This is a genomic window from Amycolatopsis sp. NPDC104775, assembly GCF_055583325.1.
The window spans coordinates 198,701-254,940 of record NZ_JBVJOE010000010.1 but is presented as its reverse complement, the minus strand read 5'-3'; the positions used below and the strand labels follow the sequence as shown (position 1 = coordinate 254,940).

53 protein-coding genes and 1 other RNA gene (1 of these 54 cut by a window edge) are annotated in these 56,240 nt (G+C 68.8%); 25 read left to right on the top strand and 29 right to left on the bottom strand.

Translation table 11 applies throughout. The features are described from left to right. On the top strand, positions 1-653 hold the 3' portion of the coding sequence (locus tag ACZ63D_RS35435; RefSeq protein WP_465358694.1) for an amidohydrolase family protein. 244 nt of this gene lie to the left of the window's left edge; 653 of the gene's 897 nt are visible here — the last part of the coding sequence; its start codon lies beyond the left edge, outside the window; the stop codon is at positions 651-653. On the opposite strand, the gene ACZ63D_RS35430 is transcribed toward ACZ63D_RS35435, so the two are convergent. The 5 genes from ACZ63D_RS35430 to ACZ63D_RS35410 all read right to left on the bottom strand — a co-directional run bounded on the left by ACZ63D_RS35430 (position 643) and on the right by ACZ63D_RS35410 (position 4,917). After that, positions 643-1,944 (bottom strand): acyltransferase family protein, encoded by a 1,302-nt coding sequence (locus ACZ63D_RS35430; protein ID WP_465358693.1) that lies wholly within the window; start codon positions 1,942-1,944, stop codon positions 643-645. The two genes, ACZ63D_RS35435 and ACZ63D_RS35430, sit on opposite strands and share 11 nt — an antisense overlap. Before the next feature lie 145 nt (positions 1,945-2,089). After that, entirely contained in the window at positions 2,090-2,308 is a 219-nt protein-coding gene (locus ACZ63D_RS35425; protein WP_465358763.1) for a hypothetical protein, read from the bottom strand. Positions 2,309-2,395: 87 nt separating this feature from the next. Continuing rightward, a complete protein-coding gene (locus ACZ63D_RS35420) occupies positions 2,396-3,037 on the bottom strand; it encodes a response regulator transcription factor (protein WP_009073303.1) in 642 nt (213 codons plus the stop codon). 57 nt (positions 3,038-3,094) lie between these two features. Beyond that, on the bottom strand, positions 3,095-4,228 hold the full coding sequence (locus ACZ63D_RS35415; protein ID WP_465358692.1) for a sensor histidine kinase: 1,134 nt from the start codon (positions 4,226-4,228) through the stop codon (positions 3,095-3,097). Then, on the bottom strand, positions 4,225-4,917 hold the full coding sequence (locus tag ACZ63D_RS35410) for a sensor domain-containing protein (protein ID WP_465358691.1): 693 nt from the start codon (positions 4,915-4,917) through the stop codon (positions 4,225-4,227). Before ACZ63D_RS35410 ends, ACZ63D_RS35415 begins: the two co-directional genes overlap by 4 nt. 178 nt (positions 4,918-5,095) lie before the next feature. On the opposite strand from ACZ63D_RS35410, the gene ssrA reads away from it, so the two are divergent. After that, positions 5,096-5,470: a transfer-messenger RNA gene (gene ssrA / locus ACZ63D_RS35405) on the top strand. A gap of 207 nt (positions 5,471-5,677) precedes the next feature. Here ssrA and ACZ63D_RS35400 read toward each other — a convergent pair. From ACZ63D_RS35400 to ACZ63D_RS35385, 4 genes are all read right to left on the bottom strand, one after another. Continuing rightward, entirely contained in the window at positions 5,678-6,409 is a 732-nt protein-coding gene (locus tag ACZ63D_RS35400) for a class I SAM-dependent methyltransferase (protein ID WP_465358690.1), read from the bottom strand. A 15-nt stretch (positions 6,410-6,424) separates the two neighbouring features. After that, positions 6,425-7,102, bottom strand: coding sequence for a tRNA-dependent cyclodipeptide synthase (locus tag ACZ63D_RS35395; protein WP_465358689.1), 678 nt, complete (start codon positions 7,100-7,102; stop codon positions 6,425-6,427). Further along, positions 7,099-8,706 carry a class I adenylate-forming enzyme family protein gene (locus tag ACZ63D_RS35390; protein ID WP_465358688.1) on the bottom strand — a complete coding sequence of 536 codons (1,608 nt, stop codon included), beginning with the start codon at positions 8,704-8,706 and terminating at the stop codon, positions 7,099-7,101. Before ACZ63D_RS35390 ends, ACZ63D_RS35395 begins: the two co-directional genes overlap by 4 nt. A 503-nt stretch (positions 8,707-9,209) precedes the next feature. Continuing rightward, complete coding sequence (locus ACZ63D_RS35385; RefSeq protein WP_465358687.1) at positions 9,210-9,995, bottom strand: IclR family transcriptional regulator; 786 nt, start codon at positions 9,993-9,995, stop codon at positions 9,210-9,212. A 180-nt stretch (positions 9,996-10,175) separates the two neighbouring features. Between ACZ63D_RS35385 and hutH the strand changes: the two genes are divergently transcribed. The 8 genes from hutH to ACZ63D_RS35345 all read left to right on the top strand — a co-directional run bounded on the left by hutH (position 10,176) and on the right by ACZ63D_RS35345 (position 20,097). Next, entirely contained in the window at positions 10,176-11,702 is a 1,527-nt protein-coding gene (hutH, locus tag ACZ63D_RS35380; protein ID WP_465358686.1) for a histidine ammonia-lyase, read from the top strand. A gap of 2 nt (positions 11,703-11,704) precedes the next feature. Continuing rightward, entirely contained in the window at positions 11,705-13,366 is a 1,662-nt protein-coding gene (hutU, locus tag ACZ63D_RS35375; protein WP_465358685.1) for a urocanate hydratase, read from the top strand. Beyond that, complete coding sequence (locus tag ACZ63D_RS35370; RefSeq protein ID WP_465358684.1) at positions 13,363-14,559, top strand: allantoate amidohydrolase; 1,197 nt, start codon at positions 13,363-13,365, stop codon at positions 14,557-14,559. Before hutU ends, ACZ63D_RS35370 begins: the two co-directional genes overlap by 4 nt. Continuing rightward, entirely contained in the window at positions 14,556-15,860 is a 1,305-nt protein-coding gene (locus ACZ63D_RS35365; RefSeq protein WP_465358683.1) for a formimidoylglutamate deiminase, read from the top strand. The genes ACZ63D_RS35370 and ACZ63D_RS35365 overlap by 4 nt, the downstream gene beginning before the upstream one ends. Further along, the gene (hutI, locus tag ACZ63D_RS35360) at positions 15,848-16,993 is read left to right on the top strand and encodes an imidazolonepropionase (protein ID WP_465358682.1); all 1,146 of its coding nucleotides are present in this window, start codon (positions 15,848-15,850) and stop codon (positions 16,991-16,993) included. Before ACZ63D_RS35365 ends, hutI begins: the two co-directional genes overlap by 13 nt. 183 nt (positions 16,994-17,176) lie before the next feature. Continuing rightward, positions 17,177-18,382, top strand: a complete 1,206-nt coding sequence (locus tag ACZ63D_RS35355; protein WP_465358681.1) for an FAD-dependent oxidoreductase — start codon at positions 17,177-17,179, stop codon at positions 18,380-18,382. A 238-nt stretch (positions 18,383-18,620) separates the two neighbouring features. Beyond that, entirely contained in the window at positions 18,621-19,751 is a 1,131-nt protein-coding gene (locus tag ACZ63D_RS35350; RefSeq protein WP_465358680.1) for an inorganic phosphate transporter, read from the top strand. Positions 19,752-19,875: 124 nt separating this feature from the next. Further along, entirely contained in the window at positions 19,876-20,097 is a 222-nt protein-coding gene (locus tag ACZ63D_RS35345) for a hypothetical protein (RefSeq protein ID WP_465358679.1), read from the top strand. Here ACZ63D_RS35345 and ACZ63D_RS35340 read toward each other — a convergent pair. Continuing rightward, complete coding sequence (locus tag ACZ63D_RS35340) at positions 20,094-20,822, bottom strand: hypothetical protein (RefSeq protein ID WP_465358678.1); 729 nt, start codon at positions 20,820-20,822, stop codon at positions 20,094-20,096. The genes ACZ63D_RS35345 and ACZ63D_RS35340 overlap by 4 nt on opposite strands. Further along, the gene (locus ACZ63D_RS35335; RefSeq protein WP_465358677.1) at positions 20,819-21,028 is read right to left on the bottom strand and encodes a hypothetical protein; all 210 of its coding nucleotides are present in this window, start codon (positions 21,026-21,028) and stop codon (positions 20,819-20,821) included. Before ACZ63D_RS35335 ends, ACZ63D_RS35340 begins: the two co-directional genes overlap by 4 nt. An 81-nt stretch (positions 21,029-21,109) precedes the next feature. Here ACZ63D_RS35335 and ACZ63D_RS35330 point away from each other — a divergent pair, with 81 nt between their 5' ends. Together ACZ63D_RS35330 and ACZ63D_RS35325 are read left to right on the top strand one after the other, a co-directional pair. Further along, positions 21,110-22,657: a sensor histidine kinase gene (locus ACZ63D_RS35330; protein WP_465358676.1), complete on the top strand. Its 1,548-nt coding sequence runs from the start codon at positions 21,110-21,112 to the stop codon at positions 22,655-22,657. Then, on the top strand, positions 22,654-23,301 hold the full coding sequence (locus ACZ63D_RS35325) for a response regulator (RefSeq protein ID WP_465358675.1): 648 nt from the start codon (positions 22,654-22,656) through the stop codon (positions 23,299-23,301). Before ACZ63D_RS35330 ends, ACZ63D_RS35325 begins: the two co-directional genes overlap by 4 nt. Here the strand turns inward: ACZ63D_RS35325 and ACZ63D_RS35320 are convergent. Beyond that, complete coding sequence (locus ACZ63D_RS35320) at positions 23,273-24,412, bottom strand: FAD-dependent monooxygenase (RefSeq protein ID WP_465358674.1); 1,140 nt, start codon at positions 24,410-24,412, stop codon at positions 23,273-23,275. The two genes, ACZ63D_RS35325 and ACZ63D_RS35320, sit on opposite strands and share 29 nt — an antisense overlap. A 51-nt stretch (positions 24,413-24,463) precedes the next feature. Here ACZ63D_RS35320 and ACZ63D_RS35315 point away from each other — a divergent pair, with 51 nt between their 5' ends. Continuing rightward, on the top strand, positions 24,464-25,015 hold the full coding sequence (locus ACZ63D_RS35315; RefSeq protein WP_465358673.1) for a TetR/AcrR family transcriptional regulator: 552 nt from the start codon (positions 24,464-24,466) through the stop codon (positions 25,013-25,015). Between the two features lie 15 nt (positions 25,016-25,030). On the opposite strand, the gene ACZ63D_RS35310 is transcribed toward ACZ63D_RS35315, so the two are convergent. The 4 genes from ACZ63D_RS35310 to ACZ63D_RS35295 all read right to left on the bottom strand — a co-directional run bounded on the left by ACZ63D_RS35310 (position 25,031) and on the right by ACZ63D_RS35295 (position 30,025). Continuing rightward, a complete protein-coding gene (locus ACZ63D_RS35310; protein ID WP_465358672.1) occupies positions 25,031-25,789 on the bottom strand; it encodes an ABC transporter permease in 759 nt (252 codons plus the stop codon). Beyond that, a complete protein-coding gene (locus ACZ63D_RS35305; protein WP_465358671.1) occupies positions 25,786-26,700 on the bottom strand; it encodes an ATP-binding cassette domain-containing protein in 915 nt (304 codons plus the stop codon). The genes ACZ63D_RS35310 and ACZ63D_RS35305 overlap by 4 nt, the downstream gene beginning before the upstream one ends. 77 nt (positions 26,701-26,777) lie before the next feature. Continuing rightward, positions 26,778-29,198 (bottom strand): ATP-dependent helicase HrpB, encoded by a 2,421-nt coding sequence (gene hrpB / locus ACZ63D_RS35300; RefSeq protein WP_465358670.1) that lies wholly within the window; start codon positions 29,196-29,198, stop codon positions 26,778-26,780. Then, entirely contained in the window at positions 29,195-30,025 is an 831-nt protein-coding gene (locus ACZ63D_RS35295; protein WP_465358669.1) for a glutamate ABC transporter substrate-binding protein, read from the bottom strand. Before ACZ63D_RS35295 ends, hrpB begins: the two co-directional genes overlap by 4 nt. 98 nt (positions 30,026-30,123) lie before the next feature. Between ACZ63D_RS35295 and ACZ63D_RS35290 the strand changes: the two genes are divergently transcribed. The 6 genes from ACZ63D_RS35290 (at position 30,124) to ACZ63D_RS35265 (ending at position 33,812) form a co-directional block, all read left to right on the top strand. Further along, positions 30,124-30,633 carry a MauE/DoxX family redox-associated membrane protein gene (locus tag ACZ63D_RS35290; RefSeq protein WP_465358762.1) on the top strand — a complete coding sequence of 170 codons (510 nt, stop codon included), beginning with the start codon at positions 30,124-30,126 and terminating at the stop codon, positions 30,631-30,633. A gap of 5 nt (positions 30,634-30,638) precedes the next feature. Next, a complete protein-coding gene (locus ACZ63D_RS35285) occupies positions 30,639-31,439 on the top strand; it encodes a DsbA family protein (protein WP_465358668.1) in 801 nt (266 codons plus the stop codon). 79 nt (positions 31,440-31,518) lie between these two features. Next, positions 31,519-31,833 carry a hypothetical protein gene (locus tag ACZ63D_RS35280; RefSeq protein ID WP_452079355.1) on the top strand — a complete coding sequence of 105 codons (315 nt, stop codon included), beginning with the start codon at positions 31,519-31,521 and terminating at the stop codon, positions 31,831-31,833. Then, complete coding sequence (locus ACZ63D_RS35275; RefSeq protein WP_465358667.1) at positions 31,830-32,942, top strand: C40 family peptidase; 1,113 nt, start codon at positions 31,830-31,832, stop codon at positions 32,940-32,942. The genes ACZ63D_RS35280 and ACZ63D_RS35275 overlap by 4 nt, the downstream gene beginning before the upstream one ends. Position 32,943: 1 nt before the next feature. Next, on the top strand, positions 32,944-33,324 hold the full coding sequence (locus ACZ63D_RS35270) for a YbaB/EbfC family DNA-binding protein (protein ID WP_465358761.1): 381 nt from the start codon (positions 32,944-32,946) through the stop codon (positions 33,322-33,324). Next, positions 33,321-33,812, top strand: a complete 492-nt coding sequence (locus ACZ63D_RS35265) for a YbaB/EbfC family nucleoid-associated protein (RefSeq protein WP_465358666.1) — start codon at positions 33,321-33,323, stop codon at positions 33,810-33,812. The genes ACZ63D_RS35270 and ACZ63D_RS35265 overlap by 4 nt, the downstream gene beginning before the upstream one ends. 854 nt (positions 33,813-34,666) lie before the next feature. On the opposite strand, the gene ACZ63D_RS35260 is transcribed toward ACZ63D_RS35265, so the two are convergent. Further along, positions 34,667-37,156: a DNA gyrase/topoisomerase IV subunit A gene (locus ACZ63D_RS35260; RefSeq protein WP_465358665.1), complete on the bottom strand. Its 2,490-nt coding sequence runs from the start codon at positions 37,154-37,156 to the stop codon at positions 34,667-34,669. A 32-nt stretch (positions 37,157-37,188) separates the two neighbouring features. After that, a complete protein-coding gene (locus ACZ63D_RS35255) occupies positions 37,189-39,240 on the bottom strand; it encodes a DNA gyrase/topoisomerase IV subunit B (RefSeq protein WP_465358664.1) in 2,052 nt (683 codons plus the stop codon). A 241-nt stretch (positions 39,241-39,481) separates the two neighbouring features. On the opposite strand from ACZ63D_RS35255, the gene ACZ63D_RS35250 reads away from it, so the two are divergent. After that, entirely contained in the window at positions 39,482-40,570 is a 1,089-nt protein-coding gene (locus ACZ63D_RS35250) for an LLM class flavin-dependent oxidoreductase (protein WP_465358663.1), read from the top strand. A 31-nt stretch (positions 40,571-40,601) separates the two neighbouring features. Next, positions 40,602-41,207: an FMN reductase gene (locus ACZ63D_RS35245; protein WP_465358662.1), complete on the top strand. Its 606-nt coding sequence runs from the start codon at positions 40,602-40,604 to the stop codon at positions 41,205-41,207. Here the strand turns inward: ACZ63D_RS35245 and ACZ63D_RS35240 are convergent. Next, positions 41,204-41,827 carry a class I SAM-dependent DNA methyltransferase gene (locus ACZ63D_RS35240; RefSeq protein WP_465358661.1) on the bottom strand — a complete coding sequence of 208 codons (624 nt, stop codon included), beginning with the start codon at positions 41,825-41,827 and terminating at the stop codon, positions 41,204-41,206. The genes ACZ63D_RS35245 and ACZ63D_RS35240 overlap by 4 nt on opposite strands. Position 41,828: 1 nt before the next feature. Beyond that, positions 41,829-42,485 (bottom strand): GNAT family N-acetyltransferase, encoded by a 657-nt coding sequence (locus tag ACZ63D_RS35235; RefSeq protein ID WP_465358660.1) that lies wholly within the window; start codon positions 42,483-42,485, stop codon positions 41,829-41,831. A gap of 108 nt (positions 42,486-42,593) precedes the next feature. Here ACZ63D_RS35235 and ACZ63D_RS35230 point away from each other — a divergent pair, with 108 nt between their 5' ends. After that, positions 42,594-43,022 carry a PGPGW domain-containing protein gene (locus tag ACZ63D_RS35230; RefSeq protein WP_465358659.1) on the top strand — a complete coding sequence of 143 codons (429 nt, stop codon included), beginning with the start codon at positions 42,594-42,596 and terminating at the stop codon, positions 43,020-43,022. Here ACZ63D_RS35230 and ACZ63D_RS35225 read toward each other — a convergent pair. The 6 genes from ACZ63D_RS35225 to ACZ63D_RS35200 form a co-directional block, all read right to left on the bottom strand. After that, positions 42,996-43,634 (bottom strand): hypothetical protein, encoded by a 639-nt coding sequence (locus ACZ63D_RS35225; protein WP_465358658.1) that lies wholly within the window; start codon positions 43,632-43,634, stop codon positions 42,996-42,998. The two genes, ACZ63D_RS35230 and ACZ63D_RS35225, sit on opposite strands and share 27 nt — an antisense overlap. Positions 43,635-43,724: 90 nt before the next feature. Next, positions 43,725-46,214 carry a LamG-like jellyroll fold domain-containing protein gene (locus ACZ63D_RS35220; protein WP_465358657.1) on the bottom strand — a complete coding sequence of 830 codons (2,490 nt, stop codon included), beginning with the start codon at positions 46,212-46,214 and terminating at the stop codon, positions 43,725-43,727. Between the two features lie 50 nt (positions 46,215-46,264). Further along, complete coding sequence (locus ACZ63D_RS35215; protein WP_465358656.1) at positions 46,265-47,251, bottom strand: ABC transporter permease; 987 nt, start codon at positions 47,249-47,251, stop codon at positions 46,265-46,267. Next, entirely contained in the window at positions 47,248-48,207 is a 960-nt protein-coding gene (locus ACZ63D_RS35210; protein WP_465358655.1) for an ABC transporter permease, read from the bottom strand. The genes ACZ63D_RS35215 and ACZ63D_RS35210 overlap by 4 nt, the downstream gene beginning before the upstream one ends. After that, the gene (locus ACZ63D_RS35205) at positions 48,179-49,756 is read right to left on the bottom strand and encodes a sugar ABC transporter ATP-binding protein (protein ID WP_465358654.1); all 1,578 of its coding nucleotides are present in this window, start codon (positions 49,754-49,756) and stop codon (positions 48,179-48,181) included. The genes ACZ63D_RS35210 and ACZ63D_RS35205 overlap by 29 nt, the downstream gene beginning before the upstream one ends. Then, on the bottom strand, positions 49,756-50,832 hold the full coding sequence (locus tag ACZ63D_RS35200; RefSeq protein ID WP_465358653.1) for an ABC transporter substrate-binding protein: 1,077 nt from the start codon (positions 50,830-50,832) through the stop codon (positions 49,756-49,758). The genes ACZ63D_RS35205 and ACZ63D_RS35200 overlap by 1 nt, the downstream gene beginning before the upstream one ends. Before the next feature lie 206 nt (positions 50,833-51,038). Between ACZ63D_RS35200 and ACZ63D_RS35195 the strand changes: the two genes are divergently transcribed. Further along, positions 51,039-52,049 carry a LacI family DNA-binding transcriptional regulator gene (locus ACZ63D_RS35195; RefSeq protein ID WP_465358652.1) on the top strand — a complete coding sequence of 337 codons (1,011 nt, stop codon included), beginning with the start codon at positions 51,039-51,041 and terminating at the stop codon, positions 52,047-52,049. Here ACZ63D_RS35195 and ACZ63D_RS35190 read toward each other — a convergent pair. Then, positions 52,038-52,250: a three-helix bundle dimerization domain-containing protein gene (locus tag ACZ63D_RS35190; RefSeq protein WP_465358651.1), complete on the bottom strand. Its 213-nt coding sequence runs from the start codon at positions 52,248-52,250 to the stop codon at positions 52,038-52,040. The genes ACZ63D_RS35195 and ACZ63D_RS35190 overlap by 12 nt on opposite strands. 186 nt (positions 52,251-52,436) lie before the next feature. On the opposite strand from ACZ63D_RS35190, the gene ACZ63D_RS35185 reads away from it, so the two are divergent. Beyond that, on the top strand, positions 52,437-54,215 hold the full coding sequence (locus ACZ63D_RS35185; RefSeq protein ID WP_465358650.1) for a pyruvate kinase: 1,779 nt from the start codon (positions 52,437-52,439) through the stop codon (positions 54,213-54,215). A gap of 7 nt (positions 54,216-54,222) precedes the next feature. Here the strand turns inward: ACZ63D_RS35185 and ACZ63D_RS35180 are convergent, their stop codons facing one another. Then, positions 54,223-54,819, bottom strand: coding sequence for a LysE family transporter (locus tag ACZ63D_RS35180; protein ID WP_465358649.1), 597 nt, complete (start codon positions 54,817-54,819; stop codon positions 54,223-54,225). Between the two features lie 161 nt (positions 54,820-54,980). Here ACZ63D_RS35180 and ACZ63D_RS35175 point away from each other — a divergent pair, with 161 nt between their 5' ends. Continuing rightward, positions 54,981-55,310, top strand: a complete 330-nt coding sequence (locus ACZ63D_RS35175; RefSeq protein ID WP_465358648.1) for a ParB N-terminal domain-containing protein — start codon at positions 54,981-54,983, stop codon at positions 55,308-55,310. On the opposite strand, the gene ACZ63D_RS35170 is transcribed toward ACZ63D_RS35175, so the two are convergent. After that, positions 55,307-55,990 (bottom strand): alpha/beta fold hydrolase, encoded by a 684-nt coding sequence (locus ACZ63D_RS35170; protein ID WP_465358647.1) that lies wholly within the window; start codon positions 55,988-55,990, stop codon positions 55,307-55,309. The two genes, ACZ63D_RS35175 and ACZ63D_RS35170, sit on opposite strands and share 4 nt — an antisense overlap. Between the last annotated feature and the right edge of the window lie 250 nt (positions 55,991-56,240).

Sequence of the window (56,240 nt, the reverse complement as noted above, 5' to 3'; positions counted from 1 at the left end):
ATCCGCACAAGCCGGGCATGGCGGAGTGGCTCACGTCGTGGGTGCTGGAGTTCGCCGAGCAGGTGCCGGAAGCCGTGCCCACCGGCACGTTCTATCCGGAGCCGAGCGCGGCGTCCTCAGTGGACAGTGCGTTGCGCGCGGGAGCCCGGTGTTTCAAGGCGCACGTGCAGGTCGGGGCGTATGACCCGCGCGATGAGCTGCTCGATCCGGTGTGGGGTTCGCTGTCCGACGCGGGCGTTCCGGTGGTGATCCACTGTGGACACGGGCCGTTGCGCGGCGATTTCACCGGGCTCGAGGTGTTCGAGGAAGTCCTGCGGCGGCATCCGCGGCTCACCGCCGTCCTCGCGCACGCGGCGATGCCCCAGTTCACCACCGCGTTCGAGCTGATGGCCCGCTATCCGCGGGTGCACCTGGACACCACCATGGTTGGCGTGCCGTTCTCGGTCGCGATGTCGCCGCTGCCACCGGACTGGACGGCCCGGCTGGCGGAGGTCGCCGACCGGGTGGTGCTGGGCACTGACTTCCCGAACATCCCGTACTCCTACGCGACACAGCTGCGGGCGATCGCCGGCTGGGCGGCCGACGATCGCCTTGGCGAGCCGTTCCTGCGGGCGGTGCTGCACGACACCCCCGCGAAGCTGCTCAGCGTTTGACCGCCACAAGCGCCCGGCTCCGCGGCAGCGTCACCTGGCGCCCGGCCAGCGTGAACCCGGCCGCGACCAGTGCCACCCACGGCAGCGGACCGGTCAGCAGGTGGTCGCTCAGCGGGGCGAACCCGTGCGCAGCCAGGCCGAGCAGGCCGCCGGAAGCGAGCAAACCGGCCAGCACCAGCTGCGGCGTCCGCGCGGTCACGACCAGGCCGTCGGGCTGCGTCTCGAAGCGTTCGAACAGCCGCAGCAGGCCCAGCAGGACCGCGCCGCAGACGGCGAACCAGGCGGGTGCCATCAGGAACCACATCGACGAACCCGGGGCCGGCGTCGAGTAGCCGAGGCCGAACACGGTCACCCCGGAAACCACGACCAGCGCCGGCATGTGCCAGAGGTAGACCGACATGAATCGCGGGCTGAGCCAGCTGAGCGCCGCGGTGACGCGGGGGAGTGCCACGAGCTTCTCGCGGAACGCCAGCAGGAAGCCGATCTGGCCGAGCGCCAGGAACAGCAGCAGGACGGTCGGCGGGCTCATGTTGGACACCGGCGCGCCCGGCATGCCGATCATGCTCGCCGGGTACGGACCGAACGCGACCAGCAGGGCTGTCACCCCGAAGCCAGCGGCGGATACGGCGAGCGCGGCGCGGCGGGTGAGCGAGCCGAGGCGGCCTTCAACGTAGTGGAAACCGAGCTGATGCACGGCCACCCAGACGATGACGGCGTTGGCGTAGCCGATCAGGCCGAGGTCGGAAAACCGCGCCACGTCAACAAGAACGCCCAAGCCAGCGAGGACTGCCGGTACCGCGAGACCCCAGCGCCGGTGCGCGGCGACCATCAGCGGCGTGAGCAGGACGGTCAGCAGGTAGACCGAGAGGAACCAGAGCAGCTGCGCGGCGATCGCGCTGGCCACCTGGACTGGTTGTGCGGGAACTCCCATGCCCCGCAACAGATCTGGCACGACGAGCCACACCGCCATGAGCGGCAGGACGGGGACGAGCAGCCGACGCACGCGTCCGGCGAACCAGGCGCGGGTGGATTCCGCGCGACGCAGGGAGATCAGGTTCGCCGCGCCGCCAGCGAAAAAGACGAGGGGCATGACTTGCGAGGCCCAGGTGATGATCCACCAGCCCGGCGTCGCGAGGGCGTTGCCGGTGGACAGGGTGTTGCCGGAGAAGGAAAGCACCGGCATCGTCCAGTGCTGCGCGACCACCGCGAGGATCGCTCCGGCGCGCACCACGTCGAGGAACTTGTCCCGGGACGCCCTTGGGGCGCGGGTCGGCAGCTGGCTCGTCGTCATGCTGAAGAGCCTGTCGGTTTCCGGGCGCGGAAACAGCGGTGCTGACCACCGAACAGGGGGTCGGGTCAGCAGGAGGCGGGAGGTGGGGTTTGCCCTACCGCGGGTTCTCGTGCGCGGCTATGCCGGTTCTAACCGGCGTGAACACTCACGAGAGAGTGTCCGGCTCCGGTTCGGACTCGTGCGCCTGCATCCGGTAGGCCCAGCCGTCCTCGGTGAGGCCGAGTTCGTACCGCGTCTCGATTTTCGGGCCGCCGTGCAGGTGGATGTGCCGCACGACGGTGCCCGGCACCGGTTCCTCGCCGGCGAGTTCCTGCACCCGGCCGTCGAGCGGGCCGCCGAAGAAGCGGACGCAGCGGTCGGACATCGGGTTCTCCTCGCTCGGGTCGGACGGCATCAGTCCATGGTAGGCGAGGGACCGCCGGCGGGGCTGCCGTCAGTTCGAGTGAGGGTTTTACCGGCCCAGGTAGGTCAGCACCGCGCGAACCCGGCGGTGTTCCTCGGAACTGGCCTCCAGGCCGAGCTTCGAGAAGATGTTGCCGATGTGCTTTTCGACCGCCCCGTGCGACACCACCAGCGAGTTCGCGATGGCGTTGTTGGACAGTCCCTGGGCCATCAGGCCGAGCACCTCGGATTCGCGCGCGGTGAGCGAGTCGAGCGGGTTGCGGCGGCCGCGCGCCATCAGCTGGGCGATGACGTCCGGGTCGATGGCAGTGCCGCCGTCCGCGACGCGACGCACCGCGTCCAGGAACTCGTCCACGTCGGCGACGCGCTCTTTCAGCAGGTAACCGACCCCTCCGGCACCGCCGGACAGCAGCTCGACGGCGTAGCTCTCCTCGACGTACTGGGACAGCACGAGCACCGGCAGGCCAGCGATCTCCTTGCGGGCGGCCAGTGCCGCGCGCAAGCCCTCGTCGGTGAACGTCGGCGGCATCCGGACGTCGACAATCGCCAGGTCAGGACGGTGTTCGGTGATCGCGCCGAGCAGATCGTCACCGTTGTCGACCGCGGCGACGGTCTCGATGCCCTCGTCGGCGAGCAACCGGGTGACCCCAGCCCGAAGCAACACGGCGTCTTCGGCGATCACTACCCGCATCAAGGCCCCCAGGTCCGTGAGTGAAAAGCTCCCGGAGGCTATTCACTCACGAACGGGTCACCATTGACACGGCAGGTCCGCTCTGATGACCGTCGGCCCGCCGACCGGGCTCACGACGGTGATGACGCCGTCGATGGTCGCCGCTCGGTCGGCCAGCCCGGCGAGCCCGCCGCCAGGACGAACCTCCGCGCCGCCGTGGCCGTTGTCGGTGATCTCGGTGATGACGTGCGTGTCCGAGCGCCACACCTTCACCGTCGCCTCGGTCGCGCCGGAGTGCTTGGCGATGTTGGTGAGGGTTTCGCCGACGATGAAGTACGCCGTGGTCTCGACCGCGGCCGGCGGCCTCGGCTCGACGTCGACGTGCACGTCCACCGGGATCGGCGACTTCGCGGCCTGCGCGGACAGCGCCGCGTCGAGGCCCCGATCGCCCAGCACAGCGGGGTAGATGCCGCGGGCGAGGTCGCGCAGCTCGGAGACGGCGAGCTTGGCGTCCGAATGCGCTTCGTCGATCAGTTCGCGCACCGCGTTCGGGTCGTTGTCGAACTTCGACTTCGCCCGGCCAAGGCTCATCGCGACGGCTACGAGCCGCTGCTGCGCGCCGTCGTGCAGGTCACGCTCGATCCGGCGACGCTCGGCCTCCGCGGCGTCCACGCCCCGAGCCCGCGACGCCTGCAGGTGCTCCGCTTTCTTTTCGAGCTTCTTCGTGCGGTTCGGGCCCAGCAGCGACAGTGCGAGGTTGCCGTGCAGCCAGCCCAGCCACGGCGTCACCCAGATCGCCATCGGCAGCAGCACGATCGACGCGAGCGCGATCGGCAGCTCCACGATCGACAGCGGGAACGCGACCATCAGATAAGCCAGATCGCGCCAGGTCGTCGGGTCCGACAGCCGGGTCAGCCAGCGGCGGGTCATCGGCTGCCCGTCCAGCGGCAGCCGCTCGACCGGGACGAGCGGGGTGCCGAGCATCCGGCGGGCCCAGCGCCGTTCCAGGTCGCCCGACCAGCGGATGAACCCGGTGACGGCCAGCAGGATCGGGAAGCCGATCCAGATGATGAGCGTCGCCGTGCCGACCGTCCCGCCGACCACGATCAGGATGAACTGCAGCAGGCGCAGCACGAACGACGGGATCATGTACGCGATCGTGCGAGCCGGATGCGGACGAGGGTGCTCCGGAGGCGGGTCTTGCGAAGTCATCCGGCCACCGTGATCCCGTCGATCTCGTTCCACGAGCGCTCCATGCGCCGCCGCTGGGCGACCGTGGGCCGCAGAAGCCCCGCCGCGAATCCCGCGTGCAGGGCCGCCAGTCCCTTGGTCAGAGCCACGGCGATCGCGGCGAACAGCACCCCCAGCGCCGCCCAGGGCAGCGCGGCCACCGTCGAGTCGACGACGAACCACTGCACATCGTAACTCGGGAAGACGTAGACGCCGTCCGGAAGGAAGCGGTAGTAGATCGGCAGGGCGATCAAGCCCAAGCTGACCGCCCACACCGTCACGACCAGCACGAACTCGACCAGGCCGAGCGGGAAGAGCAGGAAGAGGTAGGACAGGTCGCGCCAGGTCGCCGGATCCTTCAGCCGCGTCAGCCAGCGCTGCTTCTGCCCGGAGGGCGGCAACGGCAGATACGGATCGTCGACATACACGTCCAGCAGCGCGAACACCCGCCCTCGCTCGACCCGGCCCGCGGTCCGCGCGAACAGGATGAGCAGCCCGAGCAGCGGCACGCCGAGCCACACGATGAGCGTCCCCAGCCCAGCCGACCCCAGCGTCACGATGAGTGTGAACGAGAGGATGCCGATGGGCAGGTTGAGCAGGAGATACGCCAGCGCCCCGCCCAACGGCGGAGTGCGGCGCCCAAAACTGCGACCGGCGGGCACGGTGACCATGGCGAGGCTCCCTCACAGCGGAAACTGACCTGCTCAGCATGGCCGGACCAGCACCGGGCAACCAGGGGGCGAGCGGGCATCTTCGAGGTGGGGACAGCCCTACCCCAGCCGCGGGCCCATGCCGGAATTATCGGGTTGCCGGGGGCGTTATGATGGTGAGGTTAGGAAGCACCTACAAGGGGGTGAACGGTTTCGACTCTGGACGTTGAATCAAGGGAAGCGTGCCGGTGCAGGCGAGAGACCACCGTAAGCGTCATCGCAACCTAATAAGCGCCAAGGCCAATAGCCAGCGCGACTTCGCTCTCGCTGCCTGATCGCAGCAGAGCAAGTCTGTCGGCCCGGGGTCGCCTCCGACCCGGTCGCCGGCATCAGCTAGGAGGCTTACCGCCGGTCCCGGCCACGGGGCCCGGTAGGGAAGCAAACAGTGGCTGGGCCCGTCACTTCAGCTTGTTCGCGTGACTGAAGGGGCCAAGCAGAGACACAGCGGACTGCGCACGGAGAAGCCTTGAGGATGCGCTAGAGGACCCGGGTTCAATTCCCGGCACCTCCACTCGATTCGCGGGAGAGCCCTGCCACGCTTGCGCGTTGGCCAGGGCTCTTCTTCGTATTCCCCTTTGGGGGTCGAACCCCCAAACCCCCGCCAGGAGGGCTGCGCCCCCTGGACCCCCATCGTGGTGGTTGCGTTGGGTGGGGCGGTTGCGGTGGGTGGGGTGGTTGCGGTGGGTGGGGGTGCGAGCCGCGCCGGGGGCAGAGCGGGGGGTTAGGGCTTTGTGGCGGTGAGGGTTAGGCTTGTGGGGTTTTTTGCGCAGCGGGCGGCTCGGTCTTGGTCGGCGGGGGCGACGGTGGGGGAGGGTCTTACCAGGGCCCAGGTGACGTTGGTGAAGCCTGCGGTTTGCAGGATGGCCACGATTGTTTCGGTGGGCCAGTGGTGTACTTCGATTTCGGTGGGGGGCGTGGTGAGGACGGCGACCTTGAATTTGTCGCCTTCCTTTGGGTTGGCTGGGCGGTAGGTGCGGAAGCCGGCTGCGGTTTCGGATTCTTCGCTGGAGTTGGCGTTAGCGCTGAGGATTGCCAGTTTGCCGCCGGGTTTGAGGTTGGCGTGCATGGTGTTTGCCATGGTTTGCAGGGTTTCTCGGCTGTCTGCGTAGTGCAGGACGTGGATGGCCGTCACTACGTCGAACTCGCCTTGGGGTGGCATGGCTGCCAGGTCTTGGACTTGGTAGGTGATGCCTTGCGGGTTTCGTTCTTCCGCTTGCTGTGCCAGGGCGATCATGCCGGGGGACAGGTCGGTGCCTACCACTTCGGCGGCGCCTAACTGCTTGATGCGGCGGGTGAAGCTGCCTTCGCCGCAGCCTACGTCCAGGACTCGCTGGCCGCGCAGGTCGCCCAGGAGTTCTTTGAAGGAAGGCCATTCCAGGTTTTCCCGGACGAAGCTGATGATCGCTTCCACGTCGGCGAAGGTGGCGGCTACCTGGTCGTATTGGTCGGTCATAAGGGGTCTCCGTGCTCAGGCGGGGCGGATGGTGGCGTAACCCTGACCTGGGTCCGGTTTCAGGGCTGAGGCGTCTGAGAAGATTACGTCTGCCAGCGGGAGGGGCTGATGGTAGAAATTCAGCGAAGCGTCTACTTCGAAGATTCTGCACGAGGAGACGAAGAATGGCAGTTCGGCGATGAGGTAGTTTTTCGCTTCGGCGATTTGGTCGGGGGAAGCGTCGCCGATCAGGCCTTTGGCGGCTAGGACTTCTTTGGTCATTTCTGTGCTGGCGGCGGCCAGGGCGGGGTCCGTGGTGGTCAGGGTCGCGCAGTGGGCCAAAGTCTCGGCGTAGGTGGGGTTCGTGGAGAGTTCGGACATGCGGTGCAGGCCGTCGGTTGGTCTTGGGCCGCCTAGGTCTTTCCATGCCCGGATTACCCGGTTTCGCAGGACGTTGGTTTCTGATCTTGCTTTCTTCGCCGCCTTGGCGTCCTCGTAGCCTAGGGCGGTGAAGGTGTGTTTCAAGGCGCTGTCGGGGATGATGACGTCGATTTGCTTGAATTCCGTTTGCAGCCAGTCCAGAGTGACGCGCAGGCGGTCGACGTTGAAGTAGCTGTTCCCCGGGCTGACACCGAAAACCGCGTGGCGGCGGGATTCCCAGACGTCTTGGCAGGTCGTGGTCAAGGGTTCCACGAGGAAGCCGTTGCTGATCATGTCCAGCGTCCGGTGCCGGGGGTGGCCACGGTGTCCAGGTAGGTGCGGCGCAGTTCTTCCCGGACGATCTTTCCGGTCGCGGTCCTCGGCATGTCCGTCGCGGTGATGACTACGGGATCCGCCAGCGCGGGCAGGCCGGTGCGGGCCTGGGACCAGTCGGTGTCGTCCAGGCGGCCGTCCCGGGTCGCGACGATGGGCAGCGGCACGTCGTTTTCCCGGGGGAGGATGGCTACGTCGCAACCCTCCGGCAGGCGGTCTACCAGGGTGTCTTCGAATTCCAGGTAGCCGATTCCGGACGAGAAGTTGACCTCGCGGTCCACGATCTTGAGGGCTCCGGTCGGGGTCAGGATGCCGATGTCGCCGGTGTTCCACCAGTCGCCCACCAGCTTTTCCTTCCAGCGTTCGGGTTCGCCGTAGTACCCGGCGCAGCGGGCTTTCGTTTTGGCGAGGACCAGGCCGGGGCGACCGCGTTCGACCGGTTCGAAGGTCGCCGGGTCGACGATCTTGAGGGTGACGAAACCGGGCATGGGGCGGCCTACGACGCGCGGTCCGGGCTTGTGGTCGCGCGGGCGGTTCGCGGCGCGGCGCGAGAGCACGGTCATGCCCATTCCGCCGGTCTCCGATTGACCGTACCCGTCGCGCCAGAGCGGGAACGGGTGCCGGGACGCGTTCAGGAAACGGCGGATGACCGGCCAGCGGATCGCGTCGAAGTTCCCGGCGAACAAGCGGATGCGGGCGAACGGGTTGTTCGCGCCGGTGCGGATCAGCGGCGCCATGGCGGAGTAGTCGATGGGCAGTGCTTCCATGAAAGTCGGCCGGTAGCGGCGGAAAACCCGGTCGACTACCTCGGGGGAGCTGTCGTCCATGGCCAGCACGGTGGCGGGGGAAAGGGTCAGCACCGAATAGATCCAGGTGAACGCCCGGGCGTGCACGTAGGGCGTGAACATGGCCACTACGTCGTTGCGGCGGAACGTCAGGGGCGGGAAATGGCGGCATTCCAGCCGGGCCATCTGTTTCTGGATCGTGGCCGGCGGGAAGATGATCAATTTGGGGATGCCGGTGGTGCCGGACGTGTGGGTGAGCATCAGGAGTTCGTCGTCCCGGCGCGGGACGGCGTGCAGGTGCGGCTCCGCTTTGAGGTCGGCGTAGGTCTGCGCGTGCGGGGAGTCGCCGTTGACGCTGAAGATCTTTCCGGCGAGCTCGGGGAACACCGCGGGCGTGATTTCCGAGCGTTCGATGCGTTCGGCGTCAGTGACGACCGCCGAAGGCGCTGCGCGGCGGATCAGGCTTTGCGTGGCTTCCTTTCCCAGCAGGCCGGACAGCATCACGGCGACCGCGCCGATCCGGGCGATCGCGGCGGCCAGCAGAATGCAGTCGAAATGGTTGGCTTTGTAGACGACCACCCGGTCTCCGGGTTTCACGCCCGCTTTGCTCAGCACGCCCGCGGAATCCCGGACCAGGGACGCCAGCGCGGGGAGATCGAGCGTCGAGCGGTTTTCCCGGTCGATGTCCAGCGGCCGGGACAGGTGGAACGTCATGGGCTTGCCGGAAGTGCTTCGGTGATCGAACAGTTCGCCCAGGCTGAAGGCCCAGTTCGGTTTCATCGTGAAATGCTCCTATGCGGTGCTGTACGGCAGCACGAGGCCGGTTGCTGCCCTCGTCCGAATTCGGGCAAGGGTCATCGCAGCGAGACGAATGGCGTTCGAATCGCTGGTGGGAATGGTGGGAACGCAGCGCAAAGCTGATCCGGGCGTCGCCCCCGCGATGCCCGGATCAGGGAAGATGACCTACCGATGGCCGGTAAGCAAACAGGCGGAAACGTCGTGAAGCGAATCCACTCAAGCCCCCTGATGTTTTGAGTTTCGCTTTAAACCCCATTAGAGCTATACCTGAGCGGATAGTGACTGTCAATCGTCCGTTGGAGGCGGTCAATGCGGGTATTGCGACAAGTGGGGGACATCGCGCGGTGGCGCGGAAGTGTCGTTGTGTCGGTTTTGCAGTGGTTGTGCGGGTGCGTGTTTCGGTTAAGGTATGCTCGTCTGTGCGGATGTTCTGGGGTGATCGTTTTATTTTTTGGGGGAATTGTTGAAGACGGCGATCCTGAGCCTCACGCCGGCCGGGTGCCGCCGATGTGCGTGGTGAGCGTGGCCGCGGTCGCGGCGACGGCTTCGGCCAGGTCGGGGAAGGTCTCTTCGCACGGGCCGTCGTCTGGGCAGAGGTGGCGCAGGGTCACGCTGATCGCGGCCATGGGACGCGAGCCGTGGTCGAAGACCGGGGCGGCGACGGAGGCGAAGCCCGCTGTCACGTGACCGTCTTCTACCGACCAGCCCAGGCGGCGTTCGGCGGCCAAGGTGCGGCGTAGCGCGGCCAGTGAATGGGGGCCGCGTGGAGTGCGCAGGACGAACGACGCGGCAGCGGGGAACAGGGCGCGGACGTGTGCGGCGGGCAAGTGCTGCAGCATCGCGCGGCCCGAGGCGGTCAGGTGGGCGGGCAGGCGCACGCCGACGTCGGTGACCAGGGTTTCCGGGCGGGCTGGGCGTTCCTTGATCAGGTACAGCGATTCGTTGCCGTGCAGGACGCCCAGGTGGGCGGTGTGGCCGATGCGGTCGACCAGTTTGCGCAGCAGGGGGCCGGCTAGTCGTTCCAGCGGGTCGTGGCGCAGGTAGGCCGAGCCTAGTTCGAAGGCGGCGATGCCGAGGCCGTAGCGGCGTTCGGCGGGCAGGTGGGCGACGAAACCGGCCGCGGTCAGTTCGTTGAGCAGGTGATACGTCGTCGAACGGGGCAGGTCCAGGTCTCGGGCGATGGCCGCGGCCGAGACCGGGCCGGCGTGGCCGGCGAGCAGGCGCAGCACGGAGAGGCCGTTGCGCAGGGCTGGAACGTCGGAACTGCTCACCGGGGTCTCCTCTGCCTCCTCCGAAGCTGGCGCGAGGGGTCCCCTCGCGCTGCCCGAACGGAGTATGAGGGGTCCGTTCGCGCCGGTGGTCGAGGCTCTCGCCACGTATTGTCTTGGATACCAGACACTACCGCGAACTCCGTACTGTCGCGCGAGCCCGGCGGGAGGTGCAATGGCGGCATGCCGGAACCAGTCCTCCTGAGCTCGAAGCCGATGACCGCGGCGCAGGTCGTCGACATCGTCCGTGGGCACGCGCACGTCGGGCTCGCCGAGACGGTCGAGAAGAACCTCGCCGCCACCCGTCAGCACATCGAAGACCTCGCCGACGCCACGTCGCCGACGTACGGGGTCTCGACCGGGTTCGGCGCGCTCGCGACGCGCCACATCCCGGTCGAGAGCCGCACCGCGCTGCAGCGCAGCCTGATCCGTTCGCACGCCGCGGGCGCCGGGCCCGCGGTGGAGCCGGAGGTGGTGCGCGCCCTGATGCTGCTGCGCCTGCGCACGCTGGCCAGCGGCTACACCGGGGTTCGCCCGCAGACGGCGCAAACGCTTGCGGCGCTGCTCAACGCGGACATCACGCCGGTCGTGCACGAGTACGGCTCGCTCGGCTGCTCCGGCGACCTCGCGCCGCTGGCCGCGGTCGCGCTGGCGTTGATGGGCGAGGGCGAGGTGTTCCACGCTGGGGAACGCAAGCCCGCCGCCGACGCGTTGCGGACGGCTGGGATCACGCCGATCGTGCTGGCCGAGAAGGAGGGCCTCGCGCTCACCAACGGCACCGACGGCATGCTCGGCATGCTGCTGCTCGCCGCCGCCGATCTGCACCGGTTGCTGGACGTCGCGGATCTCACCGCGGCGATGAGCGTCGAGGCGTTGCTGGGCACTGACCGCGCGTTCGCCGCCGATCTGCAGGCGTTGCGCCCGCATCCCGGGCAGGCGACCAGCGCGGCACGGATGTTCGCGGCGCTGCAGGGGTCGAAGATCGTGGAAAGCCACCGCGGTCCGGACTGCAACCGTGTGCAGGACGCGTACTCGCTGCGGTGCGCGCCGCAGGTGCACGGTGCCGCGCGGGACACGCTGACGCACGCGGAACTGGTCGCGGACCGGGAGCTGCAGTCCGCGGTGGACAACCCGGTGGTGCTGGCCGACGGCCGGGTGGAGTCGAACGGCAACTTCCACGGCGCGCCGGTCGCGTACGTGCTCGACTTCCTCGCGGTGCCGGTGGCGGACGTGGCGAGCATCGCCGAACGCCGCACCGACCGGATGCTCGACCAGGCGCGCTCGCACGGCCTGCCGCCGTTCCTCGCGCACGACCCGGGTGTCGATTCCGGGCACATGATCGCGCAGTACACGCAGGCCGCCGTGGTCAGCGAGTTGAAGCGGCTCGCGGTGCCCGCCTCGGTCGACTCGATCCCGAGCAGCGCGATGCAGGAGGACCACGTGTCCATGGGCTGGTCGGCCGCGCGCAAGCTGCGCAAGGCGGTCGACGGCCTGACCACCGTGCTCGCCGTCGAACTTCTCACCGCTGCCCGCGCGCTCGATTTCCGCGCGCCGCTGCAGCCCTCGCCGGTCACCGGACGAGTCCGGGACCTGCTGCGCACCAAGGTCGAGGGCCCCGGCCCCGACCGTCACCTGGCGCCCGAGATCGCGGCCGCCGAAGAACTCGTGCGGTCGGGCGCTGTCCTGGCCGCGGCCGAACTGGAGGCCTGAGCATGACAAGCACCGCCCGTACCGTCCGCGCCGCCCGGGGCACTTCGCTCACCGCGAAGAACTGGCAGACCGAGGCCGCGTTGCGGATGTTCCACAACAACCTCGACCCGGAGGTCGCCGAGCGTCCGGACGACTTGGTGGTCTACGGCGGCACCGGCAAGGCCGCGCGCAACTGGGCGAGCTTCGACGCGATCACCCGCGAACTCACCGCGCTGGAGCAGGACGAGACGCTGCTGGTCCAGTCCGGCAAGCCGGTCGGCGTGTTCCGCACGCACGAGTGGGCGCCGCGGGTGCTGATCGCGAACTCGAACCTGGTGGGCGACTGGGCGACCTGGCCGGAGTTCCGCCGGCTCGAGCAGCAGGGCCTCACCATGTACGGCCAGATGACCGCCGGTTCGTGGATTTACATTGGCACGCAAGGCATTCTGCAGGGCACCTATGAGACGTTCGCCGCGGTGGCGAAGAAGCGTTTCGGCGGCACCCTGCGCGGCACGCTCACCGTCACCGCCGGGCTCGGCGGCATGGGCGGCGCGCAGCCGCTGGCGGTCACGATGAACGACGGCGTGGCGTTGTGCATCGAGGTCGACGCCCAGCGCGCGCACCGCCGGGTCGAGCACCGTTATCTCGACGAGGTGGCCGACGACCTGGACGACGCGATCCGGCGGGTCACCGCGGCGAAGAAGGAAAAGCGGCCGCTGTCGGTCGGCGTGGTCGGCAACGCCGCCGAGGTGCTGCCCGAGCTGCTGCGCCGCGAGGTCGAGGTGGACATCGTCACCGATCAGACCTCGGCGCACGACCCGTTGTCCTACCTGCCCAAGGGCGTCAGCGTGGACGACTGGCAGGACTACGCGGCGAAGAAGCCGGACGAGTTCACCGACCGGGCGCGCGAGTCGATGGCCGACCACGTCGACGCGATGCTCGGCTTCCTCGACCGCGGTGCCGAGGTGTTCGACTACGGCAACTCCCTGCGCGGCGAGGCGAAACTCGGCGGCTGCGAGCGCGCGTTCGACTTCCCCGGCTTCGTGCCCGCCTACATCCGGCCGCTGTTCTGCGAGGGCAACGGACCGTTCCGCTGGGCCGCGCTGTCCGGCGACCCGGAGGACATCGCCGCGACCGACCGGGCGATGCTCGAGTTGTTCCCGGAAAACGAATCGCTGGCCCGCTGGATCAAGATGGCCGGCGAGCGCGTCGCGTTCCAGGGTTTGCCCGCCCGGATCTGCTGGCTCGGCTACGGCGAACGGCACCTGGCCGGGCTGCGCTTCAACGAGATGGTGGCCAGCGGCGAGCTCAAGGCCCCGGTCGTGATCGGCCGCGACCACCTCGACTCGGGCAGCGTCGCCTCGCCGTACCGCGAGACCGAGGGCATGGCCGACGGCTCCGACGCGATCGCCGACTGGCCGCTGCTCAACGCGCTGGTCAACACCTCGTCCGGGGCGAGCTGGGTGTCCATCCACCACGGCGGCGGGGTCGGCATGGGCCGGTCCATCCACGCCGGGCAGGTATCCGTCGCGGACGGCACTCCGCTGGCGGCGCAAAAGCTGGAGCGGGTGCTCACGAACGACCCGGGCATGGGCGTCATCCGGCACGTCGACGCCGGGTACGACCGCGCGGCCGAGGTCGCCGACGAGCGGGGCGTGCGGGTGCCGATGCGGGAGCAGGCGTGACCGCGTCCGGGTTGCTCGGTGAGATCGCCGACGTCGGGCGCGATGCCCGGCGCGGCGGCTACTCGCGGCACGCGTTCGACGCGCCGGAGCACGACCTGCGCACGTGGTTCGTCGAACGGGCGCGGCAGTTGAGCCTCGACGTCGAGACCGACCGCAACGGCAACCTGTGGGCCTGGTGGGGTGCTCCCGGCCCGAACGCGGTCGTCAGCGGCAGCCACCTGGACTCGGTGCCGGGTGGCGGTGCGTTCGACGGGCCGCTCGGCGTGGTGAGTGCGCTGGCAGCGGTGGAAGCCTTGCAGGTCAAGGGGTTCAGTCCGGCCAAGCCGTTCGCGGTGGTGGTGTTCGCCGAGGAGGAGGGCGGACGCTTCGGCGTGCCGTGTCTTGGTTCGCGGCTGCTCACCGGGACAATCGACGCGGACCGGGCGCGGGCGTTGCGGGATCCGTCCGGTGTCACGTTCGCTGAGGCGGCGGCGAAGGCTGGGCTGGACGTGGACCGGATCGGTGCGGATCCGGACCGGCTCGGGCTGATCGGGCAGTTCGTGGAACTGCACGTCGAACAGGGCAGGGGGCTGATCGACCTCGGCTCGCCGGTGGCGGTAGGCAATACGGTGATCGCACACGGGCGGTGGCGGTTCTCCTTTGCCGGGCAAGGAAATCACGCCGGTGCGACGCTGCTCGCGGACCGGGTGGACCCGATGCTGCCCGCCGCCGAGACCGTGGTGGCGGTGCGGCGGCTGGCGCGAAAGCTGTCGGACGCCCGGGCGACGGTGGGACGGCTGGTGCCCACGCCGGGCGGGACTAACGTCATCGCGTCCACTGTGGACCTATGGCTGGACGCGCGCGTACCGGGCACTTCGACACCGGAGCTGGTCGAAGAGATCACTCAGGCGGCGCGAGCGGCCGCGGAGGCGGAAGGGTGCCAGCTGGCGGTCACGCGCGAGTCGTACTCCGACGACGTGGTGTTCGACGAGTCGCTGCGGCGGTCGCTGGGGGAGTGGCTGGGCACTCCGCCCGAGCTGCCCACCGGTGCCGGGCACGACGCCGCGATCCTGGCGGGATTCGTGCCGTCGGGAATGCTGTACGTCCGCAATCCGACCGGGATCAGCCACGCACCGGAGGAATTCGCCGAGGCGGACGACGTCGAGGCTGGCGCCCGGGCGCTGGCCGAGGTGCTGGAGCGGCTCGCGGGATGACCACTTACTGGTGCGAACGGGCCTGGCTGCCCGACGGGATCGCGGAAGCGGTCCGGATCGAAATCGCCGACGGCCGGATCGTTTCGGTGGCCGCCAACGCGGACAAAACCGGAACCGTCCTCAATGGACTGACCCTGCCCGGGTTCGCCAACGGGCACTCGCACGCGTTCCATCGCGCGCTGCGGGGCCGGACGCACCACGAGCGGGGCACGTTCTGGACCTGGCGCGAGCGGATGTACTCGCTCGCCGCCCGGCTCGACCCGGATTCGTACTACCGGCTCGCGCGTGGCGTGTACGCGGAGATGGTGCTGGCGGGCTATACGAGCGTCGCCGAGTTCCACTACCTGCACCACGGGCCGGGCGGCACACCGTACGCGTCGCCGAACGCGATGGGGGACGCGCTGCGGCAGGCCGCGCGCGAGGCCGGGATCCGGATGACGCTGCTCGACACGTGCTATCTCGCAGGCGGCATCGGTGTGCCGCCGGACGAGGTGCAGCAGCGGTTTTCGGACGGCTCCGCCGAGAACTGGGCGGAACGCGTCGCGTTGCTGAAAGAAGACGACCTGTTCCGCGTGGGCGGGGCGATCCACTCGGTGCGCGCGGTGCCGGAGTACGAGCTGCCGAAGGTGGACGACGCGGTGCCGGAGGACCGGCCGCTGCACATCCACCTGTCCGAACAGCGAGCGGAAAACGAGCAGTGCGAGGCGGCGTACCGCTGGACGCCGACCGGGCTGCTCTGGGATTACGGCTTGCTCGGCGAGCGGCTCACCGCGGTGCACGCGACGCACCTGACCGCGCAGGACATCAAGTGGCTGGGCGATTCCCGCAGCGGTACGTGCTTCTGCCCGACCACCGAACGGGATCTCGGCGACGGCATCGGACCGGCCCGGAGCCTGCTCGACGCGGGCGTGCGGCTCGGCATCGGAAGCGACAGCAACGCGGTGGTGGACGCGTTCGAGGAAACCCGGGCGCTGGAACTGGACGACCGGCTCGCCAGCGAGGAACGCGGCCGGTTCACCGCGGAAGAGCTGCTCGCCGCCGGGACGGAGCACGTCTCCGCGGGCTGGCCGGAGACCGGCACTCTCGCGGCCGGTGCCGGGGCGGACCTGGTCACGGTCGCGACGGACACGGTGCGCACGGCTGGGATCGAACCGTCTGGCGTGCTGTTCGCCGCCACGGCCGCGGACGTCCGTACCGTGGTGGTGGCCGGGCGGGAAGTGGTGCGCGACGGTGCGCACGTGCTGATCGAACGACCGGAAACCTTACTGGCCAAGGAGATCGAGGCGCTGTGGCAGTTCTGATCACCGGAATCGGCGAGCTCACCACGAACGACCCTGAGCTGGGCAAGCTCCGCGACGCCGCGCTGGTGCTCGACGGCGAGACTGTCGCATGGGCCGGTCCGGCCGCGCAGGCCCCGGACGCCGACGAGCGCGTGGATGTCGAGGGCCGGGCCGTGCTGCCCGGATGGGTGGACAGCCACACTCACCTCGTGTTCGCGGGCGACCGCACCGCCGAGTTTGAGGCGCGGATGGCGGGCCAGGCTTACGCGGCAGGGGGGATCGCGGTCACCGTCGATGCGACGCGGGCGGCTTCGGACGAACAGCTGGCGGCGAATCTGCGTCGACATGTCGAGGAAGCGGCTGCTCAGGGCACTACCTGTCTGGAAACGAAGACCGGGTACGGCCTCACTGTCGCGGACGAGGAACGGTCGGCGCGGATCGCCGGCGCGGTCGCGGACGAGGTGACCTTCCTCGGGGCGCATCTCGTGCCGCCGGGCGCCGACGCGGAGTCCTATGTGGACTTGGTCTGCGGCGAGATGCTGGACGCGGTCGCGCCGCACGTGCGCTGGGCCGATGTGTTCTGCGAGACCGGTGCGTTCGACGAAGCGCAGTCGGCGCGGGTGCTCAAGGCCGCGGCGGAACGCGGACTTGGGCTGCGGGTGCACGGCAATCAGCTCGGCGAGGGGCCCGGCGTGCGGCTGGCGGTAGAGCTGGATGCGGCGAGCGTCGACCACTGCACGTACCTGAGTGATGCGGACGTCGAGGCGCTCGCGTCGTCCAACACGGTCGCGACTGTGTTGCCCGCGTGCGATCTGTCCACGAGGCAGTCGCTCGCCCCGGCGCGGCGGTTGCTCGACGCTGGCGCGACGGTCGCCTTGGCCAGCAACGCGAATCCGGGCAGCTCGTACACCACGTCGATGGCGTTTTGCGTGACGACGGCCGTGCTGCAGATGCGGATGACCGTGGATGAGGCTGTGTGGTCGGCGACCGCCGGCGGTGCGCGGGCGCTTCGCCGGGAAGACGTCGGCTACTTGCGGCCGGGTGCGCGCGCGGACGTGCACGTACTCGACGCTCCGTCCACCACGCATCTCGCTTATCGGCCCGGGGTCCCGTTGACCCACGCGGTGTGGCGGAAAGGGGCAAAGCTGCGTTAATCCGGTGGCGGCGACGTCCGCGGCTGCGCTAGCGTGAAAGGGAACAGGACGCGCGAAAGACCATTGTCCGGTATGGGTTAGGCTGGACGACTCATTCGCTCTGTTTCCGAGTGCCCGCGATAAGCGGGCCAGCCCAGTGCGTCCCTCTCGAACCAGAACGTTGGTACGGAAGGGACTTCGCTGATGGCGAATAACGTAAGCAACGCGGACGACACTGTGCTCGTGATCGGGGCCGGGCTCGGCGGGCTGTGTCTCGCCCAGGGGCTGCGCAAGGCCGGGATTCCGTGCCAGGTCTACGAACGCGATTCCGCGCTGGACGCGCGCCGGCAGGGCTACCGGCTGCACATCGATTCCCGCGGCGACCAGGCGCTGCGCGACGTTCTCCCGCCGCACCTGCACGAGCTGTTCCTGGCCACCTCGGGCCAGCCGCGCAACGCCACCACGATCTACGACAGCCAGTTGGCCCCGATCACCGAGTTCGTGCTGGACGACGGCGAGGTCCAGCGCAACGTCAACCGGTTCACCCTGCGGCAGATCCTGTTCGAGGGTCTCGGCAATGTCCACTTCGGCAAAGAGTTCGTCCGGTACGAAACGCACGAGAACGGCGTGATCGCGCACTTCGCCGACGGGACGCAGGCGCGCGGCGCGGTTCTCGTCGGCGCGGACGGGGTGAATTCGCCGGTGCGCCGCCAATATCTTCCGCACGCACCGGTAGTCGACACTGGATTGCGTCAGCTGTATGCGAAGATCCCGCTCACCGCGGCGAACCGGGAACTGTTCGATCCGGAGATGTTCGCCGTGTTCAACATTGTTTCCGGGCCGGAGAAGCAGATGATCGGGTTCGCGCCGGTCGACTATCCGGAGCCGATCCCGGACGTCTGCGCGCGGCTCGCGCCGGGAGCCCGGCTCACCCCCGACGTGCCGTACATGACCTGCGCTTTCGGTGCGCGCCAGGAAATCTTCGGGAGGACCGACGACGAACTCCGCGCGCTGTCCGGGGACGAGATGCGGAAGTTCGTGCTTGACCGGGTCGCGGACTGGAATCCGCGCGTGGGCCGGATGGTCGAAAGCTGGCTGCCGGACTCGCCGTTCCTCGTTTCGATCCGGACCAGCGTGCCGATCGGGCCGTGGGAGCCGTCGCGGGTGTGCTTGGTCGGCGATGCGATTCACGCGATGAGCCCGGCCGCGGGAGCCGGGGCGAACACCGCGATGCGGGACGGGGCCGCCCTCGCCGCCGCGTTGAGCAGCGGCACGGTGGACGCGATCGGGAAATACGAGGCGGAAATGCGCGAGTACGGATTTGCCGCGGTGCGCGAGTCGGCGGCGAATGGAGCGCAGCACCTCGGGCAGAACCCATTGCCGGAAATGTCCTTCGCGCCCGTTTCCTGAATAAGCCGGGAAGTGCGCGGGGGCAGGGTTTCTGCCCTCGCGTCCGGCTCTGCGCGCCAAGCGAAGCGGCTCGCGCCACGATGAATACGGACCAGCAGGTGAACGGCGGAAAACCGGCCGCCGCGGCAATGCTTAGTTCATTCAGAGTTCAACTACTGGCCACTCGCTGAGGGATCTGGAGAGCCCCCTCGCGTCGGTACCGTCACTCCCGCAGGACACTCCGGACTGGAGAGCGGGCATGGACTTTTCTCTCATCGTCCTGGTGGTGATCGTCGCGGCGCTGGCCTTCGACTTCACCAACGGGTTCCACGACACGGCCAACGCGATGGCCACCTCTATCGCCACCGGTGCGTTGAAACCGCGGGTCGCGGTCGCGATCTCGGCGGTGCTGAATCTCGTCGGCGCGTTTCTTTCGATCGAGGTCGCGAAAACCATTTCCGGCGGGATCGTCGACGACACCAAGGTCACGCCGGTGGTGATTTTCGCCGGATTGGTCGGGGCCATCGTCTGGAATCTCGTGACGTGGCTGGTCGGGCTCCCGTCGAGTTCTTCGCACGCGCTGTTCGGCGGGCTGATCGGGGCGACCTGGATCGCGTCCGGCGCGGATGCCGTGCACTTCGCGAAGGTCGTCGAAAAGGTGCTGATCCCGGCGGTCGCGTCGCCGGTGGTGGCGGGCGTCGTCGCGATCGCCGGCACCTTTCTCGTCTACCGGATCACCGCCAAGTCCCGGCAGGACATGGTCGGCAAGGGCTTCAAAACCGGTCAGGTGCTTTCGGCCAGCCTGGTTTCGCTCGCGCACGGCACCAACGACGCGCAGAAGACGATGGGCGTCATCACGCTCGCGCTGATCGCGGGCGGTTCGCTCGCGCCGGGATCGAACCCGCCGGTGTGGGTCATCCTCGCCTCCGGCACGGCGATCGCGCTCGGCACCTACTTCGGCGGCTGGCGGATCATCCAGACGATGGGCAAGAAGCTCACCGAAATCCAGACGCCGCAAGGATTCGCCGCCGAGACGAGTTCCGCGGCGGTCATCCTGGCCTCGTCGCACCTCGGCTTCGCGCTGTCGACCACGCACGTCACCTCGGGCGGCATCATCGGCTCCGGGCTCGGCCGCAAGCTCGCCGAGGTCCGCTGGGGCGTCGCGGGCAAGATGGTGATCGCCTGGGCGCTCACGCTGCCCGCCGCCGCGATCGTCGGCGCCATCGCCGCCGCGGTCTCCACGCGCGGCAGCTGGGGCACTGTCTTGGTCGGCGGGGCCGGGGTACTGCTCGCGCTGGGCATCTGGCTCGTGTCGCGGCGCAACCCGGTCACACCTGCCACCGTGAACGACGAGCCGGAGGCTGCCAAGGCCGCTCCGGTTGCGGCTTGAGCGACGGCATGACGTTCACCCACGACGTCGAGGCCCGCCACAGCTTGCGGAAGCACGACATGACGATCAACAACGAGCCGGAGGCCGTCGAGCCGGCTCCGGCTGCGGTCTGAAGGAGCACGACATGGCGATCAACTGGGGTGCCCTTGGCATCGTTTTCGTGGTGGCGCTGGCCGCGGTGGTCGTGCTGACCGGGCTGTTCGCGTACGGCGTGCGCGGGCTGTCCGAGCGCGTGACGGCACGGGCGAACGGCGGCAGCGGCACAGTTCAGTTGACCGGCTCAGTCGTGTGCTTCGCGATCTGCGCCGCGGTGATCGGGTACGGGATCTATCTGATCGTTGCCTAGGCCAGGGCTGCCTCCGCGCGGGCGCGCAGTTCTTCCGGAAGCTCGCCGAGCAGCGGTCGCACCGTTGCCCGGCGAGTTTCGTTCAGGTGGGTCAGCACGTCCAGTGCCGGGGCCCACAGCGTCTCGTCCGCCGCGGCGGTGCGGACCAGCGAGGGCAGCCGATCGTCGCCGAGCAGGCTGAACACATGGTCGATCCGGCTCCGGTCGTCCAGTACGTACGCCGTGCGCAGGAGACCGGCGTCGTCCAGCAAACCGATGCAGCGCCGCACCGTGTCGTCCGGCAGGTGGCCGACGAACCGGCCGAGCGTGATCCAGTCCTCGCGGCGGGTCAGTTCCTCGGCGACCGCCACGACCGTCGCGACCGGGATTCGCGTGATGATCGACGTCGCGCGCCGCGGGTCCAGCTCCGCGGCGACCGAGGCGAGGAAGTTCGGCGACAGCCGTTTCGCGACGTCCACGCCGCGCGACACGTCGACCAGCCCGGCGATCCGCGCGCACAGCAGCGGGCCGAACACCTTCTCCGCGATCTTCGCGGTCACGCCTGCTGGCAACAGCCTGCTGGCCAGGGCCATCCGCTCCAGCACGACGAGGTTCGCGTCGAACAGCGTCGTCGTCACCTGCTCTCGCAGCAGCCGCACCTCGCCCTGGTCGACGCCGGCGAGATAGTCGAGCCGGGCGGGGTCGACGTCGAGCACCCGGGCGAGCTTGAGGATTTCCGGGTTCACAGGCCGACCGCTTTCCGCACCGCGCCGCGCAACAGCGCGGGTACGTACTTCAGGCTTTCCTCACCCGCGCGGGCGAGCGCCTGCGCTTGCCGGTGCCGGGCGTCCCGCAGGGCCGCCGACAAATCCAGTTTGTGCTGCTCAGGAAGGTTTTCGATGCCGTCCGGCAGCGGCGCGCCGAGCTGCTCGGCCAAGGTGCGTTCAGCCATGGTGACCCATCATGCCGCACGATCGGCACCTTGACTTTCGGCAGTGGTGACGAATCGGGCGGCCCTTGTAGCGTCAGCGGAATGAAGGAGGCGACGCGGTTTCGCTGGCGCGTGACGTTCGACGTGCTGCTCTGGGCCGCGTTGTGCGGGTTCGTCGTGCTCGACGGGCCAGTCGAGCGGCCCGTCTGGGAACTCGTCTACGGCCTGGTGTCGGTCACCCTCGCGATGGCCACTGCCCGCGTCTACCCGGCGTTCGCGCTGGTGGTGGCGATGGCGACGGCGCTCGTCATCTCGTTCGGCTGGGGCGGCCGGGTAGCGGTGTGGGAGTTCTTCCTGATCGTCGTGATCTCGTACCTGGCCGGTCTGCGGCTGGCCAGGGCGCGGGTCGCGTTGATCAGTTTTTTCGCCATCGCCGCGGCCGGGGTCCCGTTCGCTTTCCTGCCGCCCGGGGGCTTCAACGCGTGGGGTGCGGTGCTCGGCACGCTCGCGTTCGCCGGGGTCGCGCCGTGCCTGCTCGGCCGGCATGTGCGGTTGCGTCGCGAACTCGCGCAGGACGGGTGGCGGCGCGCCGAGGAGATGGAGAGCAGGCACCGGCTGGTCGCGCAGGAGGCGCGGTTGCGGGAGCGGGCGCGGATCGCCAGCGACATGCACGATTCGCTCGGGCACGAACTGAGCCTGATCGCGGTGCGGGCGGCGGCGCTCGAAGTCGACAGCGAGCTCGGCGAAGCGCAACGCGAGGCCGCCGGGCAGCTCCGGGCCGGTGCGGCGACCGCGACGGAACGGCTGCGCGAGATCATCGGCGTGCTGCGCGAGGACGCCGCACCGGTCGAGCCGGTGCAGGGCGATCTGGGCGAGCTGATCGACCGCGCGCGGGCCTCCGGGATCGAGATCGGGGCGCGGATCGACCGGCTCGACAGCGCGCCGCCGATGGTCGCGCGGGCGGTCTATCGCGTGGTTCAGGAAGGGCTCACGAACGCGGCGAAGTACGCGCCCGGAGCGGCCGTCACGGTGGTCGTGACCAGCACTGACGCGGTGACCGACGTCCGAGTGCGGAACGCGCCGCCGCCCGCTGGGCCGCTGCCCGGCCGGTCGGGGAAACGGGGCTTGATCGGCCTGCACGAGCGGGTGCGGCTGGTCGGCGGGAGCCTGACCGCCGGCCCGGCGGACGGCGGATTCGAGGTGGTGGCGAGCCTGCCGCACGACGCCGCGCCCGCGCCCGAACCGGACGACGAGGTGATCGGGCAGGCCGCGCGGGAGCTGGAACGCGCCCGGCGCGCGGTCCGGTCGAGTCTGCTGCAGGCGATCTTGGTGCCGTTGGGACTGTTCGGGGTGGTCGTCGGCGGGGCCGGGGTGACGTTCCTGGTGCAGTGGTCGTCGTCCGAGCTGCCGTCGGACTCGTACGCGCGGATCCAGCTCGGCATGCCGCGTCTGGCGGTCGAACCCATGCTTCCCGCTCGGCAGCGCACGACGCTCCCGGCGATCAACGTGCCGCCGCAACCGTACGGAAGCACCTGCGAGTACTACGGAACCGGCCGGAGCTGGCTCAACTTCAACCATGCCGTCTATCGACTGTGCTTTGTGGACGATCGAGTGGCGAGCAAGGATCTCTACAGTGAGGACGAAAAGTGATCCGCGTACTGCTGGCCGACGACGAAGCGATGATCCGCGCCGGCGTGGCCGCGATTCTGGCCTCGGACAAGGAAATCGAGGTCGTGGCCGAGGCCGCGGACGGGCGCTCGGCGGTCGAGCAGGCGCGCGCGAACCGGCCGGACGTCGCGTTGCTCGACATCCGGATGCCCGGTCTCGACGGGCTCGCTGCCGCCGAGGAGATCCGCAAGCTGCTGCCGGACACCGGCGTGCTCATGCTGACGACCTTCGGCGAAGACGAGTACATCGAACGCGCGCTGGGCCTCGGCGCGAGCGGATTCCTGCTCAAGGCGGGCGATCCGCGCGAACTGCTCGCCGGGGTGCACGCGGTCGCGGACGGCGCGGCCTTCCTGTCGCCGAAGGTCGCGCACCGGGTGATCACCCGGTTGTCCGGCAGCAGGTTCAGCCGGGCCGCGACCGCGCGCGAGCGGGTGAGCGTTTTGACGAACCGGGAGCGGGAAGTGCTGGTGCTGCTGGCCGAAGGTCTGTCCAATGCGGACATCGCCGCGCGGATGTTCGTGGTGGAGGGCACGGTGAAGGCGCACGTGAGCACGATTCTGACCCGGTTGGACGTACGTAACCGAGTGCAGGCGGCGATTACGGCTTTCGAGGCAGGGCTGGTGTGAGGCGCGGCGGTCGCCAACGGCTGACGCCGGCCCCGACCCGGGTGGTGACCGCCGCGGGCAGCAGCCGGGTGAAGGCCGCCCGTAGCGCGACCGCTGCCGGATTTCGCAGGAGCGGACCGCTGGCACCTGCTTGGATCGACGCCTTCACTACCTTCTGTGTGCGCGGGCGACGTTCCGCGTCATAACGGCGGAGCGCTTCGTCCACTGTGGACGTGCTGACGTGCGAAGCCAGAACCACCGCGTCCTCCAAAGCCTGGCAACCGCCTTGTCCCAGGAACGGCGGCATGGCGTGTGCGGCGTCCCCGAGGAGTGCGATGCGGCCGCGGGTGTAGCTGGGCAGCGGCGTCGCCAGGTGATAGGTGTCGTGCAGCAGGATTTCCGGCGTGACTTCGATGAGCTGCGGAATGGGGTCGTGCCAGCGGCGGTACTTCGCGCTCAGGTAAGCACGGACGTCCTCGTGCCGGATTCCGGCTGGGCGGGCTTCGGAGACCCACCAGTACACCTCGTCGTCCAGCAGCGGCAGAAGGCCGACCTCGGTCCCCGGCGCCCACGTTGTGCTGAGGGTGGGTTTCAGCGGCAGCTTGGCGATGCCGCGGAACGCCGCGCCGCCGCTGTACTCCACCCGGGCGGACGGGAAAAGCGCCTGCCGGGTCGGGCTGTTGATGCCGTCGGCGGCCACGATCAGATCAGTCTCGATCGAGCCGGAATCGTGGTGTACCACGCCGTTCTGCTCGACACCCCGCACCTCGATCCCGGTTTCCAGGCATCCGTCCGGCAACGCTGAGAGCAGTGCTTCAATCAGTTTTGCCCGGTGAATCGCGCCCAGCGGCAACCCATGGCTGCGCACGAAGAGGTCCGCGTCCCAGTTGGCCAGCCGACGCCCGCGCCAGTCGACCAGGCCGCCGCCGTGCTGAGCCGAGAGCCGCGGCTCGACGCCCAGTTCGGCTAGAGCCCGCTGGGCGTTGGGCCACAACGAGATTCCCGCTCCGACGGCGGTGAGCTCCGGTGCCCGTTCGAGCACCGTGACCTCCCACCCGACCCGGTGCAGCCCGATCGCCGCAGCCAATCCGCCAATGCCGCCCCCGACCACGACCGCGCTCCGCGAAGCCATGCCGACCTCCTCTACGTTTGTAGAGGACTCTACACCTGTAGTGTGCCGGGGGTGGAACGGATAGCTGTGATCGGCGACGCGGCCGTCGAGGTCATCGCGGCCGAGGGCATGCGCGGGCTCACCCATCGGGCCGTCGACCGAGCGGCCGGGCTGCCCGCGGGTTCGACGTCGTATTACGCGCGCACCCGCGTCGCGCTGCTGGAACTGGCCGCGGACCGGATGGTCGCGCTGGACCAGGCCGAAATCGCGCCGCCGGAAGGAAAGCTCGCGGAGTTCCTCGGCGCGATGGTGTACCGCTCGATCACGGACGGCCGCACCAGAATGCTCGCGCGGTACGAGTTCGCGCTCGAATCGATCCGACGGCCCGAGTTGCGGGCCAGATACGACGCTGGCGGCCTGGAATTGCGGCGGCGGTGTGCGGAAGTGCTTGCCGCGGCGGGATCTCCGGCTCCGCGGGACCACACCCGGGTGCTCATCGGGTGGCTCGACGGATCGATCTTCGACGCGCTGGCGGGCACGGGCTCCGTCCACCCGCCGACCGAAGCCGAACTGGTGGCCGGAGCCCGTGCCGTGCTCGCCGGATTGGGGTTGCCGGACGCCTGAGGCCGGGAAAGTCGCTCAGGCGTCGCGGCGGTTCAGCACTACGGTCCCGGCCCCGATCCCGGCGATCGCCCAGCCGAGGCAGACCAGCACACCGACCCACGGTCCGTACGGCGGCAGGCTGCCGAACAGCGGATTCACGTCTCCGGACGGCACCATCGCGTTGATCCCCGCGAAAGCCGGGAAGTAGTCCATCGCCCCGGAAATCACGTACGACGACATCAGCATCGGCAACGGCAGCAGCAACACGATAACCACTACCAACGTGCCCGCAGCGCTGCGCAGCACGAACGAAATCCCCAGGCACAGCACGCCAAGCAGCGCGAAATACGCTCCCATGCCCAGCGCGGTAGCCATCCCCTGTGACAGCGACGTGGAACCCCCAGCCCCACGCATCAGCACCGAGGCGACGCCCATGCCCAGCACGGCAACCAGCACGCCGTAAACGAACAGCACCGGCACCAGTACCGCAGCTTTGGCGGCGGTGACCCGAGGCCGCACCGGAACCCATTGCAGCGTCGAGCGAATCGACCCGCTGGTGTACTCGCTGGTCACGAACAGCGTCGCGACCGCGAGCACGCAGAACTCGACCAGATAGATCGCCCCGGCGTTGACGATGCCGTGCGCGGTCTGCTGCCGTTCACTGCCCGCGTGCTGGGAGATGCCCGAAACGGTCGCGTAGAACGCCATCAGCAGCACGCCGCCGGACAGCGACAACCACGTCGCCCGCACGGACCAGAATTTGGTCCACTCCGCCGAAATCGCCAGCTTTGTCATGCCGTAACCCCGTATTCCACCGATCCGGCAGTCAGTTCCATGTACGCCTGCTCAAGCGAAGCTGTTCGTTCCGCGAGCCCATGCAACCGAATGCCCAGTTCGTATGCCAGGTCCCCGATTTCGGCCGCGTTAGCCTCGTTGACGAGCAGTTCGCTGTCTTCACCGGGCAGCACCGACCGGCCGTTCGCCCGAAGCCAGTCCGCGAGTTTCGCGCGCTCGGCCGGATCCGGCACGCGCACCGCCACCGACTGGCTTGAATTGCCCGCGATGAAGTCGCCGATCGCCGCGTCGGCGAGGATCGAACCCTTGCCGATGACCAGCAGCCGGTCCGCGGTCAGCTGCATCTCGCTCATCAGATGGCTGGACACGAACACCGTGCGCCCCTCGGCGGCGAGCGAGCGCATCAGCTGCCGCACCCAGCGGACCCCGTCCGGGTCGAGTCCGTTGACCGGTTCGTCGAACATCAGCACGCCGGGGTCGCCGAGCAGTGCTCCGGCGATGCCGAGCCGCTGGCTCATGCCGAGCGAGAACGTCCCGGTGCGCTTGCCCGCGACGTCGCTCAGCCCGACCGTCGCGAGCACTTCCTCGACGCGGCTCGCGGCGATTCCGTTGCTGCGCGCCATCGCGAGCAGGTGTTTGCCCGCGCTGCGGCCAGGATGCACGGCTTTCGCATCCAGCAGCGCGCCGACTTCCCGCAGCGGAAACCGTAGCTCCGCATATGGTTTGCCCCGGATCAGCGCGTCGCCAGAGTCCGGCCGGTCGAGGCCGACGGTCATCCGCATGGTGGTGGACTTGCCCGCGCCGTTCGGGCCGAGGAACCCGGTCACCGTGCCGGTTTCGATGACCGAGGTGAGGCCGTTCACCACCGTTTTCTGGCCGTAGCGCTTCGTCAATCCGCGAAACGTGATCATAGGGCGAAGTCTGCGCCCGGCCGGGGTGCGCGGGCATCAGCCGACCGTCCCGGACCGACCCCGACTTTAGGCAGGGGTCAGCGGGCGCGGCGGGTCGTGTGCCGGGTCGGTGTGGCGTTTGCGGGGTCTTCCGGCCACGGGTGTTTCGGATAGCGGCCGCGGAGATCGGCGCGGACGGCGGCGTAGCCGGTGCGCCAGAAGGATTCGAGATCGGCGGTGACCGCGGCCGGGCGACCGGCAGGAGACAGCAGGTGCAGCACCACCGGAACGCGGCCGTCGGCGAGCGACGGCGTCTCGGTCCAGCCGAACGTCTCCTGCAGCTTCACCGCGAGCACCGGCTGGTCGCCGTGGTAGTCGACGCGGTAGTGCGAGCCGGACGGGACTTCCAGGCGATCCGGGGCGAGTTCGTCGAGCCGCGCGGCTTCGGGCCAGGGGAGCAGACCACGCAGTGCGGTTCCGGCGTCGATGTTCGCCAGATCCGCGCGGCGGCGGGCCTTCGAGAGATCCAGCCAACTGTCTACATCGGACAGCAGGGACTCGTCGTCCACTGCTGGCCACGGGTCGCCTAGCACGCGGTGCAGGAAGGCTAGGCGTTCGCGGAGCCGGGTGCCGTCTTGGCTCCACCGCAGCAAGCCAAGGCCTTCGGAGCGGAGGCCAGTGACTATTGCGTTGTGCACGAGCTGCGGATCCGGGTCGCGCAAGGGCTTTTCCGACAACACGATCGAGCCCAGGCGGCGGACGTGCCTAGCGACGACGTCGTCGTCCCAGTGTACTTCGTCCACTTCGGACACCAGAGTCGGCGCGGCACGGACCGCCAGTGCTTCATCGGCGGTCGTGGCGAGCCGGATGGTGCCGTGGACGCGGCCCGGGTCGCGGGTGGCTTCGGCGACCGCCAGCCATTCGGCGTCGCCCAGCCCGCTGCCGCTGGGCAGTTCGGCAGCGGTGCCGCTGGCCATCAGATACACCGGGGCCGATCCCAGACGACGTCGCGCCAGCCGTTCCGGATGCGCGAGTGCAACGACCAGCGCAGCGTCGGGTGAACCCTTTGACGGTGCATCGACCAAGCCTGCCAACCGTTTCACGTCCCGCTGCCATCGGCGAGCCGCGTCGTCGTGCGCGGAACGGAGCCGTCGCAGTTCGGCTTCGACATCGGTCAGCGTCGCTCCGGCATCGAGCAGCGCGACGACTTCCGCGGCGGCACGAGCTCCGACAGCTTCGGCGCCGTCCAGCAACGCGCGCGCCAGCCGGGGATGCAAGCCGAGGTCGGCCATCTTCTGTCCGCGCGGAGTGACAACACCGTCGGCCGTGGTCGCGCCGAGTGTGACGAGCAGGCTTCGCGCGGCGGCGAGCGCGCCTTCGCCGGGCGGGTCCCACCAGGCGAGCCCGGTGCCGTCCGGCGTGGACCAGCAGGCGAGTTCCAGCGCGAACCGTGCCAGCTCGGCGGTGCGGATTTCCGGTTCCGGGTACGCGGGCAGCGTCGCTTGCTCGTGCTCCGGCCAGCAGCGGTACGCCCGGCCAGGCGCTTCCCGCCCAGCCCGGCCCGCGCGTTGTTCCGCCACCGCGGCTGAAACCCGCACCGTGGCGAGCCCAGCGAGTCCGCGTCGGTGATCCACCCTCGGCACGCGCGCGAGACCCGAATCCACGACCGCGCGGACGCCGGGAACGGTCAGGCTCGACTCGGCGACGGCGGTCGCGAGAACTACCCGGCGTCGGTCGCGGGGCCGCAATGCTTCGTCCTGCCGGGCCGCGGAAAGCCGTCCGTGCAGAGGCAGGACATCGGCGTCCAGAGAACTCAACAACGCCGACGTCCGCGCGATTTCCCCCGCACCGGGGAGGAACGCGAGCACGTCACCGTCCCCTTCGGACAGTGCTTTCCGGACTGCCGACGCGACCGCGGCCTCGGGACGCTCCCCACGCGCCGGAGCGCGATAGCTCAGCTCGACCGGATACGTGCGGGCATGCGCGGTGACCACCGGAGCGTCGCCGAGCAGTTCCGCCAGCCGTCCGGACGCGACCGTCGCCGAGGTCGCGAGCAGCCGCAGGTCGTCGCGCAACCCAGCGCGGACGTCGAGAAGCAAGGCGAGCAGCAGATCGGCGTCGAGATGGCGTTCGTGGCATTCGTCCAGCAGGACCAACGAGACCCCGGCCAGCTCGGGATCGTGCTGCACCCGCCGCACCAGCAGGCCCGACGTGACCACCTCGATCCGGGTGCGCGACGACACCTTCCGGTCGCCGCGCACGGCGTACCCGACGGTTTCGCCGACCGGTTCGCCCAGCAGCGCGGCCATCCGCCCGGCCGCGGCCCGGGCAGCGAGCCGACGCGGCTCGGCGACCACGACGCGTCCCTCGCCGCGGTTGAGCGCGAGCGGCACCAGTGTGGTCTTGCCGGTGCCGGGCGGGGCGACGAGCACCGCCGCACCGTGCTCGTCGAGCGCGCTCAGCACGGACGGCAGCACCGCTCGGACGGGCAGGTCCGGCAGCGAGGCGAGGTCGGTCACTGCTCGGTGATCTCCGGGGGATTCGGCAACGGGTAGTTCGAGGGCCCGATGTTCGTCTCCAGCGACTTCCGCCAGGCCCCGGTCGACACCATCTTCCGGATCGCGTCGTCCACCGCCTTCCGGCCCTCGGTGTCGCCCTTGCGCAGGCCGACGCCGTATCGCTCGGTGGAGAACGGGCGGCCGACCACCTTCAGCAGCTCCGGATTCTGCGCGGCGTACCCAGCGAGGATCACCGCGTCCGTGGTCACCGCGTCGACCTGGTTGGCCAGCAGCGCGGTGACGCAGTCCGGATAACGCGGGTACTCGACCAGCTGCACCAGTTGCGCGAACTTGTCCTTCACCATCTGCGCGGACGTCGAGCCGGTGACCGAGCAGAGCCGCTTGCCGTTCAGGCTTTCCGGACCGGTGATGTCCGGCGAGGTGAGCCGGACCAGCAGGTCCTGGCCGGTGACGAAGTACGGGCCGGCGAAGCTCACCCGCTGCTTGCGCTTGTCGGTGATCGAATAGGTCGCCACGACCAGGTCGACCGCGCCTGAGGTCAGGTCGGTCTCGCGGCGCGCCGGGGTGGTCTCGTGCCAGGTGAGGTGATCCGGCTCGACTCCCAGCTCGCGCGCGACGAAAGTAGCGACATCGACGTCGAAACCGGCGAGCCTGCCGTCGACGGTCCGTTGCGAAAGCCCCGGCGCGTCGAACCGGATTCCGATGGTCAGGTGGTTGCCGTCACGCGCCCGGGTGGGAAGCGGATCGTCCTTCGACACCGCCGACGATCCGCAGGAGACGCAGCTGACCAGCAAAAACACGGCGGCGAGCACTGCGCGTAACCGCATCGGTGCCTCCGCTTCGCCGGCTGGCTGCTCACAAAGTTCTCAGGTCAGACGGCTAGCCTAAGCGCGTGCGCCGACTGCCCCAACCTGTACTCGACACCATCGGCACGCTCGCCCGGCTCGGGCTGGCTGCCGTATGGCTGGTGTCCGGCGGCGTGAAGATCGCCGATCCGGGGCAGACGTACATCGCCGTGCAGGCCTACGACGTGCTCCCGCACGCGCTGGTGCGCCCGGTCGCCACCGGACTGCCGCTGCTGGAGCTGGTGCTCGGCTTGCTGCTGCTCGCCGGGCTGGCCACGCGCTGGGTCGCGGGCGCCTCGCTGCTGCTGCTGGCCGTGCTCGTCGCGGGCATCGCGCAGTCGTGGGCGCGCGGGCTGAGCATCGACTGCGGCTGCTTCGGCGGCGGCGGGCGCGTGGCCGCCGGGCAAACCGAGTACCCGCAGGAGATCCTGCGCGACACCGGTTTCGCCCTGCTCGCGGTGTGGTTGCTGGCACGGCCGCGCACGTGGCTTTCGGTCGACGGCTGGCTCGGCTGGGGCAAAGGCAGGAACGCCGGGAACTCGGTCGAGGCTTCGGACGACTACCCCCAGAGCATCGCGGAAGGGAACTAGGAACAGTGGGTGGAGCTGCGCGCAACGCGCGGAAAAGCCGTCAGCAGGCGGCGGCCGCGAGGTCGGTCGCCCAGGCGCGGGGCTCGGGGAGCGACCGGAACAAGATCATCGCGGTGGTGGTGGCCGTCGTGGTCGTCGCCGCGCTCGTGATCGGCGGCGTGCTCTGGATCAACTCGAGCAAGAACGCCACGCAGGACAGCGCGATCCAGCCGGGCACGACCTCGGCGCTCGGACCGGGCGTGGTCGAGAAGCGCGACGGGGCCGTGGTGTCGGTCGGCAAACCGGGCGCGCCGAAGACGATCGACCTGTACGCCGACTTCCTGTGCCCGTACTGCGCCAAACTGCAGCAGGACTTCGGGTCGCGGATGGAGAAGGCGATCAACGACGGCCAGCTCACCGTGCGCTACCACATGGTGATCCTGCTCAACAAGAACTCGGACCCGCCGGGCTACTCGCTCGACTCGGCGAATGCCGCGCTCGCCGCCGCCGACCAGCAGAAGTTCACCGCGTTCCACGACGCGCTGTTCAAGAACCAGCCGCCGGAGGGCGGTCGCGGCTACGACAAGGCGCAGCTGATCAAGCTCGGCCAGGACCTCGGGATCACCGACCCGAAGTTCGCGCAGACGGTCAACGCCGGCACCTACGACCAGCAGCTGCAGACGGCGTTCCAGCAGATCCAGAGCGACCCGAAGCTGCAGCAGGACTTCGGCAACGGCCAGGTCGGCTTCGGCACGCCCACTGTCGCGGTCGACGGCAAGGCTGTCCCCGCTTCCGGAGACTGGCTGACCAAGATCCTCAACGGCTGACCCTGATCCGGTCAATTCGCCTGTCCGGGCACAACCCGTCCGCTAACCTGGGCTTTAAGGTCCAGGGGAGGGGCGGGTTGTGTCCGGTTTTCATGTCGACGACGGCGCGTACGAGAACTACGCGAAACAGGTCGACCCACTCGGCGACGAAGTGCGCGCCGCGGCGAAAGCGCATCTCGGTCCGCACGTGACGCTGTCCGGCGACGGGTTCTCCGCGATCGGCGACGAGTCCGGGTTCGCCGGCGCGTACGGCGCGCGGATGCGGGCGTTGCAGGAACGGATGCACGCTCTCGGCGGCGGCTGGCACGACGTCGGCGAGGCCGCGCGGCGTACGCAGGGCAATTACGCCGCGGTCGAGCAGGAACACGGCGACGCGTTGCGCAGGCTTTCGTGAACGCTCCGGTCGATCATCTGGTCCGGAACGGGCTGGACACCACCAATCAGTTCGCCGCGAAGCTGAAACATGATCCGGCGGCGATCAACGGCGCGCGCGACGGGCATGTCGCGCTGCAGACATCCGTCGGACAGGCCAATCAGCACGCGGGCAGTCAGCGGGTGAATCTGGCGCAGGCCAGTTCCGGGGCGACGTCGGAGCGTGCGGTCGCGACGTCGAAGGATCTGGAGAAAGAAGTCCAGGACCTTCTCGACGAGAGCGCGGAAATCGAGCGGGCGGTCGCCGAGGCGGCGGAGACGCTGCACGTCGGCGAGATCCGCAACGATCAGGTCCGGGACGAGATTCTGCGGGAGATCGCGTCTTCGATGAAGGCGCTGGCGGCGGTCAACGGGATTCAGCCGCCGGAGAGCCGGGCGGCCGCGGCCCGGCAGATTTTGCTGCAGCTGCAGACGAAGATCGGTCAGCTGACCGGCCAGGCGGCGACGTTCACCGAGGAGACGCTCGGGAAGCTGACCGGGCTGGGGCAGCGGCTCGGCGGGTCGGAATCGACTTCCGCGAGCAGCGCTTCTTCGGTACCGCAGGCGTTCAACAGCAACGGCGCACACGTCGGCCACGGTGGTGGCGGGGGCGGCAGCGACGGTGGTGGTGGCGGAGGCGTCGCTGTCGCGGGAAAGCCGCGGTTGCCGGTGGCCGTTCCGCCGCAGCCGGGCAGCGGGGTCGGGATCAACCTGCCGGGCGGGAAAACCGTGATGGCACCGAACGAGACCGCGGCCAAAGCGGTCCGGGCGGCGTTGTCTCAGCTGGGCGTGCCGTATGTGTGGGGCGGAACCGCGCGCGGGCAGGGGCTCGACTGCAGCGGGTTGACCATGACGTCCTATCAGGACGCCGGGCTGCAGTTGCCGCGGACCGCTCGGCAGCAGACTGTCGGGGCTGAGGTGCCGTCGATCGACCAGCTGCTGCCTGGGGATCTGGTGGTGTGGTCCGGGCATGTGGCGATGGTGATCGGCGACGGGCAGATGGTCGAGGCCGGGGATCCGGTGCAGATCAGCAAAATCCGGACTACGAATGCCGGGCAGCAGTTTATTGGGTTTTACCGGCCTACGGGGTGATGTGGTGGCTGAATTCGATCTGGATCGCGCGGTGGCGCGGGTGATGGAGGAGGCTTCCCGGACCGGGGAGGCGGCTGCTGCTCGATTTGAGCGGGCTGGGCCGGTGGTGGGAAAGGCTGCTGCTGGTGGGGTTTCGGTTGAGGTAGCGCCTGGCGGGTTGCTGACTGGGTTGACGTTGACCCGGGCCGCGTTGCGCAGCGGTTCCGAGGCGGTGGCTTCGCAGATTCTGGCGTTGTCCCGGCGGGCCGAGCGGCGGGCTGGGGATCGGATGCATCAGGTTTTGGCACCGGTGCTGGGGGCGGAAGCGGTGGCGGTGTTGGGGTATGCGGCGTTGGCTGAGGATGATCCGGATTTTTATGACGAAGAGCCGGTGGTGCTGTGAAGACCCAGGAGCTTATTTCGCTGGCTCGTGATCGGGAGGCTGCGTTAGGACAGGTCGCTTCGTTGATGGGGGAGGCTCGGGGGTCGGCCCATGCGTTGGATGGGTCGGTTGAGGTGACTGTGGATGCGTTGGGGGCGTTGAAGCGGTTGTGGCTTTCGCCAGCTGTGGTGGAGGGGGATCCTTCGCGGGTTTCGGCTTTGGTGCTTGAGGTTGTGCGGGTGGCTATGGCTGAGGCTGAGCAGGATTGCTACAACCGGGTGGGGTTGTTGCTGGGGGAGGAGGCGGGGATGCTGGTTGAGGCGTTGTCTGGGCGGGCTGCCCCGGCTCGTGCTGCGGAGGATGATCCGGGGATGACGGTGGAGGAGTTTCAGCGGTTGCGGGCGGAGAGGGTGGGGGAGAGGCGGTTTCCTGTCGCTGCTGTTGAGTCCACTGTGGATGAAGATGAGTGGGAGGACTTTGATCCGGCGTCGTTGCGGTCGGATCGGTGAGGGCGCTCGAGAGCTGACGCCCCCTTCGGGGGTGGTGGTCGCGTGGGGGGCACCCCGAAGCTGAGTGTGACTACGGCGCGGGGGGGGGGGGGGGGGGGGGGGGGGGGGGGGGGGGGGGAGACGCCCGGTGGGTGGGGTTGGTGTGGACTGGGGGGGTGGGGGGAGGGGGGGGGTGGCGGGGGGGAGGGGGACACCCCCCCCCCCCCCCCCCCCCCCCGCGCCGTGTTTTTGGCTTCGTATCGGGGTGCAGGGCCGGGTGTGGCTGCCTGGATGTGGTGGGGGTGCGGGTTGCGGGTGTGTGGTGGTTGGGGCTGGAGGCCTAACGTGGCGTTGAGTGCTTCCAGCGTGGTGTGGCGGGTGTGGGTGTGGTGGGCGGGGGCTTGCGCTCCTGGTGTGGTGCTGGGGTGCGTCTGAGGTGGTGACTGCGTGGGTGCGCGGGTTGCCGTTGAGTGGTGGGCGGGGGCTTGCGCTCCTGGTGTGGTGCTGGGGTGCGTCTGAGGTGGCGGCTGCGTGGGTGCGCGGGTTGCCGTTGAGTGGTGGGCGAGGGCTTGCGCCCGCAATGCGGCATTGGGCGCGTCCGATGTGGTGGGTCCGCGCATCTAGCGCGCAGTGAGGTTTCTCGGGTGCGGTTGCGGGGGCGGCGGTCCACGGGCCCTCAGCCACGTGAGCTGTCACCGCTCGGTGCGCGCCAGATTTTCGCGGGGGAATTATGCGTGAGGGCTGCTGACGAAACCGCGATGTGGCATCGGGCGCGGCGAGCGGCTGGGTGGGGTCGTGAGGGGCACCCTGAGGGAATCAGAGTCCCTCAGGGTGCCCCTCACGGACGGCGGCGGGGGTGAGATCCACCGTTGCGGTTAGCCGCGTTCGATGAGGTGGCCTACTACTTCTGGGCCAGGGTGGGCGTGGCCTGAGCCGTCTCGGCGGAGGTCTACTTCGGGGAGTTCTACTGGGTCTCCGGTGCGGCTCGCGCCTGCGGGGCGGGGGCCTACCCAGGCGACCTGGACTTCGGTTTCTCCCTTGAGGAAGCGGTGGGTTCGCACGCCGCCGGTGGCGCGGCCCTTGGCTGGGTATTCGCTGAACGGCGTGACCTTGACACTCTGGCCCGTCGCGGTGACGACCATCGGTTCGCCGTGTTCCTCGTCGTCAGTGCGGATGGCACCGAAGAAGACGGCGGTGGCGTTCGCGGCCAGTTTTACGCCTGCCATGCCGCCGCTCTTGGTGCCTTGCGGGCGGATCAGGCTGGCGGCGAAACGCAGCAGCGACGAGTCGGACGAGATGAAGGCCAGGGTTTCGTTTCCGTCGGTCAGCCAGGTCGCGCCTACGATCTCGTCGCCTGGTTTGAGGCTGATGACCTCGAATTCGTCCGAGCGCACGGGCCAGTCCGGCGCGCAGACCTTCACCACACCGCCGCGGGTGCCGATGGCCAGGCCTGGCGAGTTGCCTGCCTGTTCGCCGAGCGGGGCGATGCCTACGACGCGTTCACCCTTTTCCAGCGGTACCAGCTCTTTTGCTGCCATGCCGCCGCGCAATGAAACAGTGCCTGCTTGTTCGGGGAGCACGGGCAGGGGCAGCACGTCCGTCTTGAACGCGCGGCCTCGGCTGGTCACCAGCAATACCTGTCCGCGGGCGGTGGTGTGCACGACGGCTGACACCGCGTCGTGCTTCACTCGGCCGTTGCGGCGACGGACTTCTGACGCCTCTTCGGATTCCGCCGCGGTGCGGGCGACCAGGCCGGTGGCCGAGAGGATCACCTGGCACGGGTCGTCGGCGACCTCCAGCGGGCCGGACGGCTTCGACGCGGCCAGGACTTCCTTGAGGTCGCCGTCGATGAGGCGGGTGCGGCGTTCGGTGGGGAAGTCCTTGGCGATCTTCGCCAGTTCCGTCGAGACGAGCTTCTTCAAGACCGACTCGTCTTCGAGGATCGTGGTCAGTTCGGCGATTTCCGCGCGCAGCTTGTCCTGTTCGTTTTCCAGTTCCAGGCGGTCGTACTTCGTGAGGCGGCGCAGCGGGGTGTCCAGGATGTAGGTCGCCTGGGCCTCCGACAGCTTGAACTTCGTCATCAGGCCGTCCTTCGCGGCGGCCGCGTTTTCGCTTTCGCGGATCAGCCGGATGACCTTGTCGATGTTCAGCAAGGCGATCAGCAGACCGTCGACCAGGTGCAGGCGCTCTTCGCGCTTGCGACGGCGGTAGCGCGTGCGCCGTGTGACGACCTCGTAGCGGTGCTTCAGGAAGACTTCCAGCAGCGCCTTCAAGCCGAGCGTCTGCGGCTGGCCGTCGACGAGCACCAGGTTGTTGATGCCGAACGACTGCTCCAGCGGCGTCAGGCGGTACAGGTCGGCCAGCAATGCCTGCGGGTTGACGCCGACCTTGCATTCGATGACCAGCCGGGTGCCGTTCTCGCGGTCGGTGAGGTCCTTGACGTCCGCGATTCCGGTGAGCCGCTTGGACTTGTTGACCTCGTCGGTGATCTTCTCGATCACCTTCTCCGGGCCGACGCCGTACGGCAGCTCGGTGACCGTGATGGCCTGCCTGCCGCGGCTGCCCTCCAGCGGGCCGGTCTCGACGTTCGCGCGCATGCGCACGACGCCGCGGCCGGTTTCGTAGGCCTTGCGGACCTCGTCCAGGCCCAGCAGGGTGCCGCCGGTCGGCAGGTCGGGGCCGGGGACGTACTCCATCAGCTTGTCGAGCGTGGCGTTCGGATGGTTGATCAGCCACCGCGCGGCGCCGATGACCTCGCCGAGGTTGTGCGGGATCATGTTGGTCGCCATGCCGACCGCGATTCCGGACGTGCCGTTGACCAGCAGGTTCGGGTAGGCGGCGGGGAGGACCGAAGGCTCTTCGAGCGAACCGTCGTAGTTCGGGCGGAAGTCGACGGTGTCCTCGCCGAGTTCGCCGACGAGCAGCATCGCTTCGTTCGACATCCGGGCCTCGGTGTATCGCGAGGCGGCCGGTCCGTCGTCGGGGGAACCGAAGTTTCCGTGCCCGTCGATCAGCGGGGCGTTCATCGAGAAGTCCTGCGCCAGCCGGACCATCGCGTCGTAGATCGCCACGTCGCCGTGTGGATGGTACTTGCCCATGACGTCGCCGACCACGCGCGACGACTTCACGTACGCGTGCGTCGGGCGGTAGCCGTTCTCGTTCATCGAGAACAGGATTCGGCGGTGCACCGGCTTCAACCCGTCTCGCGCGTCCGGGAGGGCGCGCGAGTGGATCACCGAGTACGCGTACTCCAGGTACGAGTCTTCGATCTCCGTCTTCAGCGGGTTGTCGAAGACCTGTGCGCCCGGCGAGTCGAACGCGCTCGGGTCGACCCGGGTCACCGGGGTCTTGCTACGGCGAGCCATGGCTCACAACTCCTTGGGAACGAACGGAAAACTCAGACGTCGATGGCGTCGCGGTCGACGCGGTCGGACGATTCGACCAGCCAGTTGCGCCGCGGCTCGACCTTTTCGCCCATCAGCAGTTCCAGTGCCAGCTCCGCGGCCTCGACGTCCTCCAGCGTGATCCGCCGGACCGAGCGCGTCGCCGGGTTCATCGTGGTTTCCCACAGTTCGTCGGCGTCCATCTCGCCGAGGCCCTTGAACCGCGGCACCGGCGTGACGACCTGCTTGCCCGCCGCTTCGAGTTCGGCGACCTTCTGCTCCATCTCGCGCTGGGTGAAGGTGAAGATGGTCTCCCCGCCGCGGCCCTTCGTGGTGATCTTGTGCAGCGGCGGCATGGCCGCGTACAGCCGGCCGTCCTCGATCACCGGGCGCATGTACTTCGCGAACAGCGTGATCAGCAGCGTGCGGATGTGCGAACCGTCGACATCCGCGTCCGCCATCAGGATGACCCGGCCGTAGCGCATCGTGGACAGGTCGAACGTGCGGCCGGTGCCCGCGCCGAGCACCTGCACGATCGAGGCGATCTCGGCGTTCTTCAACGTGTCGCCCAGCGACGCCTTCTGCACGTTGAGGATCTTGCCGCGCAACGGCAGCAGCGCCTGGTACTCCGACACCCGCGCCATCCGCGCCGAGCCGAGCGCGCTGTCGCCCTCGACCAGGAACAGTTCGCTGCGCGCGACGCCGGTGGTGCGGCAGTCGACCAGCTTCGGCGGCATCGCGGCGCCCTCGAGCGCGGTTTTGCGCCGGGCGGCGTCCTTCTGCTGTTTCTGGGTGAGCCGCACGCGGGCCGCGTCGACCACCTTCTGCAGCACGATCTTGGCCTCGGACTTGGTTTTCCGGTCCTCGGTCCAGGCGCGCAGCTGCTTGTCGACGATGCCCTGCAGCACGCGCGTGATGCCCGCGGTGGACAGTTCGTCCTTGGTCTGCGAGGTGAACTGCGGCTCCGGCAGCCGGACGTGGATCACCGCGGTCATGCCCTCCAGCACGTCCTCGGTGGTCGGCGGGTCCTCCTTCGCCTTGAGCAGCCCGCGCGTTTTGCCGATCGCGTCGACCAGCGCCCGGGTCACCGCGCGGTCGAACCCGCGCCGGTGGGTGCCGCCGTGCACGTTGCGGATGGTGTTGGTGAAGCATTCCACGGTGCGCTCGTAGCCGGTGCCCCAGCGCAGCGCGACCTCGACCTCGGCGTGTCGCTCCACATTGGACTGCATGACGCCGTTGGCGTCCGCCGCGTTCTCCTTGTACGTGCCCTCGCCGGTGATCATCAGCGTGCCGCAGACGGGTTTTTCGCTGTCCGGGGCGAGGAAATCGACCATGTCCGCCAGCCCGTTCGGGAAGTGGAAGGTCTCCTCGTTGATGGTGTCCTCGAACGTGGTGCGAAGCACGTACGTGACGCCTGGCACGAGGAAGGCGGTGTTGCGCAGCTTCGTGCGCACGCCTTCGACGTCGAGCGCCGCGCCGGTTTCGAAGTACCGCGCGTCGTACCAGTAGCGGATGGACGTGCCGCTGCGTTCACCGCGCTTCATCTTGCCGACGAGGTTCAGCCCGGAGCGGCGGGTGAACTTCGCCTTCGGGCCGGGGCCGTCGAACACGCCGGGCACGCCGTGCGCGAACGACATCTGGTGCACCTTGCCGTTCTGCTTCACCGTGACGTCGAAGCGGTGCGACAGCGCGTTCACCGCCGAAGCGCCGACGCCGTGCAGGCCGCCGGACGTCTTGTACCCGGAGCCGCCGAACTTGCCGCCGGCGTGCAGCCGGGTCAGCACCAGCTCGACGCCGGAGAGGCCGGATTTGGCGTGCACGCCGGTGGGAATGCCGCGGCCGTCGTCGTCCACCTGGACGCTGCCGTCGGCGTGCAGCGTGACGACGATGCGCGAGGCGTGCCCCGCCACGCCCTCGTCGGTGGAGTTGTCGACGACCTCGGAGAAGAGGTGGTTGATGCCTCGGCTGTCGGTGGAGCCGATGTACATCCCGGGGCGCTTGCGGACCGCCTCGAGTCCTTCGAGGTGGGTCAGGTCGTCGGCCCCGTACAGAGTCTCAGCAGTCACGAGGTCGTTCTCCCGGATCGAGGCGAGCTGTTCGGTGGGCAAACAGGCGGCCGGAGCAGGGGCCCCGGGCCGTCACCGTACTGCAGGATATCCGCACCCCCTGACAGGAACTGGCCGCTGCGTCCCGCACGCGCTCCGCGAGCGTGTCCCAGGTCACCGGTATAGTCCTGCTGGAATACATCTTCCACGCGAGTAGTTGTGCAGACAAGCAAGGACGGAACGAACCGGCTAGGGAGCGGTCATGCAGTTCGGAATCTTCTCGGTGGGCGACGTCACGACCGATCCCACCACGGGCGTCACGCCCACAGAGCACGAGCGCATCAAGGCGATGGTCAAGATCGCGCTCAAGGCCGAGGAGGTCGGCCTCGACGTCTTCGCCGTCGGCGAGCACCACAATCCGCCGTTCGCCGCGCCGGCGAACCCGACGGTGCTGCTGTCGAACATCGCGGCACAGACGGAGAAGATCGTCCTCTCGACGTCGACCACGCTCATCACCACCAACGACCCGGTGCGGCTGGCCGAGGACTACGCCATGCTGCAGCACCTGGCCGACGGGCGGATCGACCTGATGATGGGCCGCGGCAACACCGGCCCGGTCTACCCGTGGTTCGGCCAGGACATCCGCCAGGGCATCCCGCTGGCCGTCGAGAACTACGCGCTGCTGCACCGGCTCTGGCGCGAGGAGGTCGTCGACTGGGAGGGCAAGTTCCGCACCCCGCTGCAGGGCTTCACCTCGACGCCGCGCCCGCTCGACGGCGTGCCGCCGTTCGTGTGGCACGGTTCGATCCGCAGCCCGGAGATCGCCGAGCAGGCCGCCTACTACGGCGACGGGTTCTTCGCCAACCACATCTTCTGGCCGACCTCGCACTTCCAGCAGCTGATCGCGTTCTACCGGCAGCGCTACGAGCACTACGGGCACGGCAAGGCCGACCAGGCCATCGTCGGGCTCGGCGGGCAGGCGTTCATCCGGCCGAAGTCGCAGGACGCGTGGAACGAGTTCCGGCCCTACTTCGACAACGCGCCGGTGTACGGGCACGGACCGTCGCTGGAGGACTTCACCGAGCAGACGCCGCTGACCGTGGGCAGCCCGCAGGAGGTCATCGACAAGACGCTGACCTTCCGCGAGCACTTCGGCGACTACCAGCGCCAGCTGTTCCTGATGGACCACGCCGGCCTGCCGCTCAAGACCGTGCTGGAGCAGCTCGACCTGCTCGGCGAAGAGGTCGTGCCGGTGCTGCGCAAGGAACTGGACGCGAAGCGGCCGGCGCACGTGCCGGACGCGCCCACGCACGAATCGCTCAAGGCCGCGGCTCAGGCTGTCCACGCCTGACCCGGGTACCGCCGGATTGAGGGGAGAGGTCATGACTGCACGCACTATCGCCGTGGTCACCGCCGGGTTGAGCCAGCCGTCGTCGACGCGGCTGCTGGCCGACCGGCTGGCCGAGGCCGCACGCGCCGCGCTCGTCGGCGACGACGTGACGGTGGAGGTGTTCGAACTCCGCGACATCGCGGTGGACGTCACCAACAACATGCTCACCGGGTTCCCCAGCCCGAAGCTGCGGGAAGTGATCGACACCGTGACTCGTGCGGACGGGCTGATCGCCGTGACACCGGTGTTCACCGCTTCCTACAGCGGGCTGTTCAAATCGTTCTTCGACGTGCTGGACAAGGAAGCGCTCGACGGCAAGCCGACGCTGCTCGCCGCGACCGGCGGTACGGAACGGCATTCGCTCGCGCTCGACTTCGCGCTGCGGCCGCTCTTCGCCTACCTTCGCGCGACCGTGGTCCAGACGGGCGTGTACGCGGCGTCGTCGGACTGGGGCAGCGTCGAGGCGACGGGTGCGTTGCAGCAGCGCGTGGAGCGGGCTGGTCGCGAGCTGGCTCAGCTGGTCGCGGCGGCACCCGAGGCGAAGCCGGACGACGAGTACGCCTCGGTGTCGTTCGAGCAGTTGCTGGCTGGGAACTAACGGCGGCTCCTCGCGGTCAGGATTGCCTGCGGCGCTGGGGTTTCCGGATCGAGGACCAGTTCGGCCTCGACGGTGAACCCGGCGTCGCGCAGCCAGCTCGTCATGCGTTCTCGCGGGCGGCGGTGCACCTGGACCTTCATCGGGTGGCCGCCGTAGCCCTCGGTTTTGAGCCGGGTTTCGTCGCCGACGTGGAAGAGCAGCTGGAGCAATCCGCCGGGGCGCAGGGCTTGGCGGAAGTTCGTGAAGACCGCCGGGACTGCGTCGTCGGGCACATGGATGACCGACTGCCACGCCACGATCCCGGCCAGCGAAGCGGCGGGCAGCGGCTCGGTCATCGAGCCGACTTCGAACCGCAGCGCTGGATAATCGCGCCGGGCGACCTCGATCATGCCGGGGGAGAGGTCGACGCCGTACGCGGCTACGCCGAGGCTGTTGAGGTGGGCAGTCACCTGGCCGGGACCGCAACCGAGGTCCGCGACTGGGCCGTCGCCGACTTGGTCGGCGAACAACCGCAGCGCGGCAAGCAGATACGGCTGTGTGCCGAGCGCGTCGCGGACGAACGTGGCGTAGTCCTCCGCCACGGTGTCGTACGAAGTCCGGGTGTCGGTGAGCCATTCCATGTCAGCCTGCCGGGTTCTGGGCGATGAGGACGGTGGCGAGCGTGGCCCAGCCGAGGGTTGAATACAGCTGGTGCCCGTCCGGGGTCGCCAAGAGAATCCCGGTGGTCGCGCCGTGTGCCACGGCGTTTTCCGCGAGACAACTCATCACCACGCTGCCGAGACCGCGGCGGCGATGCTCGGGGACGGTTTCGATCCGGTCCGCGATCGCGTCGGGGCCGACCACGGCCATGACGCCCCGCGCCGCGACGCCCGAATTGGGATGTCGCAGCACGGTTTCGCAGACCGTTCCGGTCCACGAGGTCGCGCACGTGTAGGGCGGCGGGGCCGCACGCGGTGGATGTCGGCGCAGAGGAATCGTCATGAGTGCTTCGCGGGCGTCCCGGATTTTCAGCCCCGCCTCGCGCATGATCGCCTCGACTGTCTCCGGCTGGTTCGTGGGCACGGTCAGCCAGCTCGGGCGCGTTGCGGCGGCGACCTCGTCGGCGAGACCGCGCAGGACCGCCGGATCGGTGGACAACGCGATGATCTCGCGGTGCCGATCCGGTTGTTCGAGCAGGACTCGCAGCCCGCCGCGGGTTTCTTCGGCGGGACGGAATCCTCGGGACGCGCCCCATCCCGCCTGCCAGCGGCGGATGAGGTCAGGCAGTGTTTCGACCACGCGAGCAGCTAAGCATCCGGCACCGACAAAAACGCGCCGGTCCGCCTCAAGGGTCCAGTATGGACAGTCCAGCTGGCAGTAACGAGGGCCCGGCGGCACACTGAGCCGATGGGATGGGGAAAGCCGGTGCGCCGGGTGGTCTTCTCGGTCGTCGGCGGGGCGCTGGTGATCGTCGGGATCGTGCTGCTCGTGCTGCCGGGGCCGGGACTGCTGCTGGTGCTCGCCGGATTGCTGGTGCTGGCCTCGGAGTTCCCGGCGCTGCAGCGCTTTGTCGGCCCGGTGCGGACGCGGGCGATGAAGGCCGCCGAGGAGAGCGTGTCCTCGCCGCTGCGGATCGCCGGTTCGGTGCTGGCCGGGCTCGCGTTGCTGGCCGCGGGCATCGTGTGGGGGACGGTGCGCTCGCTTCCGCTGAGCGGGTGGAGCACGGGGACGAGCCTGATTCTGTCCAGCCTGATCTTGTTCGCGCTGCTGATCTGGAGTTATCGGCGGGTGCGGGCGAAGCGGGAGGCCTCAGGCGAGCAGGGCGGCAAGGCTTAGGTAGCCGCCACCGCCGATCACGACGCCTGCCACCGCGCCGATGCTCACCTGCGCGGCAGTGTGGTCTTTCAGCTCGACGCGCGACCAGCACACCCACGCGACCGCCAGGAAAAGCAAGGCAAGCCAAGGGCTGTAGACCTTCATCAGCATCACTGTCGACCCGGCGGCGACCATGGCGTGCATCGAGATTTTGAATTTCAGGCCGAAGGTCACTGCCAAAGCGACGACCAGACAGGCCAGTTCGGCGGCGGCAAGCGCGATCATCTCGTGCGGTGCGCCGCCGACGAGCAGCACGACAAAGCCGAGCGCGAGGGATCCGATGCACGCGGCGAACGGCACGAGCCGACCGGCGCGGTTGGTGACGTGGTGGCTGTCCCACTTTCCGCGTTTCGCGCCGCGCACGATGATCGCCATGGGGATCAGGGAGCCGGTGACGCCCACGATCAGGCCCCACAGGACGGCTTCGCCGAGCTGGTGGCCGGTGACTTGCCAGGCCACCACGAGCGGCAGGCCGAGTACCCACACCCACGGGGCGAGCACTTCCGTCGCTACTCGCGCGACGCGGCGGCGGATACCGCTGGGAGCCAATTCGGCGGGAGGGGCAGAGGTCACGGCCGGAATCGTACCGGTGCCGTGCGCAGTAAAAGAGAAGCGCCTGGACCCGCGAATTCGCAGGTCCAGGCGCTTTCTAGCAGTGCTTCATCAGGACGCGTAGAGCTTGGCCACCTCCGCGGCGGACAGTGCCCGGTCGTACAGCCGTACCTGGTCGACCGCCCCGTTGAGGAAGTCCACCGGGTTCCCGCCGTACTTGCCGCGGCCGATCACCGTGTGTCCAGTGGAGGCCTCGCCAAGGCAAACGCTGCGCGACGCGGCCAGCTGCCCGTCCACATACAGCGCCAACTGCCCGGTAGCGGCGTCGCGGACCCCGACCAGGTGGTACCAGCGTCCGGCTTCCGGCGTCATCGGGGCGAGTGCCCGCGTGCCCACGAAGCTGAACGCCAGCTTGTGGTCCGCGCCGGAATACTGCAGGAAGAACGCGCTGTGGTCGTTGCCGTCCTGGCTCACCACGGTCTGGAAGCCGTCGCCGACCGCGTTGAACTTCACCCACGCGGCGACGCTGTAGCTCAGGTCGGTCTTCACCAGCGGGGCACCGGTGTCGGCGTACTGGCCGGAGCCGTTCACCGCGAGGGCCGAGCCGCTGTGTCCGGCGGTCCACGAAGCGCCGCCGACGAGCGTCGCGTCGTGGTGGCCCACGACGTCCGCCGCGGTGGTGCCACTGTTCTCGTCGAACGGGTACGCGGCGATGCCGTCGATGCCCGGGGTTCCGGGCGGGATCACCGGGCCCTGTTGCGGTGAGCCGTCAACCCCCTTGATCACCGACAGGTTCGCGGCCCGGACGGCGGCGAAGTCCATCTTCTTCACCTGACGGTCGTAGGTGAAGAAGCCGTTGACCTCCTTTTCCACGTCGGTGGTCTGCGTGTACACCCCGGCCGACACGCCGCATTGCCGTCCGGCGAGCAGCAGGCGTTGCTGGAGTTCGGCGTAGCGCCGGGTGAGCGTGGCGCTGTCCGGTTCCATCTCGTACGCGAAGCTGCCCGCCGGGTCGAACTGGTGGCCGTCGACCTTCAAACCGAGGCCGCCGTATTCGCCGTCGACCGCGGCGCGGTTCGCGTCCGGCACGGGGGTTCCGGGACCGGTGTAGGTGTGGTCGTCGTAGAGATCGCCGCGGCCGCTGTCCGGTTCGGAACGGCAGCAGTTCACGCCGGACTCCGCGTCCACCAGCCGGGTCGGGTCCCAGGCCTTGACCTGGTCGGCGATCCGGCCGACGGCGTAGTCGCCCCAGCCTTCGTTGAACGGGACCCAGGTGACGATCGACGGGAAACTGCGGTGCTGGTCGATCATCCGGTGCAGTTCGGATTCGAAATTGGCCTGGGACGCGGGCGTCGCCTCGATGTCGTCCTTCATCGCGGGCATGTCCTGCCACACCAGCAGCCCGAGCTTGTCCGCGTAGTAGTACCAGCGGTCCGGTTCGACCTTGATGTGCTTGCGCACCATGTTGAACCCGAGCGCTTTTTCCTGCTCCAGGTCGAACTTCAACGCCGCGTCGGTGGGTGCGGTGTAGATGCCGTCCGGCCAGAAACCCTGGTCCAGCGGGCCGAGCTGCATCACGAACTTGCCGTTGAGCAGCATCCGTTGCTTGCCGTCCGCGGTCTTGCCGATCGAAACCGACCGCAGCCCGAAGTACGAGCCGACACTGTCCCCAGAGGACAGTGAGACACGCAGGTCGTAGAGGAACGGATCGTCCGGCGTCCACAGATGCGGCTTGTTCACCTTGAGTTTCAACGGAGTGTTCGCCGGTCCGGACGCGAAGCCGACGACGCGGCCGTGGTCGTAGGCGACGGCTTGCACGCGTTGTTTCACCGGCCCGCCCACCACGGCGTTGACGGTGACCGAGCCGCTGGCGACGTCCGGCGTGGTGTCCACCCGCGAGATGTAGGCCGGGGTCACCGGTTCCATCCAGACGGTCTGCCAGATGCCGGACGTCGGGGTGTAGAAGATCCCGTCGCCGGGTTTGCGCTGCTTGCCGAGAGGCTGTCCGCCCGCGTCATTGGGATCCGTGACGCCGACGACGACTTCCTGGTCTTTCCCCGTGGTCAACGCGTTGGTGACGTCCGCGGAAAACGCGTCGTACCCGCCGGTGTGGCGGGCGACCTGATGGCCGTTGACCCACACCGTGGTGTCGTAGTCGACCGCCTGGAAGTGCAGGATCAACCGCTGGTCCCGGCCGCCGACGTGCCAGTTCTTCGGCACCTGGAACGTTCGCCGGTACCACATCGACGTTTCGTGCCGCATGATTCCCGACAGCGCCGATTCGACCGGATAAGGCACGAGGATGCGTTCGTCGAGACTGCGTTTGATCGGCGGCGAGTCGCCGGGTTTGGCGGCGGAGAATTCCCAGACGCCGTTGAGGTTCTGCCAGTTGTCGCGGGTCAGCTGCGGCCGCGGGTACTCGGGGAGAGCGTTGCTCGGGGAAACTTGATTGGTCCAGGGGGTGGTGAGGGGCGGGGTGAGGCGGTGCCATTGCGGCGGATCGGCCGCGGCGGCGGGGACACTCGACAACCCGGACACGGCCACGGCGAGCGCGGCGGCTGCCGTGGCCAGGCGGCCGGGTCTGCGGGCAGGACGGACCATCGTCGAACCTCCTACTGACAGGTGGATCAGCGCGGATGGAACTGCACGGGTCAGGATCGGCGGGAGCGGGCCAGCAGCCGCTGGATCACGACGACGACCAGCAGGAACGCGCCGCTGACCACCGTCTGGTAGTTGGAATCGAGGGTGCCGACCTGGTTGATGACGTTCTGGATCAGCGTCTTCAGCAGCACGCCGACGAGCGTTCCGAGGACGGTTCCCGCGCCACCGGTGAGCAGCGTTCCGCCGATCACCACCACGGAAATCGCGTCGAGTTCCGTGCCGACGCCGAGCACGGTGACGCCCGATTGCAGATAGGCCGCGGTGAGCACGCCGGCGAATCCGGCGAGCGTGCCGCTGAGCGTGTAGAGGGTGATTTTGGTGCGGGCCACCGGAAGACCCATCAGCAGCGCGGACTGTTCCGAGCCGCCGAGCGCGAAGACCGACTGGCCGAACCGGGTGCGGCGCAGCAGCAGCCCGCCGAGTCCGAAAAGGACCAAAGCGAGGTACACCGGTACGCCGACGCCGAAGATCTTGCCTTGCCCTAGCCAGAGCAACGCCGAACCTGGCTCCACTTTGTACGTCGTGGCGCCCTCTTTGGTCAAGGCCAGCAAGAGACCGCGAGCGAACAACAGCGAGGCGAGCGTGACGATGAACGGCACCATTTTCGTCCGCGCGATCAGAATTCCGTTGACGAATCCGATCAGCCCGCAAACGACCAATGGCAGCAGGATCGCGACGACCAGGCCGTAACGGGAACCGTACGCGGCCAGCACTCCGCCGAGCGCGTACACCGAGCCGACGGACAGATCGATCCCGCCGGAAATGATCACGAAAGTCATGCCGAGCGCGATCACTGCCAGGAACGAACTTTGCAACGCGAGATCGCGCAGGTTGTCCGCGGAACCGAAGCGTGGGAAGGCAAACCACGCGCCGGCCACGCCGAGCACGAGCACTACGGCCGCACCTTGGCGTTGCAGGACTGCCGCGAACGCCGCGCCACGTTCCGACGGCGGGGCGGCGGTGGTCGTCGCGATCATCGCGTGCTCCATTCCCTGGCGACGTACACCGCGGCGACGATGATGGCGGCCTGCACCATTTGCGCGGCGGAATCGGGCAGGTCGTGCTTGATCAGCGTGGCGTGCACCAATTGCATGAGCAAGGCACCGAACACCGTGCCGAGCACGCGTACCCGGCCGCCGGTGAGCGGAGTTCCACCGACCACCACGGCGGTGATCGCGGACAATTCCATCAGCAGGCCGACATCGTTGGGATCGCTCGCGGCGAGCCGTGCGGTGGACAGCACCCCGGCGATCGCGGCGAGCGCGCCGGACATGGCGTACACGCCGATCAGGACGCGCTTGACCGGAAGCCCGGCGAGTGTCGCGGCAGGACGGTTGCCGCCGACCGCGACCAGGTGCCGTCCGAAGGTGGTGCGCCGCACCAGCAATCCGGCCAGCACGGAGAGAACCGCGGCCACCAGGACCATGATCGGCACGCCGAGCACGTCGCCGCTGCCGAGCGCGAGGAAGTCCGGGTTGTGCAGTTGCACCAGTTGCCCGTGCGCGATCACGAGCGCTAGCCCGCGACCGCCGACGAGCAACGCCAGTGTCGCGATGATCGGCTGAATCCCGAGCTGCGCCACCAGGAATCCGCTGAACAGCCCGGACGCCACCCCGGCGATCAGCGCGACGACGATCACCATTAGCGGCCCGGCCCCGAGATACAGCGGGACGAGCGCCGCGGCGACCGACATCACCGAGCCCACCGACAGGTCGATGCCTTCGGTGCCGATCACCAGTGCCATGCCGAGCGCGACGATGCAGACCGGCGCGGCCTGCACCAGTTGCGTGCGGAAGTTGGCGGCGGACAGGAAGTTCTTCGTGAACGCGATGTTGAACAGCAGCAGTACGACCACGGCCAGGTACACGCCGTAGTTCTGCAGCCAGCTTGTGACGCGGGCGCGGTCAGGTCTCGTCAGTGTCGCGGTCGACATCGTTGTCACCCCCTGCGGCGATCGCCGCCAGCACGTTGTCCTCGGTGACCGCGTCGCCGGCCAGTTCGGTGGCGACGCTGCCGTCGCGCAGGACGACCACCCGGTCCGCGCCGTCGAGAATCTCTTCCAGTTCGGACGAAATCAGCAGCACGCCCAGCCCGTCCTTGGCCAGTTCGTCGATGAGCGCTTGCACCTCGGCTTTGGCTCCGACGTCGATGCCTCGGGTCGGCTCGTCCAGCAGCAGCACCTTCGGTCCGGTAGCGAGCCAGCGCGCCAGCAGTACCTTTTGCTGGTTTCCGCCGGACAGCTCGGACACCTTCTGCTCCGGGCTGGACGCCTTGATCCGCAACCGTTCCATGAACGTCTTCACCACGCGGTCCTGTTTGGACCGGCTGACGAAACCGAAAGTGGACAGCCGAGGCAGTGCGGCGAGCACGATGTTCTCGCGCACGGACAGGTTCGGAATGATCCCGTCCGCCTTGCGATCCTCGGCCAGCAGGGCGATCCCGGCTCGCATCGCCGCGGAGATCTTCCCGCGCTTCAACGGTTTCCCAGCCACCAGCACGGTACCGCCTTCGAGCGGGAAAGCCCCGACCACGGCCCGTGCCGTCTCGCTCCGGCCGGACCCGAGCAGCCCGGCCAGCCCGACGACCTCGCCCGGTCGCACGCTCACCGAAACGTCGTGCAGTTTGTTCCCGCCGGATAAATGAGAGGCCTGCAGCAACGGTTCCTGCTCCGCGTGATGCTCCTCGGCGAACGCGGTGACGCCCTCAGCGCGGATCTGCCGGATCTCCCGGCCGAGCATCATCGACACCAGCTCGATGCGCGGCAACGGCTTCAACGGTCCACTGTGGACTACTTGGCCGTCGCGCAACACAGTGACGCTGTCGCACACTCGGTACAGCTCGTCCATCCGGTGGCTCACGTAGAGCACCGAGATGTCGTCCGCGTGCAGCCGGGCCAGCACCTCGAACAACGTGTCCACTTCGCGCGGCTCAAGGGAAGAGGTCGGCTCGTCCATCACGACCACACCGGCCTTTGTGGACACCGCGCGAGCCAGCGCGACCATCTGCTGCGCGCCGACCGCGAGCGTGTGCAGCGGACGCCGCACGTCGGTGTCGATCCCGTACCCGCTGAGCAGTTCGCGCGCCTGCTCGTTCATCGCCGACCAGTCGATCAAGCCGGCGCGGGTGCGCGGTTCCCGCCCGAGGAAGACGTTGCTCGCCACGCTCATCAGCGGAACGAGATTGACCTCCTGGTAGATGGTGGAGATTCCGGCGCGCTGCGCGTCGATCGGCCTGCGGAACTCGACCGGCTCGCCGAGGTGGCGCACCTGCCCCTCGTCCGGCCGGTACACGCCGGTGAGGACTTTGATCAAAGTGGACTTGCCCGCGCCGTTTTCCCCGACCAGCGCGTGGACTTCACCACGCCGCAGAGCGAAGGAGACGTCGTCGAGGGCCACGGTGCCGGGGAACCGTTTGGTCACCCCGGTCACCTCGAGCACCGGTGCGGTCATGGTCGCCACCTGGGTGTCGGCCGTGCTCGTCATCAGTACGCGTTCCCGACCTTCTGGGCCGCGTTCGATTCGTCGTAGGAGTCGTCGGTGATGACGATGCTCGGCGGGATCGGCTTGCCGTCCTCGAACTGCTGCAGCGTCTGGAACGCCAGCTGCCCGAACCGCGGGTTCGATTCGACGACCGCGTTGTAGCTGCCGTCGACGATCAGCTGCACCGCGTTCCGGGTGCCGTCGACGGACACCACCTTCACGTCCTTGCCGGGGTTCTTGCCCGCGGTCTTGAGCGCGTTGACCGCGCCGATGCCCATCTCGTCGTTCTCCGCGTACACCGCGGTGAGGTCCGGGTGGCTCTGGATCAGCTGTTCCATCACCGACTGGCCCTTGGACCGGTCGAACTCGCCGGTCTGCTCGGCGACCACGGTGAGCCCGGGCGTCTTCGCGAGCTCGTCCTTGAACCCCTTGGTGCGGTCGGTGGTCACGTTGTTGCCGGACGAGCCGAGCAGGATCGCGACCTTGCCGTTGCCGCCGGTGGCCTTCGCCAGCGCGGCGGCCGCGCGGTGGCCCTGCTCGATGAAGTTGGACCCGATGAAGGTGAGGTAGTCGGTGCACGGCTTCGACGTGACCTGCCGGTCGATGGTGACCACCGGGACCTTCTTCGCCTTCGCCGCGTCGAGCGCGGGCTGCAGGCCGTCGGAGTTCAGCGGGGCCACGATGAGCAGCTGCGCGCCCCGGTCCAGCAGGGATTTGATGTCCGAGATCTGCTTGTTGAGGTCACTCTGCGCGTTCGTGGTGAGCAGGTGGTCGGCCGGGATGCCGAGCTTGCCCGCCTCGCTGCGGATGGACTGCGTCTCGGCGATCCGGAACGGGTTCGCCTCCTTCTCCGACTGGGAGAAGCCGACGATCGCGGTCTTCGGGTCCAGCTTCGGGTACCCGGTCTTGCCGATCGTGCAGCCGTCGGCGGCCGGAGCCGAGGAAGCGGCCGAGGCGGCCGGACCGGAGCCGTTGCTTTGCGCGGCCGGGGTTTCCTCGCGGCTGGTGCACCCGGCGAGCACGAGCGCGGTGGCGGTGCCCGCGATGAGAGCGACGCGGGCGGGGACGGACGGGGACACGGCGGACTCCTCGCAGCCGACGACTGGGGCAACCCGCTCGGCGGCGTGACGCCCGTCACCCCGCTGAGCTCCGGGCTATTTTTACATCGTTGGAACAACGTTGTAAACAGGCAAAACGTCGCTACACTACGTGGTCGTCGGGGCTGGTGCCGGGAGCTTCGCGGGCTCGTGATGGGCTCTCGGGCAGGAGAAGATGAGGAGTCGGCGTGGCCGTGACCCTGAAGGACGTCGCGACGCTGGCGGGCGTTTCGGTGAAAACCGTGTCGAACGTGGTGAACGGCTACGCGTTCGTGAAGCCCGAGAACCGGCGGCGCGTCGAGGAGGCACTGGCCGCGACCGGGTACCGGCCGAACGTCGGCGCGCGCAACCTGCGTCGCGGGCGGACCGGATTTCTGGCGTTGATGGTGCCGGAGTTGAGCATTCCGTACTTCGGCGAGATGGCCGGGCTGGTGATCACCGCCGCGCAGCGCCGCGGGTGGAGCGTGCTGATCGAGCAGACGCAAGGGACTCGCGACCGGGAACGGGCCACTGTGGACTCACTGGGCCCGCATCTGGTCGACGGCGCGCTCGTGCATCCCGAGGCGCTCGAAGCGGACGATTTCCCGGACGCGGACGGGCAAATCCCGTTGGTGCTGCTCGGGGAACACGCGGTGGACGTCGAGCTGGACCGGGTGGCGATCGACAACGTGCGGGCCGCGCACGCCGCGGTGTCGCATCTGGTTTCGCTCGGCCGCCGTCGGATCGCGGCGATCGGCGCGAACCCCCAGCGCGGCACGTCGTCGCTGCGGCTCGCCGGTTACCGGGCCGCGTTGGCTGACGCTGGTTTGCCGTCCGCGGACTCCTTGGTGGAGCCGGTGGCGAAGTACCACCGTGCCGAGGGCGCGGCGGCGATGAAACGCTTGCTAGCACAGGCAGAACCGCCGGACGCGGTGTTCTGCTTCAACGACCTGCTGGCCGTCGGCGCGCTGCGGTCGGCGGCCGAGCACGGGCTCCGGGTGCCCGGCGACATCGCGATCGTCGGCTTCGACAACACCGAGGAGAGCGCGTTCAGCCTGCCCGCGCTCACCACGATCTCGCCGGACAAGGCGGCTATCGCCGAGGCCGCGATCGACCTGATCCACCGCCGCCTCGCCGGTACCGAGAGTGCTGAGCCGCGCTTGGTGCAGCCGCCGTTTTCCCTGGAGATAAGGGAAAGCACGGTCGGCTCACCCTTGTGATCCCGCGAGTTCGCGGTGGGCCCGCCGCTCGGTGAGCAGCGGGATGAAGTCGCGGATGCGCGCGGTGTCGAAGACGTGGTAGCTGTCGTCGACCACGTGCGCGATGTGGTCGTCCGGATAGCGGGTGGCGAACTTCGCGGTCAGCCGCTGGACGACCAACCGGATTTCGACGCGTTCACGGGGAGAGCGATCGACGGGCATGATCTGTGCTCCTTCGGCGCGGGTCCTGGCCTCACTCCTGAGGGTAGACAGCGTCTACCTTCGGTAAACGCGGACTTCGGTTCTGGTGGCAGGGACTTTTGTCGTCGTTCGCCGAGGCCGAAAGGCTTCTCGAACGGCGCTCTGCTGCCCTGGCTCCGGCCCGATCGGACGCGGCACGCTCAGTGCGTGACAACGGCACCATTCGCCAGCGAATCCTCTCTGCTCACCGAGGAAATCCAGCATCTGTTCGCGGTGCTCGCCGACGCTGAGTCCTACTGGTCGGCACGAATCAGCGAAGTCGCCCCGGTCCACGCCGCCGGCGCGCGCAACCTCGCGCATTACTGGGCCGTGCGCCAGTTAGACCTGCGAGATCTCCAAACCCGGCTGGCTGAACACGGTCTGTCGTCCCTCGGCCGGAGCGAACCGCATGTGCGCGCCAGCCTGGAAGCCATCTCGTCCGCGCTGACCGGAAAACCCGGAGGCCGCAACGATTTCGCCCTCGGTCCGCGCAGTCTCAACCGCAACTGCACGGCGTTGCTCGGTCCCGAGCCCGCGCAGCGGCGTACTCGCGTCATGGTCACCCTGCCCACTGAAGCCGCGCACGACTCGACGCTGGCGCGCGCCCTCGTCCGCGCGGGCATGGACCTCGCCCGGATCAACTGCGCCCACGACGGTCCCGCGGAATGGGAAGCGATGATCCGCCACGTTCGGGCGGCCGCCAGCGACGCCGGACGGTCGTGCCTGATCGCGATGGATCTCGCCGGGCCGAAACTGCGCACCGGTCCACTGGCCGACGGCCCGCGTGTCGTCAAGCTCCGGCCCCGTCGAGACGACCTGGGCCGTCCGACCGCGCGGGCGTGGTGCTGGCTGGCCGTCGGCGCGACCCGGCCGCCGCGGCCGGATGCCAAGCTGATCCCGGTCCGTACCACCGGCTTCGACGCAGTGCGACCTGGACAGAAGTTACGCTTCCGGGACGCTCGCGGTGCTCAGCGTGCCCTCGTCGTCGCGTCCGCGAGTCCGGCTGGCGTGCTGGCCTCCACCCGCCACACGGCCTACCTCGCCACCGGAACCGTACTGCGCGCCGAGGACGGCATCGAGGCAGAAGTCGGCGCGCTGCCCCCGGTCGAGCAGTTCCTCACCTTGTACGAAGGAGACTTGCTCACCCTGACCCGAGACTGTGCCCCGGTCGCGGTCCAGCAACCGCCTCGGATCGGCTGCACCCTGCCCGCAGTCTTCGAGACGGCGCGCCCGGGCGACCCGATCCTGTTTGACGACGGCAAGATCGGCGGAACTGTCGTCGGTACCGGAGAAGACGCCCTCACGGTCCGGATCACCAGCGCCCGCGACGGCGGTTCCCGATTGCGCGCGGGCAAGGGAATCAACTTGCCGGAAACCGAATTGCCCGTGCCCGCGCTGACTGAGGCCGACCGGGCCTGCCTGCCGTTCGTGCGCGCTCAGGCCGACCTGGTGCAGATGTCTTTCGTCCGCACCGCGGGCGACGTCGAGGATCTGCTCGCCGAACTCGGCGGGCGGGACGACCCGGGGGTGATCCTCAAGATCGAGACCAGGCAGGCCTTCGAAAACCTGCCCGAACTGCTGTTCGTCGCGATGCGCCGCCCGCGGGCCGGAGTGATGATCGCCCGCGGCGACCTCGCGGTCGAATGCGGCTACGAACGTCTTGCCGAACTGCAGGAAGAGATCCTCTGGCTGTGCGAGGCCGCGCACCTGCCGGTCATCTGGGCCACGCAGGTCCTCGACCAGCTGGCTCGCACCGGCCGCCCTTCCCGCGCCGAAATCACCGACGCCGCCATGGGGGTGCGCGCCGAATGCGTCATGCTCAACAAGGGGCCGCACGTCGTCGAAGCCGTGGTCACCCTCGACGACATTCTCCGGCGGATGGCCGGGCACCACTACAAGAAAACCGCTCTGCTCAGGCCGTTGCGCTCCTGGCAGCCGCCTGCGTGAGCTCCGTTCAGAGCAGTCGCACGGCCAGCACGAGAATCACCGCGCTGGAAAGCAAAGCGGTGCCGAGCCGTCCGCGTGCGCCGGTGAGGCCGCGGCCGAGCAATGCTCCGCCGATGGCCAGCAGCAGTTGCCAGCTGGCCGAAGCAGCGAACGCGGCGGCCGCGAACACGGTGCCGTTGGCCGACCGGTCACCGAGGACGAGCGCGGTGAAGTAGATGATGGTGGACGGATTGAGCAGGGTCAGGCCGAGCAGAGTGGCGTAGGCCCGCAGTGGGCGCGGTTCTGTTGTCAGCAAAGGGCTTTCGGCGGCTCGATACCGCCGGATAGCCCGGACCGCGGTCCACGCGGCGAGCACGAACAGAGCGGCGGCGGAGGTCAGGCGCAGGGGAGTGGTGATCGGGGCGAGCAATGGGGCCAGCGCGGCACCGCCGGTGGTGGCGAGCACGGCGTAGACGCCGTCCGCGGTGGCCACGCCCATCGCCGCGGCCGCCCCGACCCGCCAGGACGTGCGTGCGGTGAGTTCGACCAGGTACACGCCGATCGCGCCGACCGGCATGGCGATCCCGTACCCAGCGATGAGCCCCGCGACGAGCGCGGCGCTCATCGGACGGCCTGGGCAGTCCCTTCCTGCGTCGTCTGCTGCTTGCCGCGCGCGGCGAGACAGCGGGACGGACGACGGTGGGCGGAATCGATGGTCATGGCCGGAATACTCGGCTGTCCGATCGGGAGTGGGCAACCGAATTTCCCCCGTGCCACGATGGGTGGATGCCGGTCGAACTGCCTGTGTCGCTCGTGGTCCGCTATCGGGCGGTGGACCGGGAAGCGGTGGGGTCCGCGCTGGTGGACACGCCGCGACACCTCGACGCCCTCACCGAGGACATCGCACGGCACGGAATCCGGACGCCGTTGCGGCTCGGGTTCTGCGAGGATTTCGGCACGCTCGACGGCAACCACCGGATCGCCGTCGCGCTGCGGCTAGGGCTGACGACGGTGCCGGTCACCGTGCTGCGAGAACCGCGAACCCCGCGCCCCCGGCATGCGCGACCGATGCGGGCGGAGGATTTCGCGGTGCTCGCGGCCGCGGCGGAGAATTAGCTGCTGCTTGCGGTGATCTTGTCGATCACCGTGGCCACCGCCTCTGGCTGGGACAGCAGCGAGTAATGACTGGCGGCCAGTTCGACACACTCCGCCCCAGCCCGCTCAGCGAACCATCGTTGCAGATCGGGGTGGAGAATCCGGTCCTCTGTGGACACCGCGTAGGCAGTCGGCAGATCACGCCAGGCACCAGGACCCGCGGGCGTGGCGAAACATTCGGCGCGGGCGCGTCGCTGCACCGCGGCCAGTGCGGCGGCGCGTTCGGGAGCCACGTCGGCAGCGAGCGCGTCGTGGAAGTGCTCCGGGTCGAGCGACGACCAGCCGTCCTCGCGGAACGCCATGACGGCAGAGCCAGGGGATTCCGGGAAGTGGTCGTTCAGCGAAGGCACGGTCTCGCCTTCGTCCGGAACGTACGCCGCGAAGTAAGCCAGAGCGTTAACCTGCGGATTGTCCTTCGCTGCCCCGGAAATCACAGTGCCGCCGTACGAATGCGCGGCCAGGGTGACCGGGCCAGCGAGCGCGGCGATCTCCCGCCGGACCTCAGCGATGTCGTCGGCGAGCGAAGTCATCGGCAGATGCACCGCGCGAACCCGGTGTCCCTGCCGATGCAGTGCCGCGGTCACCTCCAGCCATACCGACCCGTCGGCCCAAGCGCCGTGTACCAGAACGATTTCCGCCATGAATGCCTCCCGTTTTGTCTGAAGGCAAGCCAACCACTGGCAGTCCGCGGGCATTCCTGGCAACGGCGAGACAGGCGGATTCCGGCACCAACAGGGGGACGGACGGCGCTATCCGACGCGGAATCCTTGACAAGGAGAAGCGGGGGGGGGGGGGGGGGCAGGACCCCCCCCCCCCCCCCCCCCCCCCCCCCCCCCCCCTTTTCCCCCCCTCCCCCCTCCCCCCCCCCCCCCCCCCCACAACAACGCCCCC

Bases quoted from the DNA above. Each gene is read 5' to 3' on its own strand.
- ACZ63D_RS35430 (WP_465358693.1), bottom strand. From the start codon at position 1,944: ATGACGACGAGCCAGCTGCCGACCCGCGCCCCAAGGGCGTCCCGGGAC.
- ACZ63D_RS35425 (WP_465358763.1), bottom strand. From the start codon at position 2,308: ATGTCCGACCGCTGCGTCCGCTTCTTCGGCGGCCCGCTCGACGGCCGG.
- ACZ63D_RS35420 (WP_009073303.1), bottom strand. From the start codon at position 3,037: ATGCGGGTAGTGATCGCCGAAGACGCCGTGTTGCTTCGGGCTGGGGTC.
- ACZ63D_RS35415 (WP_465358692.1), bottom strand. From the start codon at position 4,228: ATGACTTCGCAAGACCCGCCTCCGGAGCACCCTCGTCCGCATCCGGCT.
- ACZ63D_RS35410 (WP_465358691.1), bottom strand. From the start codon at position 4,917: ATGGTCACCGTGCCCGCCGGTCGCAGTTTTGGGCGCCGCACTCCGCCG.
- ACZ63D_RS35400 (WP_465358690.1), bottom strand. From the start codon at position 6,409: ATGACCGACCAATACGACCAGGTAGCCGCCACCTTCGCCGACGTGGAA.
- ACZ63D_RS35395 (WP_465358689.1), bottom strand. From the start codon at position 7,102: ATGATCAGCAACGGCTTCCTCGTGGAACCCTTGACCACGACCTGCCAA.
- ACZ63D_RS35390 (WP_465358688.1), bottom strand. From the start codon at position 8,706: ATGAAACCGAACTGGGCCTTCAGCCTGGGCGAACTGTTCGATCACCGA.
- hutH (WP_465358686.1), top strand. From the start codon at position 10,176: ATGCCGGAACCAGTCCTCCTGAGCTCGAAGCCGATGACCGCGGCGCAG.
- hutU (WP_465358685.1), top strand. From the start codon at position 11,705: ATGACAAGCACCGCCCGTACCGTCCGCGCCGCCCGGGGCACTTCGCTC.
- ACZ63D_RS35365 (WP_465358683.1), top strand. From the start codon at position 14,556: ATGACCACTTACTGGTGCGAACGGGCCTGGCTGCCCGACGGGATCGCG.
- ACZ63D_RS35355 (WP_465358681.1), top strand. From the start codon at position 17,177: ATGGCGAATAACGTAAGCAACGCGGACGACACTGTGCTCGTGATCGGG.
- ACZ63D_RS35350 (WP_465358680.1), top strand. From the start codon at position 18,621: ATGGACTTTTCTCTCATCGTCCTGGTGGTGATCGTCGCGGCGCTGGCC.
- ACZ63D_RS35345 (WP_465358679.1), top strand. From the start codon at position 19,876: ATGGCGATCAACTGGGGTGCCCTTGGCATCGTTTTCGTGGTGGCGCTG.
- ACZ63D_RS35335 (WP_465358677.1), bottom strand. From the start codon at position 21,028: ATGGCTGAACGCACCTTGGCCGAGCAGCTCGGCGCGCCGCTGCCGGAC.
- ACZ63D_RS35330 (WP_465358676.1), top strand. From the start codon at position 21,110: ATGAAGGAGGCGACGCGGTTTCGCTGGCGCGTGACGTTCGACGTGCTG.
- ACZ63D_RS35320 (WP_465358674.1), bottom strand. From the start codon at position 24,412: ATGGCTTCGCGGAGCGCGGTCGTGGTCGGGGGCGGCATTGGCGGATTG.
- ACZ63D_RS35310 (WP_465358672.1), bottom strand. From the start codon at position 25,789: ATGACAAAGCTGGCGATTTCGGCGGAGTGGACCAAATTCTGGTCCGTG.
- ACZ63D_RS35305 (WP_465358671.1), bottom strand. From the start codon at position 26,700: ATGATCACGTTTCGCGGATTGACGAAGCGCTACGGCCAGAAAACGGTG.
- ACZ63D_RS35295 (WP_465358669.1), bottom strand. From the start codon at position 30,025: ATGCGGTTACGCGCAGTGCTCGCCGCCGTGTTTTTGCTGGTCAGCTGC.
- ACZ63D_RS35260 (WP_465358665.1), bottom strand. From the start codon at position 37,156: ATGGCTCGCCGTAGCAAGACCCCGGTGACCCGGGTCGACCCGAGCGCG.
- ACZ63D_RS35250 (WP_465358663.1), top strand. From the start codon at position 39,482: ATGCAGTTCGGAATCTTCTCGGTGGGCGACGTCACGACCGATCCCACC.
- ACZ63D_RS35245 (WP_465358662.1), top strand. From the start codon at position 40,602: ATGACTGCACGCACTATCGCCGTGGTCACCGCCGGGTTGAGCCAGCCG.
- ACZ63D_RS35240 (WP_465358661.1), bottom strand. From the start codon at position 41,827: ATGGAATGGCTCACCGACACCCGGACTTCGTACGACACCGTGGCGGAG.
- ACZ63D_RS35230 (WP_465358659.1), top strand. From the start codon at position 42,594: ATGGGATGGGGAAAGCCGGTGCGCCGGGTGGTCTTCTCGGTCGTCGGC.
- ACZ63D_RS35220 (WP_465358657.1), bottom strand. From the start codon at position 46,214: ATGGTCCGTCCTGCCCGCAGACCCGGCCGCCTGGCCACGGCAGCCGCC.
- ACZ63D_RS35215 (WP_465358656.1), bottom strand. From the start codon at position 47,251: ATGATCGCGACGACCACCGCCGCCCCGCCGTCGGAACGTGGCGCGGCG.
- ACZ63D_RS35210 (WP_465358655.1), bottom strand. From the start codon at position 48,207: ATGTCGACCGCGACACTGACGAGACCTGACCGCGCCCGCGTCACAAGC.
- ACZ63D_RS35205 (WP_465358654.1), bottom strand. From the start codon at position 49,756: ATGACGAGCACGGCCGACACCCAGGTGGCGACCATGACCGCACCGGTG.
- ACZ63D_RS35190 (WP_465358651.1), bottom strand. From the start codon at position 52,250: ATGCCCGTCGATCGCTCTCCCCGTGAACGCGTCGAAATCCGGTTGGTC.
- ACZ63D_RS35180 (WP_465358649.1), bottom strand. From the start codon at position 54,819: ATGAGCGCCGCGCTCGTCGCGGGGCTCATCGCTGGGTACGGGATCGCC.
- ACZ63D_RS35175 (WP_465358648.1), top strand. From the start codon at position 54,981: ATGCCGGTCGAACTGCCTGTGTCGCTCGTGGTCCGCTATCGGGCGGTG.
- ACZ63D_RS35170 (WP_465358647.1), bottom strand. From the start codon at position 55,990: ATGGCGGAAATCGTTCTGGTACACGGCGCTTGGGCCGACGGGTCGGTA.